Origin of the sequence: Pseudomonas sp. 39004, from assembly GCF_028682155.1 — a bacterium.
Taxonomy (GTDB): domain Bacteria; phylum Pseudomonadota; class Gammaproteobacteria; order Pseudomonadales; family Pseudomonadaceae; genus Aquipseudomonas; species Aquipseudomonas capeferrum.
In genome coordinates, this window is the sequence record NZ_JANIAG010000022.1 from 1 (window position 1) to 47,395 (window position 47,395).

Here is a 47,395-nt window from a genome sequence, read left to right on the forward strand (position 1 = left end):
ACGGTTGGTGAGCGCAGGGTGCCGGTGTCGCCTGATGCCAGTGCACAGACCGCCTGGCAGCGCGGCAAGCTGATTTTCAACGGCAAGCCGCTGGGGCAGGTACTGGCGGAGCTTGAGCGTTACCAGCAGGGGCGCATTTTGCTGTCCGATACCACGCTGGCCGCCCTGGAAGTGAGCGGGGTGTTCGACCTCGATGAGCCCCAGGCACTGCTGCGTACCCTGGAGCAACGTTATGGCCTGAAGGTCACCTACCTGCCCTGGTTGGCCGTGGTGCACTGACCCTGCAAAAAATAATCGAAATATTTTTCATCTGCCGCTGCAAGTTCATGCAGGCCAGATCGTCGTAGTGGGACTGATCAGCAACTCATTCTCATTTACGACTTGTCTGGAAGCTCATTCGTGGCCCTTACGCTCAAGCCCTTGCACCGCCCCAGCGGCTCTCTCCATCACGCCTTGCTGTCTTGCAGTGCCCTGGCCATGTTGGCCGGCCCACTGCAGGCGTTGGCCTCGACCGCTGCGCAAGCGGCCCAGGTCGAAGCCCGCCAGGTGCAGCTGGACGTGCCGGCCCAGCCGCTGGACCAGGCCCTGACGGCGTTCGCCGACCAGGCCGGTTTGCACTTGCTGTACACCACCGGTGATGTGGCGGGCCTGAATAGCCAGGCCTTGCAGGGCAGCTACAGCATCGAGCAGGCGTTGCAGCAGTTGCTTGCCGGCAGCGGCATGGGCTGGCAGTTCAGCGATGCCCGCACCGTCACCCTGCGCAAGGCGGACACTGCGCCGCAAGCGGTCAACTTGAAGCCCATCGAAGTCAGCGTCGCCTCGCGCACCAGCACCGCCATCAGTGAAATCCCCGGCACCGTCTGGGTGGTCGACCAGCAGCAACTGCGCGAGCAGATCGATAGCGGTGTGAGCCTGAAGGAAGCCATCGGCAAGCTGGTGCCGGGCCTGGACCTGGCACCAGAGGGGCGCACCAACTACGGCCAGAACATGCGTGGGCGCAATGTGCTGGTGATGATCGACGGGGTCAGCCAGAACAGCTCGCGCGGCCTGTCGCGCCAGTTTGACAGTATTTCGCCGTTCAACGTCGAGCGTGTCGAAGTGCTGTCGGGTGCCAGTGCGCTCTACGGGGGTGGCGCCACCGGCGGCATCATCAATATCGTGACCAAGAAGGGCGAGCCCGGCCCGGCACGCTTCGAGACCCAATTAGGTGCCAGCAGCGGTTTCAACAACAGTGACGACCTGGCCACCCGCATCGCCCAGTCGATCAGCGGCGGCAACGAGCGGGTCAGCGCCCGTTTGGGCATCTCCGGCGAGCAGAATGAAGCCTTTTACGACGGCGCTGGCGACCAGATCTTCATCGACAATACCCAGACCGACCTGCAGTACAACCGCACAATCGACGTGCTCGGCACCTTGGGCCTGACCCTGACCGACGAGCAGAGCCTGGACCTGCTGGCCCAGTACTACGACTCGGGCAACCACGGCAGCACGGGTATCTACTTCCCCAACCTCAACCACAACGCCCCCTCGGACCTGGAAGACGCCGAACTGCGCAGCGGCTATTCCTCCGACCTCGAGCCACGCACCCGGCGCCTGTTGCTCAACGCCAACTACCATCACACCGATGTGCTGGGCCAGGACTTCTACCTGCAGGCCTCGTACCGCAAGGAAGACGACAACTTCTACCCGTTTCCGTACTACAACCGCGCCACCCCCACCGGGTCGCGCGGGGTGTACTTCGCCGCATCACAGCAGAACTTCGAAGTCACCAGCCTCAAAGGCCTGTTCGCCAAACAATGGGATGCGCTCAAGCTGACCTACGGCGTCGACCTGGACCGCGAGCGCTTCAACGCCGAACAGACCACCTTCGATGCCCTGACGTCATCCGAAAGCGGTGGCCTGGAAATGGACAAGGCCAGCAAGGCCGCGCGCTACCCCAGTTACCGGGTTGACGGTGTGTCGGTGTACGCCCAGCTCGACTGGCATGCCACCGACAACCTGACCTTGTCCGGTGGCGCGCGGCGCCAGCAGATGGACGTGGATGTCAGCGATTTCAAAGGCGTACCCGGCGGCAGCAACGATTATCAGGTCAGCCTGTACAACGTAGGCGCCATCTACGACTTCAAGAATGGCCATCAGCTGTGGACCAACTACGGTGAAGGTTTCGACCTGCCAGACCCGGCCAAGTACTACGGCAAGCCAGGCCTGAGCGTCGCCGACAACCCGCTGGCCGGTATCAAGAGCCGACAGGTCGAACTCGGCTGGCGCTTTGCCGACCTGGACTGGGACGCCCAGGCGGCGCTGTATTACATCTGGTCTGACAAGATCATCAACGTCGACTCGCAAACGCTGACCATCAACGTCGAAGAGCAGAAGAGCCGCGACTTTGGTTTCGAAGGTGCGTTGACCCGTCACTTCCAGAGCGGTTGGGAGGCCGGTGGTACCTTGCACCTGACCCGTTCCGAAGAAGAGGCCGCCAACGGTGGCTGGAACAAGCGTGATGCCCGCTATGCGTCGCTGTCCAAGTCCACCGCGTTCGTCGGCTGGAAGGGCGATGGCCGCAGTGCGCGGCTGCAGACCAACCACGCGTTCAGCCTCAAGGACGATGCCGATCATGAAATCGACGGCTACACCACCTTCGACCTGCTGGGCAGCCAGGACACCGGCTTCGGCACCTTCAGTGCAGGCATCCAGAACTTGCTGGACAAGCAGTACAGCACGGTTTGGGGGCAGCGTGCGACGTTGTTCTATGCACCGACCTATGGGCCAGCGTACCTGTACGACTATCAGGGGCGTGGGCGCACCTACACCCTGACCTGGAGCATGGCGTACTGATTGGCGCAGCCTGAAAACCCTTGGGCTACAGTGACGGGCAGCCCCCCTTCGAGGTGTCCGTCATGCGTCGATCGCTGTGCCTGTTGTCCGTGTGCCTGGCCCTGCCGCTGCAGGCCCAGGAAAAGGTCGTCAACCTCTACAGCTGGGCCGACTACGTCGCCCCGCAAACCCTTCAGCGCTTCGAGCGCGAAACCGGCTACAAGGTGCGCTACGACACCTTCGACACCACCGAGGTGCTGGAGACCAAGCTGCTGACCGGGGGTAGCGGCTACGATGTGGTGGTGCCGTCATCCACCGTGCTGGCCCGTGCCCTCAAGGCCAATGCCCTGCAGCCGCTCGAAGCCCAGGCCATGCCGGGTTATGCCAACCTCGACCAGGACCTGCTGGCCAAGCTGGCCGAGGCCGACCCCGGCAACCGCTATGCGGTGCCTTATACCTGGGGCACGCTGGGCCTGGGGGTGAACGTCGAGGCCGTACGCCAGCGCCTGGGCGATGTGCCGCTGGACAGCCTCGACCTGTTGTTCAAGCCCGAATACGCCAGCCGCCTGAAGGACTGCGGCATCGCCATGCCCGACTCGCCGCAGGAAGTGATCGGCCTGACCTTGAACTACCTGGGCAAGGACCCCTACAGCCAGGACAAAACCGACCTTGCAGCGGCGCAGAAACTGCTGAACCAGCTGCAGCCTTCGATCCGCTATGTCGCCAACGGCCGGCAGATCAGCGACCTGGCCAACGGCAGTGTGTGCCTGGCACTGACCTACAACGGCGATGCGGCGATGGCCGCCGACCAGGCCCGCCGTGCGGGCAAGCCGTTCGAGCTGATCTACCGCATCCCCCAGGAAGGCACCTTGGTCTGGCAAGACAACCTGGTCATCCCCAAGGATGCGCCTCACCCTGAAGCGGCCCGGGCGTTCATCGCCTTTATGCTCAAGCCGGAGTCGGTTGCGGCACTGACCAACACGCTGTTCTTCGCCAATGCCAACCGCGCAGCCACGCCCTTGGTGGACGAAGCCGTGCGCAACGACCCGGACATCTACCCGCCTACCCAGGTACGTAAGCGGCTGTATGCCGACCGCAGCATGGCGCTTTCCGACCTGCGCCAACGCAACCGCCTGTGGATGGCCTTTCGCAGCGGCCAGTAAACCCGCACGGGCGGGTCCATACTGAAACATCAGGAATTATCTCCAGCTGCATTCATACTTTTGCCGCGAACCCCTCGCGCCTTAGGCTATCAAACGCACAAGGCGCGGCATTTTCGTACAGGAGGTGAAGCATGAACCTGACCCTGCCAATCCTGGCCATCGGCCTGGCGTTGTGTATGCCCGCGCGCGCCGAGCCGGTTGCGCCCTTGCAGCTCGCTGCCAGCAACAACAACCCGTACAACAGCCCGATCCAGCGTGCCAACCCTAACAGTCGGCAAGGCAGCATGCCTGCCACACCGCCGGTGCGCGGCCCTTCGACCGACCCCTACCAGCGCACGCCGTCACTGGACAACCGCGGCATTGGCAACGGCGACAACCTGCGTCGCCAACAGCAGACCCCCAATCTGGAACCCACCCGGCCACCGCGCGATAACCCACGCGCGCCGTGAGCCCCGTTGCAAGGAACCCTGCATGACCAGAGCTACCTGGCTGACCACCATGACCGCTGCCGCGCTGCTGCCTTTGCTGGCGCAAGCAGCCTCCGAACAGCAGTTCCCCAGCGAGCAAGGGCAGTTGACCGTCAATACCGTGGCCGACGGCCTGCGCAACCCTTGGGCACTGGCCTTCCTGCCCGGTGGCAAAGACATGCTGGTCACCGAACGCCCCGGCAACCTGCGGCTGGTGAACGCCGAAGGCAAGGTCGGCCCGCCCATCAGCGGTGTGCCCAAGGTTTGGGCCGAGGGCCAGGGCGGCTTGCTGGATGTGGTGTTGTCGCCGGCATTCGACAAGGACCGTACCGTTTACCTGTCCTATGCCGAAGCGGGCGATGACGGCAAGGCCGGTACGGCGGTTGGCCGGGGCCAGTTGTCAGAAGACCGCGCGCGGTTGGAGAACTTCACCGTGATCTTCCGCCAGCAGCCCAAACTGTCGGTGGGCAACCACTTCGGCTCGCGACTGGTGTTCGACCGTGAGGGTTATCTGTTCATCGCCTTGGGCGAGAACAACCAACGGCCAACCGCCCAGGACCTCGACAAGCTGCAAGGCAAGATCGTGCGCATTCTGCCCGACGGCGAAGTGCCCAAGGACAACCCCTTCGTCGGCCAGGACAACGTGCGGCCCGAGATCTGGTCGTTCGGCCACCGTAACCAGCAGGGGGCGGCGCTCAACCCTTGGACTGACACGCTCTGGACCCACGAACACGGCCCGCGTGGCGGTGACGAAATCAATATTCCGCAGCCGGGCAAAAACTACGGCTGGCCGATTGCTACCCACGGCATCAACTACTCGCTGCTGCCGATTCCGGAGGCCAAGGGCAAGCATGTGCAGGGCATGGTCGACCCGCACCATGTCTGGGAGAAGTCCCCGGGCATCAGCGGCATGGCGTTCTACGATAGCCCGACATTCAAGGGCTGGGACCATAATCTGTTCATTGGCGCCCTGGCCAGCCAGGAGCTGATTCGTCTTCAGCTCAAGGGCGACAAGGTCGTGCACGAGGAGCGCTTGCTGGGGGACCTCAAGGCACGTATCCGTGATGTGCGAGTAGGGCCGGATGGCTACTTGTATGTACTGACCGACGACAAGGACGGCCAGTTGTTGAAAGTGGGCCTCAACGAAGGCTGAGGGGCCGGGCCGGCTTGCCGGCGAGGGGGCCGGTACTGATAATGCCGCATGACCCCAGACCCGCAGACCCTCTACCAACAAGCCCTGGCCGACCACGGCTATGTCCACGACCCTGCACAGGCCGATGCGATCAACGCGCTGCAGGCCTGTTTCGAGGCAGTGGCACACGGCCGCCCGACCCAGGGCATCTACCTCTGGGGCCCGGTCGGCCGTGGCAAGACCTGGCTGATGGACCAGTTCCACTGCTGCCTGCAACTGCCCAGCCGACGCCAGCACTTTCACCATTTCATGGCCTGGGTGCACCAGCGCCTGTTCCAGCTCAACGGCACCGCTGACCCGCTGCTGGCCCTGGCCCGTGAGCTGGCCAGGCAGATTCATGTGCTGTGTTTCGACGAGTTGTTCGTCAACGACATCGGCGACGCGATCATCCTCGGGCGGCTGTTCCAGGTACTGTTCGATCAGGGCGTGGTGATTGTCGCCACCTCCAACCAGCCGCCAGACCATCTCTACCGTGACGGCTTCAACCGTGACCGCTTCGTGCCGGCGATTGCTGCCATCGAGCGGCACATGCGGGTGCTGTCGGTGGCCGGTGAGCAGGACCATCGCCTGCACCCGGGCGCGCAGCGCCAGCGCTATTGGGTAGTTGAACCCGGAGCGCGTGGGGTGCTCGCCGAGGTGTTTCGCCAGCTTAGTCCGGCAGACCCGGGTAATGACCAGCCGTTGGCCATTGGCTCAAGGCAGATCACGGTCATCCGGCGCAGCGAGCAGGCCATCTGGTGCCGCTTTAGCGACCTCTGCGAGCAACCCTTGGCGGCCACCGAGTTCATGGCGTTGTGTGACCGCTTCCCCTCGATTCTGCTGGAAGGGGTACCGGCGTTGGGCGGCGAACAACGGGCCGGCCGCATCGCCCGGGGTACAGAAGATGGCGCGGCGCGGGTCGCGGCAGGGGACCGTGAACTGCCGGCGCTGTCGCCCAAGGACGATGCGGTGCGCCGGTTCATTGCGCTGGTCGACGAATGCTACGACCGTCGGGTGGCGTTGTATGTGGAGGCGCAGGTACCGCTCGATGCGCTGTACACGCAAGGGTACCTGGCGTTCCCGTACCAACGCACCCTGAGCCGCTTGCGCGAGATGCAACTGCAGCGCTTCGGCTCGTAGGCTTAGCGTTCCAGCCACTCGATCAGGGTCCGGTTGAACCGCACCGGCTCTTCGATCTGCGGCGCGTGGCCCATGCCTTCGAATGTCACCAGTTCACCCTGGGGGATCAGCTTGGCAACCTGCGGCCCCAGCACCTGGTACTTGCCCAACTGTGCCTTGACCTCTGGCGGTGCGATATCGCTGCCAATGGCCGTGGTGTCCTGATCGCCGATCAACAGCAGGGTCGGCATTTTCAGGTCCTTGAACTCGTGGTACACCGGCTGGGTGAAGATCATGTCGTAGATCAGCGCCGAGTTCCACGCCACCGCTTCGTGGCCCGGGCCTTGGTTCAGGCCCACCAGCATCTGCACCCAGCGCTCGTACTCCGGCTTCCAGCGACCGGCGTAATACGTCTTGCGCTCATACTCACGTACCCCAGCGGCATCGAGCTTGAGCTCCCGTGCATACCACTGGTCCACCGTGCGATACGGCACGCCCAGGGCTTTCCAGTCCTCAAGGCCGATCGGGTTGACCATCGCCAGGCGCTCGACCTGCTGCGGGTACATCAGTGCATAGCGGGTGGCGAGCATGCCGCCTGTGGAGTGGCCCAGCACAATGGCCTGCTTCACGCCCAACTGTTCGAGCAGGGTATGGGTGTTGTCTGCCAGTTGCTGGAAGCTGTACTGGTAATACGCAGGTTTGCTGGAGGTGCAGAAGCCGACCTGGTCCGGGGCGATGACCCGGTAGCCGGCCTTGCTCAGGGCATTGATGGTGGTTTCCCAGGTGGCGGCGCAGAAGTTCTTGCCATGCATCAGCAGCACGCTGTGGCCATTGGCCTGGCCTTGGGCGGGCACGTCCATGTAGCCCATCTGCAGGGGTTGGCCCTGGGATTTGAAATCGAAATGCTTGAGCGGGTGAGGGTAGCTGAACCCTTCGAGCTGTTTACCGTAGGTGGGCGACTCGGCGGCGATGGCCGGGCCGCCGACAAGGCAGGCAAGGGCCAGGGCGGTTGCGCGCAGCATGGGGGCACTCCGTGTAGGGCCATGTAGGAATTGGCGACTGTAACAGTGAGTTGACCCCCGCAAGCGGCAAAGGTGTTACCAAGCGTGAAACCAGCCCAGGGTAATCATTGCCACAACCGCATACCGGCCGGCCTTGGCCAGGGTTACCAGCAGCATGAAGCGCCAGAACGGCTCGCGCATGATCCCGGCGATCAGGGTGAGCGGGTCGCCGATCACTGGCATCCAGCTCAGCAGCAGCGACCACTGCCCCCAGCGCTGGTAGCGCTGCTGGGCCCGTTCCAGCTGGCTGGCACTGAACGGGAACCAACGCTTGTCACGCCAGTGTTCGATGGCCCGACCCAGTAGCCAGTTGACCACCGAGCCGAGCACATTGCCCAGGGTAGCCACCAGCAGCAAGGTTACCCAGGCATCGGGCTGGCGCAGCAGCAAGCCGACCAGCACGGCCTCCGATTGCAGTGGCAGCAGGGTGGCGGCGCCGAAAGCGCTGAAAAACAGCGCCCATAGGCTGAGCATCAGTAGTTGGCGACCACGGTGTCCTTGCCATCCTGGGTCACGCCGATGACCTGGTAGGCGTCTTTGTGGTCACCCATTTCCATGCCCGGCGAGCCCATGGGCATGCCCGGCACGGCCAGGCCCTTGAGGTCGTCGCGCTTGGTCAGCAGGCGAACCTGTTCGGCCGGTACATGGCCTTCGACGAACTTGCCGTCGATCACCCCGGTATGGCACGAGGCCAGGCGCGGCGCCACGCCCAGGCGTTGCTTGACCGCGCTCATGTTGGGTTCGACGTGGTCGTTGACGGTGAAGCCGTTGTCGCGCAGGTGGCTGATCCAGGCCTTGCAGCAGCCGCAGTTGGGGTCGCGGTACACATCGATGGTTTCGGCGGCCTGGGCCAGGCCGGTGATGGCCAGCAGGCCGACGGTGAGCAGGTGTTTGCGCAGCATGGTGAAGCACTCCTTTAGAAACGCAGGCGGATACCGGCCACCAGGCGGGTCTGGCCTGTGTCTTCGCCGTCTTCGCGGGCCTGATCGGCGCGGTTGCCGTGCAGGCGATTGAAACTGACCCCGAGGTAGGGCGCAAAGCCACGGCTGATTTCGTAGCGCAGGCGCAGGCCGACCTCGCTGTCAGCCAGCCCTGTGCCTTGCTCACGGCCGCCATCGTTGCGGCCGAAGAAGTTGGCTTCCAGGGTGGGTTCGAGTATCCAGCGGTTGGTCAGCAGCATAGCGTAAGCGGCTTCCAGGCGCAGCGCGGTCTGTTGCCGCTCGCCGGCGTAGGCGGTGGCCTCCAGCTCTACGCCATACAGCGGTGTGCCCTGGATGCCGAAGGCTGCCCAGGCCTGGCCGCTGGCGGGCTTGAAGTCTTGGCGCAGGCCGCCGACCAGTTCCCACCAGGGGCTGATGGCGTGGCCCCACAGCGCCTGCAGTTCGGCCTTGTGGGTCTGGCCTTGCTCGTGCTCGCCTTCGCTGCGCAGCCACAGCCGGTCGATATCGCCGCCGACCCAGGCGCTGGCGTTCCAGTTCAAGGCACTGCCGTTGTCCACATGCTGGTATTCGAGCTGGTCGACGATCACTGCCCAGTTGAGCGCGCGGTCATGCACCTGGTGCCCTGGCAGCGGCGCGAAGGCGGCGTGGCGGTCGGCGTCGCTGAGCATCGGTAATGGCGTGCGCGGTTGCTGCGCAGGCGGCGTGGCGTGGTTCATCTGGCGGTGGCTCATGGGCATGGCGCCGTGGTCCATGTGCTGCATGCCGGCGGCCAGGGCGCGCTCACTGGCGAACAATGCCAGCAGGGCCACGCCGGTGATGATGCGGCGGTTGTTGGGCTCATTCATCGACCCGTACCTCGCGGAACATGCCGGTCTCCATGTGGTAGAGCAGGTGGCAGTGGTAGGCCCAGCGGCCCAGGGCGTCGGCAGTGACCCGGTATGAGCGGCGGCTGCCGGGCGGGATGTCGACGGTATGCTTGCGCACCTGAAAGCGCCCGTGCTCGTCCTCCAGGTCGCTCCACATGCCGTGCAGGTGGATGGGGTGGGTCATCATGGTGTCGTTGACCAGGGTGATGCGCACGCGCTGGCCGTAGGTCAGGCGCAACGGTGCGGCATCACTGAACTTGACCCCGTCGAACGACCAGGCGAAGCGCTCCATGTGGCCGGTCAGGTGCAGCTCGATGTCGCGTGACGGTTCGCGGCCGTCGGGGTCGGGGTAGGGGCTGCGCAGGTCGGCATAGGTCAGCACCCGCCTGCCATTGCCGCGCAGGCCGATGCCTGGGTCGGCGAGGTTGGGCTGTGGGGCCATGGTCTGCATGTCCACCAGTGGGTTGTCGGTTTCGCTGGCCGGGTGCTGCTGCATGGCGGGCATGGCCGAATGGTCCATGCCGGCCATGTTGCTGTGGTCCATGCCGGCCATGGCGCCGTGGCCCATGTCGGCCATGCTCAGCACCGGCCGAGGGTCGGGCTGCGGCACCGGTGCCTGCAAGCCGCTGGCGCGGGCCAGGGTGCCGCGGGCGTAGCCGCTGCGGTCCATGCTCTGGGCGTACAGGGTGTAGGCGGGCAGGTTGCCCACGGTTACCAACACGTCGTAGGTTTCGGCCACGGCGATGCGCAGTTCGTCCACGCTGACGGGCGTCACCGGCAGGCCGTCGGCGGCGATCACCGTCAGCTTCAGGCCGGGGATGCGAAAGTCGAAATAGGTCATGGCCGAGGCATTGATCAGTCGCAGGCGCACGGTTTCACCCGGTTGGAACAGGCAGGTGAAGTTGCCGTCCGGCGCCTGGCCATTGAGCAGGTAGGTGTAGGTGGCTGCGCTGATATCGGCAAGGTCGGTGGGGCTCATGCGCATGCTTGCCCAGCCCATGCGTTCGGCGACCGTAGCGCCCCAGCCGTTGTCGGCCACGTCATCGATGAAGTCACCGAGCGTGCGCTTGTGGTAGTTGAAGGCGTCGGACTGCTTCTTCAGGGTCGCCAGCAGTTGCTCGGGAGGCTGGTCCGACCAGTCGCTGAACAGCAGCACATGGTCACGCTGGTAGCGGTGCGCCTCGGCTTCGCGGGGTTCGATGACGATCGCCCCATACACCCCCGCCTGCTCCTGCAGCCCGGAATGGCTGTGGTACCAGTAGGTGCCGCTTTGGCGCAGGGTGAACTGGTAGAGGTAGCTGCCCCCGGGCTCGATACCGGCAAAGCTCAGGCCAGGGACGCCGTCCATGTTGGCCGGCAGAAGGATGCCATGCCAATGGATCGAGGTGGCCTGATCGAGGTGGTTGCGCACGCGCAGGCTGACCGTATCACCTTCGCGCCAGCGCAGCACCGGGCCGGGCAGGCTGTTGTTGACGGTGAGGGCTGTGCGCGGGCGGCCGGTGATATTGACGGCGCGCTGGCCGACCGACAGCTCGAAGTGCTGCCCGGCCAGGTCGCGGCCATCGGCTGCCTGGGCCAGCGGCCGCCACAGGCCCAGGCCTGCCAGTGTGGTGGCGGCGCCCAGGCCTTTGACGAAGGTACGACGGGAGGGGGTGCGCAACATGGCGAGGCCTCATGCGAGAGAGCCCCGATGTTCGCCTGTGCCGGCTGTCAGCCAGCTGAGCTGCACATTACAGCGTTGTCAGGCGGCGGCTTCTTCGTGGCGCAGGTCGCGCATCAGCAGGCCGTACTCCAGGGAGACCTGTTCAGGGATCGGCAGGTACACCACATGGCCGTCCCCAGAGGCTACTTCGAGGGCTTGCTGCTGGCGGCCGCACAGGCGGTGCAGGTCGAAATGGTAGTTGCCACGCGGTGTCATCAGCTCCAGGTGGTCGCCCACGGCGAAGCGGTTCTTGACCTTGACCTCGGCCAGGCCGTCCACGCGCGCGCCGGTCAGCTCGCCGACGAACTGCTGGCGTTCGGACAGCGAGTTGCCACGCTGGTAGTTCTGGTACTCGTCGTGCACATGCCGGCGCAGAAAACCTTCGGTGTAACCGCGCTGGGCCAGGGATTCGAGGTTGTCCATCAGGGCGCGATCGAAAGGCCGGCCGGCCACGGCGTCATCGATCGCCTGGCGGTACGACTGCACCGCGCGGGCGCAGTAAAAGTGCGACTTGGTCCGGCCCTCGATCTTCAGCGAGTGCACGCCCATGCCGGCCAGGCGCCCGACGTGCTGGATGGCGCGCAGGTCCTTGGCGTTCATGATGTAGGTGCCGTGCTCGTCCTCGAACGCTGGCATCGCGTCGTCTGGGCGGTTGCTTTCGTGCAGCAGGAAGACGTGCTCGGTGGGCGCACCGAGGCCCAGGGTCGGCTCGACCTGGCGCACGATGTCGCCCGTGGCGTCTTCGCCGGCGGGCGTGGCCTGGTACTTCCAGCGGCAGGCATTGGTGCAGCTGCCCTGGTTGGCGTCGCGCTTGTTGAGGTAGCCCGACAGCAGGCAGCGGCCGGAATAGGCCATGCACAGCGCGCCGTGGACGAAAACCTCCAGCTCCATGCTCGGCACCTGCTGGCGGATTTCTTCGATCTCCTCCAGCGACAGCTCCCGCGACAAAATCACCCGGCTTATCCCCTGCTGTTGCCAGAACTGCACGCTGGCCCAGTTGACCGTGTTGGCCTGCACCGACAGGTGTACCGGCATCCCTGGGTAGTGCTGGCGCACCAGCATGATCAGGCCGGGGTCGGACATGATCAGCGCATCCGGTGCCATCGCGATTACCGGTGCGAGGTCCTTGAGGAAGGTCTTGAGCTTGGCATTGTGCGGGGCGATGTTGACCACCACGTAGAAGTGCTTGCCCAGGGCGTGTGCTTCCTGGATGCCCAGCGCCAGGTTGGCGTGGTCGAATTCGTTGTTGCGCACCCGCAAGCTGTAGCGCGGCTGGCCGGCATAGACCGCGTCGGCGCCATAGGCGAAGGCATAACGCATGCTCTTGAGGGAGCCGGCGGGGGCCAGCAGTTCGGGCTTGGCGGGAGGGTTCATGGACGCACCGGGGCAAAAGGCGCGGATGCTAAGCATCTGCCGGCCACAGCGTATTGACCTGAATCAACGGAGCAGCGGCACTTTTGCGGCAGCGGCGGGCACTAATGTCCAAGAACCCGCGAGGAAGTGCCATGAACCAAACCGCTCTACAGAACAAAGCCCTGGCAGTCCTCCTGACGCTGGTGACCATTGCCTTCATCTGGATCCTGCTGCCGTACTACGGTGCGATCTTCTGGGCGGTGATACTGGGCATCCTGTTTGCCCCCTTGCAGCGAAACCTGCTGATCCGCTTTGGGCGGCGGCGCAACCTGGCAGCGTTCACCACCTTGATGGTGTGCCTGCTGGTGGCGGTGCTGCCGGTCATCATCACCAGTGCCCTACTGGTACAGGAGGGCGCCACGCTGTACCAGCGCATCGAGAGCGGGCAACTGGATATCGCCGGCTACGTCGAGCGCGGCAAAGACATGCTGCCGGCCTTCGCGCAGCACAGCCTGGACAGCATGGGCATGGGTAACCTGGATGGGCTGCGCGACAAGATCACCAAGTGGGCCACGCAGGGCAGCCAGGTGCTGGCCAGCCAGGCATTCAACTTTGGCCAGGGCACGTTCGAGTTCCTGATCAGCTTCGGCATCATGATGTACCTGTTGTTCTTCTTTCTGCGTGAGGGGCCGGAAGTCGCCAGGCGAGTGCGGTTGGCGGTGCCACTGCCCGAGCACCAGAAGCGCCGGTTGCAGCTGAAGTTCAACCGAGTGGTGCGGGCGACGGTCAAGGGCAACGTGCTGGTTGCCATTACTCAGGGCGCGCTGGGTGGTCTGATCTTCTGGGTGCTGGATATTCCGAGCGCGCTGGTGTGGGCGGTGCTGATGGCGTTTCTGTCGCTGTTGCCAGCGGTGGGGGCGGGCATCGTGTGGGCGCCGGTGGCGGCGTACTTCCTGCTGACCGGGGCGATATTGCCGGGGGTGATCCTGAGCGCGTTCGGCGTGCTGGTGATCGGCCTGGTGGACAACGTGCTGCGGCCGATTCTGGTGGGCAAGGATACGCGCATGCCAGACTACCTGATCCTGGTTTCCACCTTGGGCGGGCTGGCGGTGTTCGGGCTCAACGGGTTCGTGATCGGGCCGTTGATCGCGGCGTTGTTCGTGTCGAGCTGGGCGATTTTTGCCGCGACCAAGCCGCAGGTGCAGTTGCCGGAGTAAAGGTTACGCCGCTGATGCTGGACGCTGGGCAGGGGCTTTCGTTTACCCTGTGGCCGTTATCTGCCTACGATGCCTGAGTATGGATACCCGCAACCGCGACAAACCCGGCTTCACCTACCAGGCGGTCTACCGCTACCTGCTCGACTGGATCGAGGCGGCGCCTTGCGACGTGGAGCAGCGCATGCCGTCGCTGCGCGATCTGGCCCAGCGGCTGAGTGTTTCGGTCTCCAGCACCAAGTACGCCTATGCGCTGCTCGAGGACCAGGGGCGGGTGATTGCGCGGCCCAAGCGGGGCTACTTCACCGTCACCCGCAGCGCGCCGTTGCTCAGGGAACCCTCCGCGAGCTTGCTCGACACCGTGTTTGCCAGCGCTCGCCAGCCTGGCATGCTGGCCCTTGGCAGTGATGCGCCGGCCATGCTGCTGTCGCTGGATAAACCGCTGCTGATGATCGAACGGGAGCTGGCGCGCCAATACCCGCGTGCCCAAGCGCCGCTGTATCAACCGTTCGGTGAACCTGAATTGCGCAGCGTGCTGGCGGGCATTTATACCCGCTCGGCGCAGCTTTGCTGGCAAGCCGAGCACGTGTTCATCGGTGCCGACCTGCGCAGCATGCTGGAGCTGGCGGTGCGTGCCCTGAACCTCGAAGGCGAGGTGGCGCTGGTCGAGTCGCCCTGCAGCTGGGCGGTACTGAGGCAGTTGCAGGCCGCGCGCATGACCATCATCGAAGTGCCCTTGGGCGACGACGGTCGGTTCGACCTGCAGCAGTTGCATCAACTGCTGAGCAACGCGCCGGTACGCCTGGCAGTGCTGTCGTCAACCACCAATGCGCCTCAGGGTGGCCTTATGCCGGCCGAGGACAAGCAGCAGATCTGCCGCTGGCTGGCCGAGCGCGAGGTGTGGCTGTTCGAGAACGACGGGTATGGCGAATTGTGTTTCCACGAGGCGGCGCCGCGCTATCGGGATTTCGCCGACCCCGACCGGCTGTTGGTGTTCGCTGCCTTCGACAAGGTGATCGGTGCCGAGGCGCCTTATGGCTATCTGCTTTGCAGGCGCCATGCCGAGCGCTTGCAGCACGTGTTTCTGGAGCGCGGTTTCCGGTTGTCACCGATTCGCCAGAAGGCGATCGCCAGGTTGTTCACCTCGCGTCGGGTAGAGCAGCATCTGCAACGCCTGCGGCCGTTGCTGCGCGCTCGCATGCTGCACATGAAGGCGTTGCTGGAAGCCCACGGCCAAGGCTGCCTGCGTATCGTCGAGCCGCAGGGCGGGGCGAGCCTGTGGCTGGCGGCGACCCGGCCGGTGGACATGCGCCGGGTCTTCGAGCGGCTGTTGGCCCAGCGCATCGTCATCGCGCCGGGGGAAATCTTCAGCCAACGTGGCCTTTGGCAGGGCCACCTGCGGCTGTGCTACACGCTGGACTGGGACAAGGACATTGGCCAGGCGCTGCAACGCCTGGTCAAGGCGATTCAGGACGAGGCTCAGACCCCGTAGCAGTGATGCATTTCGGGGAAGGCGCCGTCGCGCACTTCGTCAGCGTAGCGGGCGCAGGCCTCGCGGATCACCTGGCCGACGTCGGCATACTGCTTGACGAAGCGTGGCACGTGCTCGCCGCCCAGCCCCAGCAGGTCTTCGGTGACCAGCACCTGGCCATCGCAAGCGGGTGAGGCACCAATGCCGATGGTCGGTTTGTCGGTGGCCTCGGTGATGGCGCGGGCAATGGGTTCGGCCACGCCTTCGAGCACCAGGCTGAAGGCACCGGCCTCAAGGTTGGCCCGCGCATCGGCACGCAGTGCAGCGCCACTGTCGGGGCTCATGCCTTGGGCCTTGTAGCCGCCCATCACATTGATGAACTGCGGCATCAGGCCGATGTGCGCCATGACCGGTATGCCGCGCGCGACCAGAAACGCCACGGTGCTTGCCAAGGCCTGGTTGGCCTCCAGCTTTACCGCGTCGCAACCGGTGCTGGCGAGTACCTGGGCGCAGTTGCGAAACGCCTGCTCATGGGATTCCTGGTAACTGCCGAATGGCATGTCGGCGATCACGCAGGCCAGGCGCGTGCTGTCTACGACCGCCCGGGTATGGCCAATGATCTCGTCCAGGCGCATGCCCAGGGTGGACGGGCGGCCGTAGCCGACCATCGCGGTGGAGTCACCCACCAGAATGAAATCGACCAGCGGGTCGATGACCTTGGCAATAGCGCTGGAGTAGGCCGTCAGCGAAACGATTTTCTGCCGGCCTTTCATGGCCACCAGCTGCGGTACCGTCAGCCGTCTGTTGCGGGTATGCGTGCTCATCGGTGTTCCCTTTGCGGTGTAATCGTCAGGAAAGAGGTGGCCCGATTATTGAGTTTCGCAGTCACGGCGCAATGTACAGAATGGCCCTGGAAAACAACCCAGATGCGCGCTTGGGGCTGCAAGGCAACCCCAGGCGCCAAGCGCGACGGTCAGCAGGCCTGCGGCATCTCGCCCTTGGCCAGGCGCTGGTTGATATCGGCAATCACCTCGGGCAGCTCGTTGATGGTGTCGATCAGGTAGTGCGGGCGGGAACTGGCGAACAGCGCATGAATGCGCTTGCGCTCGCTCTCCAGCGCCTCGGCACTCAGCGCCTGGTAGCCTTCCCAGGTCAGCCCCAAGGCATTGCCGGAGCACACCAGGGCCACGGTCCACATGCCCGCACGACGGCCTTCGAGGATGCCCGGTACGGTGTCATCGACCTTCACACAGGCCGCCACGTCATCGATGCCCAGGGCAATCACGTTGGCCAGGGCCTGGGCCGGCCATGGGCGGCCATTCGGGGTTTCGTCGGTGGCCACCACATGGTCGGCCACGTAGCCGTTCTGCGCGGCCAGCTCCACCACCTTGTCCATGACCACCTTCGGGTAACCCGAGCACGAGCCGATCTTCAGGCCGCCCTGGCGCAGGCCGGTGAGGGTGTCCAGCGCGCCGGGGATCAGCGCCGAGTGCACGGCGATCTTTTCGATCTGCAGCGGCATGAAGCGGTTGTAGAGCGCCGTGACGTCATCGTCGGTCGGGGTGCGGCCGAACACCTTGCGGTAGCGCTCGGCGATGTCTGGCACGTTGCACAGGGTGCGGATGTGGTCCCACTTGCCCATGCCCATCGGGCCACGGGCTTCTTCGATGGAGACCTGGACATCGAACTCGGCGAAGGCTTCGACGAAGATCTGCGTCGGGGCGAACGAGCCGAAATCGACCACGGTGCCGGCCCAGTCGAGGATGGCGGCTTGCAGCTGTGTTGGGTTGCTGTAGTTCATGTGCGCTATTTCCTGAAGTCGGGTGGGCAAAGGGTCAGATGGTCAGTACTTCCATTTCCCGCAGTACGTCGGCCACGGCATTCACGGCGGCCTGCATGCCGTCTGGCCCGACCACGCCGATGCAGCCGACGCGGAAGGTTTCGACCTGGGTCAGCTTGCCGGGGTAGAGGATGAAGCCCTTGGCCTTGACCCGCTCGTAGAAGTCCTTGAACTGGTAGCGGGCGTCGTTCGGGGCATGGAAGGTGACGATGATCGGCGCCTGGATGTCGGCGGGCAGGAAACTGCGCAGGCCGATGGTGGCCATGCCGTCCAGCAGCGTCTTGCAGTTGTCGGCGTAGCGCTGGTGGCGGGCGGGCAGGCCGCCTTCCTCGTTGTACTGTTGCAGTGCTTCGTGCAGCGCCGCGACCACGTGGGTGGGTGGGGTGAAGCGCCACTGGCCGGTCTTGGCCATGTAGGTGTGCTGGTCGTACAGGTCCATGGCCAGGGAGTGGGCGTTGCCTTCGGCTGCGGCCAGTGCGGTTTTTTCGGCGAAGACGAAGCCCATGCCAGGTACGCCTTCCAGGCATTTGCCGGAGGCGGCGATCAATGCCTCGAAGGGGACTGCGCGGGCATCGATCGGCAGGGCGCCGAACGAGCTCATGGCATCGATGATCAGGCGCTTGCCGTGGCGTTTGATCACCTGGGCGATCTCTGGCAGCGGGTTGAGGATGCCGGTGCTGGTTTCGCAGTGGATCAGCGCCACGTGGGTGACACCCGGGTCGGCAGCCAGCAGGCGGTCGACGTCGGCGGCAGTGGTCGGCTGGTCTTCGGCGGTTTCGAAGGTGCTGTAGGTGCGCCCCAGCACCTTGCAGATCTTCGCCAGGCGTTGGCCGTAGGCCCCGTTGATCAACACCAGCACCTTGCCGTCACGCGGTACCAGGGTGCCGATGGCGGCTTCCACGGCGAAGGTGCCGCTGCCTTGCAGGGGCACGCAGTGGTGGCTGGCGCTGCCGTCGATGATCGCCAGCAATTGCTCGCAGACACTGGCCGTGAGTTGGTTGAAGTCGCGGTCCCAGGAGCCCCAGTCCACCAGCATGGCTTGGCGGGTACGGGCTGAAGTGGTCAGGGGGCCGGGGGTCAGCAGTATCGGGGCGTTGCTCATTCCGTGGTTCCTCACAAGCGGCGGGTGGTGAGCCGAAAAATCTGGCGCTGAAACTACGGAGCCAAGGTTGCAATTCACTGTGCTATCAATCAAATTGTTTGTTGTTATGCCAGCCATAAGTCGGGCCGATAGATATGAACCTGTTCCAGCTGCGTGCCTTCGATGCGGTGGCGCGTGAAGGTAGCTTCACCCGCGCTGCGGCGCGGTTGTTCATCAGCCAGCCGGCCGTCACCGGCCACGTCAAGGCGCTGGAAGAGCACTACCAGATCACCTTGTTGCGGCGTACCGCCCGGCGCGTGGAGCTGACCGAGGAGGGCACGCGGTTGGCAGCCATCACCCGCGCCATGTTCGGCTTGGCGGAAGAGGCCCAGGCCATGCTCGAGGCCAACCGGCAATTGCTGACCGGGCGCCTGGAAGTGGCCGCCGACGGCCCGCACCGGGTCATGCCGATGCTTGCCCTGCTGCGCGAGCGCTACCCGGGCATTACTGTCAACCTGCGCCTGGGCAATGCCCAGGAAACCCTGGCTGCGTTGCTCAGCGAGCATGCCGACGTGGCCGTGCTGACCGAGATCGAACCGCGCAAGGGCCTGCATTTGCAGAGCCTGTGTGAATCGCGCCTGTGCGCCTTGCTGCCGGCGGGGCATGCCTGGGCCAGTGGCGAAGGGGACTTGCCGCTGGCCGAACTGCACCAGCAGATCATGGTGCTGCGTGAGCCGAGCTCCACCACCCGGCGCACCTTTGACAAGGCCTGCGCCAAGGCGGGCGTGCAGCCGCGGGTACTGTTGGAGCTGGACAGCCGCGAGGCAGTGACCGAAGCGGTGGCCTCGGAGCTGGGCATTGGCGTTGTGTCGTCCACTGAAGTGGCCCATGACCCCAGGGTGGTGGCTCGGCCGCTGGCCGGCGACGGCCTGCTCAACCAGCACATGATTGGCTGCCTGGAGCGCCGCCGCGAACTGCGCCTGATCCAGGCCTTCTTGAGCCTGGCGGCGGGGCTGTGATGGCTGTTTTCAACTGGGCGCCCTAACATGGCCGGCACAGAACCGACAGGACTGTCGATGAGCGATAAAGACACTATATCCATGCAACTGGTACGCGAAGCGCTGTTGCAGACCTGCCCGAAGGGTGAACCCGACAGCGGCTTGCTGGCGCGGGCTGGCATTGCCGTCGAGCACTTGCACCTGCCCGCTGCCCGGGTCAGTGCCGACGCCTATGCCCGCCTCTGGCGTTTGCTGGCGCGGCGATGCAATGACGAGTTCTTCGCCATGGACCCGCGTGGCCTGCGCAGCGGCAGCCTGGCGTTCATGTGCCGGGCGAGCATGGGCCAGCCGAGCTTGGGCACGGCGCTGGAAACCGCGTTGGCGTTCCTGTCGCTGATGCTCGAAGACCTGCAGCCAAGTTTGGTTCGCCAGGAAGGCCTGGCCGAGATCGTCATCAACGAGCCGCGTGACGAACCACGTCGCGCCTTCACGTATTTCACCTTCTGGATGATCGTGCATGGCGTGGCCTGCTGGCTGGCCGGGCGGCGCATCCCGATTTTGGCCATCGACCTGCGCTGTGCCGAACCCCCTTTCTGTGACGACTATCGGGTGATGTTTTCGGAGAACCTGCAGTTCGAGCGCCCGCGCACGCGCATGATCATCGCCGCCGAATGCCTCGAGCTGCCACTGCGGCGCAGCGAGGAGGAACTGCAGCGCTTTCTTGCCGAAGCGCCGGGCAACATCCTGGTCAAATACCGTGACCCTGCAAGCCTTGGGCGGCGTATCCGCACCGACCTGCTGCGCCTGGCCCCGGAGCATTGGCCCGACGGTGACAGCCTGGCGCGCCAGTTGTGCCTGTCGCCCTCGACCTTGCGCCGGCGCCTGGCCGAGGAGGGCCAGAACTACCAGGGCTTGAAAGACAGCGTGCGCCGTGAGCTGGCCATCGCCTGGTTAAGCCAGGAAGAGGCGGCCATGGGCGAGATCGCCGAGCGCCTTGGGTTTGCCGACAGCAGTTCGTTCTACAAGGCGTTTCGCAAGTGGTTTGGCTGTAACCCGGGGCACTACCGGGCATTGATTCAGGCACGCGATTCGGGGCACTGAGGGCGCTGCAGTGGCAAGGCCTCGCGGGCCGCTTCCCTCTGCGTCTTGATCTGACGCTTATGCAGCATGGTTGACTCCGCCCACTACCCAGGGAGCCCACCATGCCCAACCCCACCACTGGCCACGACACGTTCATTGGCGCCACGTTACCCGAGTGGCTCAAGCGAGCTTCAAAAGGCCAGATCAACACCCTGCGTACCAGCCTGAACGCGCACCATGCGAGCCAGGCCCGCTTGCGTGAGCTCACGGTTGAGCTACTGCCACTCCAGCAGTTTGCCGAGCAGCACCTGGCGGCACTGCTGGATGCACCGTTGCCAGACGGGCAGGCATTTGCCCAGCTCGAATGGCTGCGGATTGCGCCGCGCTTCGGCACTCTGCCCGGCACCTTGCAGCCCACCTACGAGTACAGCCAGACGCGTGAAAACGGGCTGCTGCGGCTGATGCGCAATTTTGCTGCTGGCACGGGTTACTACAAGGGTACGGGGTTAGTATTGCCTGGCCGCGAGCAACCTTTGAATGCGTCACTGGAGGCGTTGATCGAGGCCTGCCGCACACTGAACGTTGGCCAGCGCTATCAAGATGAGCTGGAAAGGATCTTTCACCCGGCCACCTTGGCGACGCTGGCCGAGGACAAGCGCTCAGGCCTCAAGCTTGCGACCGAAGTGGCCGCTTTGCAGGGCGCCATCAGTACCGATGTACAGATTGCCTTGCGTGAAGTGGCGGACCACGGCCAAGCGCATCGGCAGCAAGGGCTAAAAGGCACGCCCATGCTGCTGACGGCCCTTGAGCAACCGGTGGCTGATGGCTTGCTGATCCCGTTGCGTGACACTGCCGGGGATGACCGGGGTGTCGTGCTGTACCTCCCCAGTGACCCCCATCAGGCGCTGCGTTTCTTCGCCACTGCGCAGGCCATGAACAGCGCCCTGGCGCGGCTGCTGCAGAGCGCTGACTACTGGCAGTACTTCACTCAACTGATCAGCCTTGAGCACCGTGCAGATTTCGTCACTACTCTCGCCAAGCGCCTGAAGGACGACCAACCAGGCCTGCAGCTCGAAGGTGCAACACAGGGGGCGGGTATTTTCGCGCAACTGGCTACCCAGCAAGTGCAACGGGTCAAAGGGGATGCCCGGTTGTTGCTGGTACCGACGACCGATGCGGATAGCCTGGCGGTGCGCGCCAGGCACGCGGAGTGGAAGGCCGTGGGACTGGACCTGGTGAACCTGGCGGTGTTTTTCATTCCGGTCGTGGGGGCCTTGTTGTTGGGGCAGCTAGTAGTCCAGACCTGCTCGGAAGTGTTCGAAGGTGTAAGGGACTGGTCCAGGGGCCATCAGCACGAAGCACTGGAGCATCTGCTGGGCGTCGCCGAAACCCTGGCTGCCACCGCTGCCACCGTGGCGGGGGTCAGTTACCTGCGCAGCGCGTTTGTCGCAAGTCTTGAGCCTGTAACGCTGGGCAATGGGCGTGCTCGCCTGTGGCACTTCGACGCCGCGAACTATCGATCCATGCCAGGCACCATCGACTTGCTCGAAGAAGGGCGCTACGGCGAGGGAGGGCGTCGCTGGGTCCGTCTCGACGGACGCTACCACGAGGTGCATCAGCCAATACCCGATGGCCCATATCGGCTGCGCCACGCCGCGGGTGAGGGGGGTTATGGGCCGATTGTGCTGCACAACGGTGAGCGAGGCTGGCGACTGATGCGCGCGCAACCGCTGACATGGCAGGAGCCTGCACGCATGCTCGATGTGCTGTGGCCGCAACATCCGCCTATCGAACCTCGACAGGCCGAGCGGATATTGCAGGTGGCGGGTGTCAATGAGGACGAGTTGCGCGGTGTGCTGGTGGAGAACCGGCCTGCGCCGGTGAACCTTGGGCAAACCCTGCGTGCTTTCCAGGCGCATGCACGCATTGACACGTTCTTCGCACGTGTTCGCCTGCAGACCTTGATGCCATCGGACAGTGAGTTGCTGGCCTGGAGCGAGGGCCAGCCAGGGGTTGGCAAGGGGCTGGAGCAGACGCTGGCGCATGAGGCGCAATTGCGCCCGCAGTTGTTTAGCCACCTGACAGCGCAGCCGTTTGCCGAAGACCCTTTGAGCCTGTTGGTCAAACGGGACTTCCCTGGCTTGCCTGCGGCCTACGTCAACGAAGTGGCTGGCCAGGCGGGCGGAGTTGAGCGCGCAATGGCGCGGGCTGAGCAACGCCTGCCGTTGTCGTGCGCGAGTAACGCGAACGCACTGCTGCGTCTGGCACGCTTGAACCAGGGGCTGGCTGGGCTTTACCTGAGCACGGCTTACAACGATGTGACAGGCGAGTTGGTGCTCACGTTGCTGGACAGCTTTGAACCCGAAAATCTCGACATCGACTTGCGCGATGGCGCGGTGGATGGGCGCTCGGTCAAACACCTGGGTAGCGGCGGGCACAGTGAGGCGGAACGCATACTGGTCCACCATGAAGGCACGTTTGAGGTCTACAACGGCCTGGGTGAGCAGCAGGTGGTTACGCTTGAAGAGCCTGGCTGCATTTTCGAGGCAATCGTTGCTGCGCTTACCCCAGCGCAGCGGGCAGCTATGCAGCTGACAGCCAAGGGTTCGGCAAACCAGCTGCGCGAGCAACTGCTGAGCCGGTTACCCGCTTCGCATTCGGGGGTTGTACGTATGCTCCGTTGGCCAGAGCAAGGCGCCTGGTTCAATCCAGGTCGTCGTCTGGACGATGGGCGCGTCGGGTACCCACTCAGCGGCCGCCCTTCGGCTGGCCCCAGGGATGAACAGGCGATCATCCGCGACCACTTGCGCTCACTCTATCCTGGCCTGGATGAGCAAGCGCTGGATGCCGAGCAGGCGCGTTTGCAGCAAGGCCCGCGTCCAGCGTTCGAGGCCCTGGTGGCGTTGCAGGACGATCATGATCAACTGGTGCAGCACCTCAACCACTGGGTCGGTGCCGAGTTGCAGGCCGGTCGGCAAGCCGCGCGCAGGTTGACGGCAGACAGCATTCTGCGCGCATGGCGGCTGCAAGGCGAAAGCGTGCCGGCAGGCGATGGGCAAGCGCATGGGCAGCGTTTGTCGCTGAGCGGCGGGCACCTGAACACGCTGCCGCCGTTACCGGCACAAATTGATTTTCATCGCATCACGGTGCTGAGCCTGAACGATTCGCAGGTCACTGATATCCCGGTTGATTTCCTTCGCCCGTTCACTGCCCTGACGCACCTGAACCTCAGTCAGAACCAGTTGTTGCGCCTGCCAAGGGGTATTGCATATCTACCGGACATTCGCGTGCTGCGCCTGGCGCATAACCAGATTCGGCTCGATGCGCAGGCAATCGAGATTTTGCACGACCTGCCCAATCTTGCTCACCTTGACCTCAGCTATAACCGGCTGGAGGTGCTTGACTTGAGGCTCCATCAATTTTCCTGGTTGAGCAGCCTGAACCTTCGTCATTGCCGCTTGGGCGTCTGGCCGCAACGCCTGGAGCTGTGCGGTTTGCTCGAGCATGCTGACCTGCGCGACAACCAACTGCGCAGGGTGCCGAACGAGATCCAGGAAATGCCCTATGCATTTCGGCGTGCCCTTTTGGTCGAGCGCAACCCACTGCCGGCCGTGCAGCTACGTAGGCTGTACGCACTCGATGTCATCGATGAGCACGGGCACCTGCCTGAGGCTTCAGCGCTCATTGACCTGCCCAGGGCCCGTACGCTCATGGTCGGACATGCCGACGAGGCGGCCCAGGTGACCAGGGACGCGCTATGGCAGCGGTTACTGGAGCAACCTGGCAGCAGTGGGCTATTCAGGTTGCTGGCGCGCTTGGAGTTCACGGCTGACTACAGTCAGGCAGGCGGAGGGCGTGCTGCGCTGGTGGAAGGCGTGTGGTCATTGCTCGAAGCGCTGGATGGGGACCCGGTGCTTTGTCGGGACGTCTTTGAACGTGCCGATCAGCCACTCTCCTGTTCGGACGCAGTTGCCAACCGTTTCAGTGCACTTCAACTGGTGGTGAGGCAGGCGCAGGCCGAAATCCGCGCGCTGAACCCTGAAAGCAGGGGCGAGTTGCTGGAGCTGGGCCGCCAGTTGTTTCGACTGGACCAGCTGGAATGGGTGGCCTACCGGGACAGCCGACAGCGTCAGGCCACGGGGGAGCATTTCGACCAGTTGGCACTGGGGCTGGCCTACAGGGTGCAGCTTCGCAGCCGCTTGACGCTGCCCAACCAGCCGTCTGCCATGCGCTACCCCGACGCTGCCGAGCTGACCCAGGCCCAGGTAGAGGCTGCATTCCTGCACGTTACCCGCGCACAGACCCTCGAAGCCCTTACCGATAGCCTGAGCCAGCGTGAGTTCTGGCGCCGTTACCTGCGTCAGCAACATGGCAGGATGTTCGATGCCATCAGTGCGGACTACACCCAGCGCATCATTCGGCTACAGGCTCAGCAGCCTGCATTGTCGCCAACAGCGCTCGAGGAGCAGTTAAGCCGCCTGCGGGAACAGCAGAGCGTGGATACCGAGCGCCTGATCAGCGAGCTCACCCAGTCCTACCTGCGTGCAGCCAAGCGCGCAGCGGGGTGAACGAGGGCGGCCAAACCGGTCATCCAGATTGACAGCTTTGGCCATTGCCGCCTCGATTGAGCGGCGCGAACATCGTCGGACTGATGGTTAAACTCCAAAAACAAGAACCAGGAGTCCGACGATGCGTGATTACGCCGAGGCCGTTCGAGCGTTCGACCTTGCCCAGGCCGCCAGCACGGCGCTGCATGGCAACCTCGCTGCCCTCAATGCCTGTGTCGAATGCTGTGATCGGCATGCCGTTGACGGCAAGCTGGCGCTGATCCACGAGGACCGCGAGGGCAACAGCACGCGCTACAGTTTCGATCAGCTGAAGGCGCAAGCTGCCCGTTTTGCCAATGTGCTCAAGGCGCAGGGCGTGGGTGCCGGCGACCGGGTTGCCGGCCTGATGCCGCGTACCCCCGAGCTGCTGGTCACCATTCTCGCCACCTGGCGCCTGGGGGCGGTGTACCAGCCACTGTTCACCGCGTTCGGGCCCAAGGCCATCGAACACCGTCTTGAGCAGTCCCACGCCCGGGTCGTCGTCACCGACAGCCACAATCGCGCCAAGCTGGACGATGTGCAGGCTTGCCCGACGATCATCACGGTCAAGGCCCGCAGTGGCGAGCTGGATTTCCAGCAATGCCTGGCGACGGCCTCAGCCGCTTGTGAGCCAGTCATGCGCTCGGGCGATGACCCGTTTCTGCTGATGTTCACCTCCGGCACCACCGGCCCTGCCAAACCCTTGGAGGTGCCGCTGCGCGCGATCGTGGCCTTCCAGGGCTACATGCGCGATGCCATCGGCCTGCGCCCCGAGGACAACTTCTGGAACCTGGCCGACCCAGGCTGGGCGTATGGCCTGTATTACGCGGTGACCGGCCCGCTGTCGCTGGGCCACGCCACCACCTTCTACGATGGCCCGTTCAGCGTCGAGAACTGCGCGCGGGTCATCGACAAGTTGGGCATCACCAACCTGGCGGGGTCACCCACGGCCTATCGGCTGCTGATTGCCGCGGGTAGCGCGTTTTCCGCGCCGATCAAGGGGCGCCTGCGGGTCGTCAGCAGCGCGGGCGAACCGCTCAACCCGGAGGTGATTCGCTGGTTCGCCGATGAGCTGGGTGTGACCATCCACGATCATTACGGCCAGACCGAACTGGGCATGGTGCTGTGCAACCATCATGACCTCAAACACCCGGTACACCTGGGGTCAGCCGGGTTCGCCATTCCCGGTCACCGCATCGTCGTGCTGGATGAACAGGGCGCAGAGTTGCCAATCGGCCAGCCAGGCATCCTGGCGGTTGACCGCGAGCAATCGCCGCTGTGCTGGTTCGGCGGTTACCACGGTGTGCCTACCCGATCTTTCGTGGGCAAGTACTACCTCAGCGGCGACACCGTCGAGCTCAACGCTGACGGCAGCATCAGTTTTGTCGGCCGCAGCGACGACGTGATCACCACCTCCGGCTACCGGGTTGGCCCGTTCGATGTGGAAAGCGCGCTGATCGAACACCCGGCAGTCATCGAAGCGGCGGTGATCGGCAAGCCCGACCCCGAGCGCACCGAACTGATCAAGGCCTTCGTGGTATTGGCCAACGGTGTGCCAGGAACCGCCGAGCTGGAAGAGACCTTGCGCCAACACGTGCGTCAGCGCCTGTATGCCCACGCTTACCCGCGTGAAATCGAATTCGTCAGCGAGCTGCCCAAGACCCCGAGCGGCAAGCTGCAACGCTTCATCCTGCGCAACCAGGAAATCGCCAAACAACACGCGCTACTGGCCGCCAGCGCCAGCGCCTGAGGGACCCATCATGCAGATCATCAACAAACATTTCATCGTCAGCGGCGCGGCTTCCGGGCTCGGTGCCGCCACCGCACAGATGCTGATCGAGGCGGGAGCCAAGGTCATGCTGGTCGACCTTAATGCCCAGGCCGTCGAAGCCAAGGCACGTGAACTGGGCGACAACGCCCGTTTCGCGGTCGCTGACATCAGCGACGAGCAGGCCGCCAAGGCTGCGGTCGACGCCGCCGTCAGCGCGTTTGGCAGCATTCATGGTCTGGTCAACTGCGCCGGTATCGTCGGTGCCGAAAAGGTCCTGGGCAAGCAAGGGCCGCATGGGCTGGCGAGCTTCGCCAAGGTCATCAACGTCAACCTGATTGGCACCTTCAACCTGCTGCGCCTGACGGCGGCGGCAATGGCCGAGGGCCACGCTGACGAAGGCGCTGAACGGGGCGTGATCATCAACACCGCGTCCATCGCCGCCTATGACGGGCAGATCGGCCAGGCCGCCTACGCCGCGTCCAAGGGCGCCATCGCCAGCCTCACGCTGCCAGCGGCCCGTGAGCTGGCGCGTTTCGGTATCCGCGTAATGACCATCGCCCCGGGCATTTTCGAGACGCCCATGATGGCCGGCATGACCCAGGAAGTGCGCGACTCGCTTGCCGCTGGCGTACCGTTCCCGCCACGCCTGGGCCGCCCGCAGGAATACGCCGCACTGGCCCGCCATATCATCGAGAACAGCATGCTCAACGGCGAGGTGATCCGCCTCGACGGCGCACTGCGCATGGCTGCCAAGTAAGGAGAAATGAACATGACCCTCGCCAACGACCCGATTGTCATCGTCAGCGCCGTGCGCACGCCCATGGGCGGCCTGCAGGGCGACCTCAAGAGCCTGACCGCGCCGCAACTGGGCGCCGCCGCAATCCGCGCCGCCGTCGAGCGCGCCGGCATCCAGGCCACCAGCGTCGAGCAGGTGCTGTTCGGTTGTGTGCTGCCGGCAGGCCTGGGGCAGGCGCCTGCACGTCAGGCGGCGCTGGGCGCCGGCCTGGATAAACACACCACCTGCACCACCCTGAACAAGATGTGTGGTTCGGGCATGCAGGCGGCGATCATGGCCCATGACCTGCTGCTGGCTGGCAGCGCCGATGTGGTGGTGGCCGGTGGCATGGAGAGCATGACCAACGCGCCCTACCTGCTGGACAAGGCCCGCAGTGGGTACCGCATGGGGCATGGCAAGATCATTGACCACATGTTCATGGACGGCCTGGAAGACGCTTACGACAAAGGGCGCCTGATGGGCACCTTCGCCGAGGATTGTGCGCAGGCTGGCGGCTTCAGCCGCGAAGCCCAGGATGCCTTTGCCATCAGCTCGCTGACCCGCGCCCAGGACGCCATCAACAATGGCCGTTTCAGCGCCGAAATCGTCCCGGTAGAGGTCACCGTAGGCAAGGAAAAGCGCGTGATCAAGGATGACGAACAACCACCCAAGGCGCGTCTGGACAAGATCCCGCAGCTCAAGCCGGCCTTCCGTGAAGGCGGTACGGTGACAGCGGCCAACGCCAGCTCGATTTCCGACGGCGCCGCAGCACTGGTGCTGATGCGCCGTAGCGAAGCTGAAAAGCGCGGTTTGAAACCCCTGGCCGTCATTCATGGCCATGCCGCTTTTGCCGATGCCCCGGCGCTGTTCCCTACCGCGCCGATCGGCGCCATCGACAAACTGATGAAACGCACCGGCTGGAACCTGGCCGAGGTGGACCTGTTCGAGATCAACGAAGCCTTTGCCGTCGTCACCCTCGCAGCCATGAAGCACCTCGACCTGCCGCATGACAAGGTCAATATCCATGGCGGTGCCTGCGCGCTGGGCCACCCGATCGGTGCCTCGGGCGCGCGGATTTTGGTGACCTTGCTTTCGGCCTTGCGCCAGAACAACCTGCGCCGGGGCGTAGCCGCCATCTGCATCGGCGGTGGCGAGGCCACGGCCATGGCCGTCGAATGCCTGTATTGAGGTGAACCATGCTGGTAACTGACGAGCAACAACAAATCGCTGATGCTGTCCGTGACTTTGCCCAGGAACGCCTGCGGCCGTTCGCCGAACAGTGGGACAAGGCGCACCGCTTCCCCCGTGAAGCCATCGACGAGATGGCCGCGCTGGGCCTGTTCGGCATGCTGGTGCCGGAGCAGTACGGGGGCAGCGACACTGGCTATGTGGCCTACGCCATGGCCCTTGAAGAAATTGCCGCAGGCGACGGTGCCTGCTCGACCATCATGAGCGTGCACAACTCGGTGGGTTGCGTACCGATCCTGAAGTTTGGCACCGAGCAGCAAAAGCAGCAGTTTCTGACGCCGCTGGCCAGCGGTGCGATGATCGGCGCCTTCGCCCTGACCGAGCCCCAGGCGGGCTCCGATGCCAGCAGCCTGAAGACCCGCGCGCGTCTGGAGGGCGATCACTATGTGCTCAACGGCAGCAAACAGTTCATCACCTCAGGGCAGAACGCCGGTGTGGTCATCGTGTTTGCGGTGACCGACCCGCAAGCGGGCAAGCGCGGGATCACCGCCTTCATCGTGCCCACCGATGCGCCGGGCTACCAGGTGGCGAGGGTCGAGGATAAGCTGGGGCAGCATGCCTCGGACACCTGTCAGATCGTTTTCGACAATGTGCGCGTGCCCGTTGCCAATCGCTTGGGCGAAGAAGGGCAGGGCTACAAGATCGCCCTGGCCAACCTTGAAGGTGGGCGTATCGGCATTGCGTCCCAGTCGGTCGGCATGGCACGTGCCGCGTTCGAGGTGGCGCGCGACTATGCCAAGGAGCGCCAGAGCTTTGGCAAGCCGTTGATCGAGCACCAGGCCGTGGCGTTCCGCCTGGCTGACATGGCCACGCGCATTGCCGTGGCCCGGCAGATGGTGTTGCATGCCGCCGCGCTGCGTGACGCCGGGCGCCCGGCGCTGGTGGAGGCGTCGATGGCCAAACTGTTCGCCTCGGAAATGGCCGAAAAGGTCTGTTCGGATGCCTTGCAGACCCTGGGCGGATATGGCTATCTGAGTGACTTCCCGCTGGAGCGGATCTACCGCGACGTTCGGGTTTGCCAGATCTACGAAGGCACCAGCGACATTCAGCGCATGGTCATTGCGCGCAATCTTTGAAGGAGCAGTCTGCATGGCATTCGAAACCATCCTGTTGGACATCCACGGCAAGGTCGGCCTGATTACCCTCAACCGGCCCCAGGCGCTCAATGCGCTCAACGCGCAGATCGTGGGCGAGATCAACCAGGCCCTGGACCAGCTGGAAAAGGACCCGAACATCGGCTGCGTGGTGCTGACAGGCTCGGCCAAGGCGTTTGCCGCCGGTGCCGACATCAAGGAAATGGCCGACCTCAAGTACCCGCAGATCTACGTCGATGACCTGTTCAGCGATGCTGATCGCGTCGCCAACCGGCGCAAACCGATCATTGCTGCGGTGTCGGGTTTTGCCTTGGGTGGCGGCTGTGAACTGGCGATGATGTGCGACTTCATTCTGGCCGCTGACAATGCCAGATTCGGCCAGCCTGAGGTCAACCTGGGCGTATTGCCAGGCATGGGCGGCACCCAGCGGCTCACCCGCGCAGTCGGCAAGGCCAAGGCCATGGAACTGTGCCTGACCGGCCGCCTGATGGGCGCCGAAGAGGCAGAGCGCGCCGGCCTTGTAGCGCGCATCGTGCCCCAGGCCGAGCTGCTTGAGGAAGCGCTGAAGGTGGCTGCGACCATTGCCAGCAAGTCGATCCCGGTGAGCATGATGGTCAAGGAAAGTGTCAATCGGGCCTTTGAAGTTACCCTCAGTGAGGGCGTGCGGTTCGAGCGTCGAGTGTTCCATGCGGCCTTCGCCACTGAAGACCAGAAGGAAGGCATGAGTGCCTTCATTGGCAAGCGTGAGGCGCAGTTCAAGGATCGCTGAGTGCGTTGTGCTTGCCTTGAGAGGTGGCGCGCTTCTTCTCGAATGCACCCGCCCTCTCAAGGCATGCCCGCCCAGGGCGCCGACCAGCGGATTCTGGTCAATGGGCGTAAATTCCCCCCCAATTGCAGTTGCTCCACGCGACGTGGCGCCTTAGACTGCCGCCCCCTGTAAAAGAGTGCCGGTTGGCGCTTGAAGAATTCCGCTGCCGATGCACTGGCGTCGGCGGCACCCGAATCGCCCAAATGCACATTTTTCATAGAGAAATCGATGACCAAGGAACAGTTGCTGGCCATGTCGGCCGATGACTACATGAACGCTGATCAGCTCGCCTTCTTCTCCGGCCTGCTGCAGTCGATGAAAGTCGAAACCCATGAGCGCATCGAGTTGAGCCGTGCCACCATCGAGGGCCTCGACACTCCGTCGGACCCTGCTGACGTGGCTTCGGTAGAAGAAGAGCGTAGCTGGTTGGTCAATGCCATCGACCGCGACCAGCGTTTGCTGCCGCAGCTGGAAATGGCGCTGGACCGTATCACCGACGAAAGCTTCGGCTGGTGCGATGACAGTGGTGAGCCGATTGGCCTGAAGCGTTTGCTGATCAGCCCGACCACCAAGTACTGCATCGAAGCCCAGGAACGCCACGAGCAGCTCGACCGCCACCAGCGGCAGATCTGACCGAGCGCGGTGCGTGAGCCCCACGGAGTAATCCCTGGGGCTTTTTGCGTTGTTGCGGCAAATGCTGCTGAATTTGTTGCTTGTGGCGTAACACTGCTGTACCGAGATGCGCTGTTTCCAGCCTGCAGGCAGGCGTATCATGGCTTTATCGTTAGGGTGCTAATTAAATTCCGGAGGGGATGATGAATAGCCGAGTCGATGTAGCCGTGATGATTGGCTCTGGGGTGCCTGCCACCTTGCAGGCGCTGGGCAAGCGCATTTGCTGGGTGGTGCTGGTTAATGGCGAGCGCCGCGGTACTGCGTTCGCCACGCGTGACGAGGCGGTGGAGTGCCAGGCGGCCTGGTTGCAGCAACTCAGGAAGGGCCTTGCCGCTTGAAGGCGGTCGCAAGAAATGTTGTTTGCCTCTCGACGGATTTCAGTGTTTTCGTGCATATTCCTTCCCCAGTAATGCGCTGATGGATTTCAGAGCCCGTTTTGTCGGGTGCTCTGCAACTCCCTATAGCATCTTTTCTGGCGGCTTTATTGTCAGGCATTACACTTCCCGCGTTGGGAATTTGCCGAAAGCCTGTACTGAGGCCAGATCTGGCAAGCCAGAGTAAAGAATCCTGCATGCTGCATCGCCAGCAGGCACAGACATCAGCGCATCGCTTTATTACTCTTTTCGCCTATCGCTATGTAATGGCCGTGCCTCACCGAGCGTGTGTGGGGGCGGGATGTAACCGGTTGAGGATCACTTCATTGGCAGTCAGCACTCTTGATACCCACGCCTTGTTCGCCCTGGGCGATTTGCGCGGTAAATTGGCCCAGCTGTTCCAAGGCCGCTTTATCTATGTCACCGAACAAAGTCCTGAAGGCCTGTATATGGCCGAGATCGACACCGAGAGCGCATTGGTGGTCGATGACAAGCAGCGCCTGGAGCTGAAAGTAGGCGATCACTTCCGTGCCGCCGTACTGCCCAGCCGCGAGGGCGGCAAGTTGGAAATGCGCTTTCGTGATATCAAGCTCAACGTCTACGGCGTGGGCGACTATGCCTTTGTTTCGGTGCCTGAAGGCGAGGGCATCGTGCTGCGCGAGGGCCATGGCGTGATGTTGGTCTTTGCTGCGCAACAGCAAGTGCAGGAAGGCCTGGGCAAGCTGCTCAAGGCCGTGACCGGCAAAGTTGCGAAATGGCGCAAGGGTGAGCTGACCACCTTCAAGGCCAGTGAATGACTGACCGCAACGGCTCGCCCGTTTCGCGTGCCGAGTTCCATCAGCAGCACCAGGCGGATGCGCTGGCGCAAGCCGAGCGCCTGTTGGCTCGGCGTGAAGACTTGCAAGGGGCTTGGCTGAACTGGGTAGCCGGTGAGCTGTATCGGCTCGGCCCGCCACCGTATGCCGCCATGGTCCGGCGCGAGCTGCAGCGCCTCAGCCAGGGCTGAGGCTGCACGCTGTCAGTGGCCGCGGTCGCCGCCGCTGCTGACTTCCTCGGGCACCGCTTCTTTCGACATGCGCTTGCGAAACAGCGCAGCCCTGGCCAGCAAGAGCGTGGTGACCGGTACGGTGATCGACAGCAGTATCGGGATCAACCAGGCGTGCAAGATGGGCGCTTCCTTGAGCCACGAGAAGTAGATGATCGAGGCCAGGGCCACGCACCATGCGCCGATAGTCGAGGCCAGCGCGGGCGGGTGCATGCGTTGGAAGTAATCCTTCAGGCGCAGCAGGCCCACGGCGCCGATCAGGGCAAACAGGCTGCCGATCACCAGCAGCGCGGCAGTGACCAACTCCAGCCAGAAGGGCAGTGCTAGCGTTTCGGTCATTCGATCACCTCACCACGAAGCAGGAACTTGGCCAGGGCGAACGAGCCGACAAAGCCGAACAACGCAATCAGCAGCGCACCTTCGAAGTAGGTGTCACTGGCATAGCGAATCCCCAGTACCAGCATCGTCAGCATGGCCAGGATGTACAGGTAGTCCAGCGCCAGGACCCGGTCCTGGGCGGACGGGCCGCGGAACAGCCGGATCAGCGCCAGGGCCATGGCCAGGGCGAAGATGAACAGGCTGGCGAGTACAGCGTTGGCGAGCAGGCCTGTCATTGGAAAATCTCCATCAGCGGGCGTTCATAGGTGGCCTTGAAGTGCTCGATGAAGGCGGCTTCATCCTCCAGGTCGAACACATGCAGCAGCAGGACGCTGCGGTCCAGTGCCAGCTCGGACCAGACCGTACCCGGTACCACCGTGGTGATCATCGAAAGCGCGGCCAGCCCATGGGCATCACGCAGCGCCAGCGGGATGTGCACGAATGCCGAGCGTGGCGGCTGTTTACCGGCGCGCAGCACGCCACGGGCCACCAGCAGGTTGGACACAATCACATCAAGGCCTACCCGGCCAATCAGCTTGGCAATCACCAGTGGGCGCCGCACATGGGCATGCTGGGGGCGTAGGGGTGCCATCAACAGCGGTGCAAGGATGCCGAGCAGGGTAGCGAGCAGCAGGTTGCCGGCGCTGACCGACAGGTTCAGCAGCAACCACAGGCCAAACAGCGACACCGACAGCAGCGGGGCGGGGAACAGACGGTTCATGGCTGCACCTCCACGTCGAGGGAGGTCGGGCCAGGGATCGGTTGGGCAGCCATCACCGCTTTTATGTAGGTGTCCGGCGCCTGCAGGCTGGCAGCCGTGTCCTGGGTGTAGCGCAGCAACGGCTCGGCCTTGAAGCTGAGGATGATGCACAGGCCAAGCAGGATGACGATCGGCAGGCACTCATAGCGACGCAGCACCGGCGAGGGGCGTTCCTCGGGCTTCCAGAAGCGCTGGATACCCACGCGGCCAAAGGCGATCAGCGATGCCATGCCGGACAATACAAGCAATGCCACCAGGCCCCAGCCAGCTGTAGTCAGCGGTTGCTCCGGTGCTATGCCCAGCCCCAGCGGGTTGAACAGCGCACTGATCAGGTTGAGTTTGCCGACGAAGCCCGAAAGCGGCGGCATGCCGATGATCAGCAACGCACAGGCGATGAAGCTCAGGCCGAGGAAGGCCATGGTCCATGGGATGATCTGGCCGATCACGACCTTTTGTTCATCATCGAGGTTGATGCCCTTGGGCGGGTGCAGCGACTCCAGGGGCGAAGGCATAGCGTCTTCTTCTTCATCCAGCGGCACTTCGTTGGCCGAGCGCGAGCGCTCGACCAGCTCGGCGAGCAGGAACAGCGCGCACAGCGCCAGGGTCGAGTTGACCAGGTAGAACAATGCCGCGCCGGTGAGCACCGGTTGGGCAAAACCGACGGCCGCGAGCAGCGTGCCGGCGGAGACCAGGATGCTCAGGGCAGCCATGCGTTCCAGGCGTTGTGCGGCCAATATCGATACGGCGGCCACCGCCAGGGTGACCAGGCCGCCGTAAACCAGCCACTCGCCACCGAAGTGCGCCGAGGCGCCGGCTTGCCCGGAGAACAGCAGCGTCCACAAGCGCAGCACGGCATACAGGCCGACCTTGGTCATGATGGCAAAAAGCGCGGCAACCGGTGCGCTGGCCGAGGCGTAGGCAGGCACCAGCCAGAAGTTGAGCGGCCATATGCCGGCCTTGGCCAGAAACGCCATGGCCAGTATCGCGGCGCCTGCGTGCAGCAAGCCGCGATCGGCCTCCGGCACCAGCGGGATCTTCAGCGCAAGGTCGGCCATGTTCAAGGTGCCTGTCACGCCATAGAGCATCGCCGCGCCCACCAGAAACAACGACGAAGCGAACAGGTTGATGGCGATATAGTGCAGGCCGGCCCTGACCCTTGCGCGGCCCGAACCGTGCAGCAGCAAGCCATAGGAGGCTGCCAGCAGCACCTCGAAGAACACGAACAAGTTGAACAGGTCGGCCGTCAGGAATGCACCGTACAACCCCATCAGCTGGATCTGGAACAGTGCGTGGAAGCTGGCACCGGCGCTGTCCCAGCGGGCGCGGGCAAACAGCAGGGCGCTGAAGCCGATGATGCCGGTCAGGGTCAGCAGCAATGCCGAAAGATGGTCGACTACCAACACGATGCCGAACGGTGCCGGCCAGTTGCCCGGCAGGTACACACCGATCGATTCGGCCTGGCCTTGGGTGCGCACCCACAGCAGCAGGCTGACCGCGATGGCCAGGCCGGCGAAGGTGGACAGCAGGTTCAGTTGCGCCTTGATACGCCGGTGTTTCTCGCCCAGCAACAGCATCACCGCAGCGGTGATGAGGGGCAGCAGGATGGGGGCGACGATCAGTTGACTCATGCCACTCATTCGTCACGCTCCCGGCCATCCACATGGTCGGTGCCGGTCAACCCGCGTGAGGCCAGCAGCACCACCAGGAACAGTGCGGTCATGGCGAAGCTGATGACGATGGCGGTCAGCACCAGGGCCTGGGGCAGGGGGTCGGTGTAGTGCAGCAGGTCCTGGGTCACGCCGTCCTTGATGATGGGCTCCTTGCCGATGAACAGGCTGCCCATGCTGAAGATGAACAGGTTGACGCCGTATGACAGCAGGCACAGGCCCATGATCACCTGGTAGGTCCGTGGGCGCAGGATCAACCAGACCCCCGAGGCGGCCAGTACGCCGATGGCGACTGCAATGACTTCTTCCATCAGGCGGCTCCTGCTTGGCTGGATTTCGACGGGTTGCCCGGGCGGTAGGCGCGCACCGACTGGTGCGCCAGGGCAGTGAGGATCAGCAGGGTCGAGCCGACCACCACGGTGTACACGCCGATATCGAAGAACAGCGCGCTGGCCACGTGCACATCCCCCAGCACGGGCAGGTGCAGGTGTGCCGTGTGCGTGGTCAGGAACGGATAACCCAGCAGCATGGCGCCGACCCCGGTCAGGGTCGCGCACAGCAGGCCGGTGCCCATCCAGCGCAGCGGCCGCAGGCTCATTTGCGCCTCGACCCATTGGGTGCCGGCGACCATGTACTGCAGGATGAACGCCACCGACATCACCAGGCCGGCGACGAACCCGCCGCCAGGCTGGTTGTGGCCGCGCATGAACAGGTACATCGATACCAGCAGGGCGATCGGCAGCAGCAGCCGCACCAGCACCGCAGGCACCATCATGAAGCCCAGCGCGGTGTCTGTGGCGTGACGCGGGTTGATCAGGTCTGTGACCACGTCGGGCGCCAGCTGGCGCTGCTGGGTGGGCAACTGCATGCTCTCCTTGGGCGGGCGGAAGCGTCGCAGCAGGGCGAACACGGTCAGGGCCACGGCGACCAGCACGGTGATTTCACCGAGGGTGTCGAAACCACGGAAGTCGACCAGCATCACATTGACCACATTGGTACCACCCCCTTGCGGCAGGGCGCGGCTCAGGTAGAACGAGGAAATGTCGTTGGGCGTCGGCCGGGTGAGCATGGCGTACGACAGCACCGCCATGCCGCCACCCACCAGCACCGCCAGCAGCAGGTCGCGCAGGCGGCGCATGCGGGCGCGTTCCAGGCTGCCCGGCAGCGGTGATACGCCTTCGATACGGCGCGGCAGCCAGCGCAGGCCGAGCAGGATCAGTACAGTGGTGACCACTTCCACGACCAGCTGGGTCAGGGCCAGGTCGGGCGCTGAGAACCAGACGAAGGTGATGCAGGTCATCAGGCCGCAGACGCTGACCATGATCAAGGCGGCCAGACGGTGGTATTTGGCCTGGTAGGCGGCGCCGATGGCGCAGGCAATGGCGATCAGCCAGAGTGCGACGAACACGCCCGAACCAGGGATTTTCGGGCGCTCACCCCAGGTCAGCCCGCTGTACAGCATGGGCGTGAGGCCGGCCAGGAAGGCCGCCAGTACCAGCATGAACAGCTGCGATTGCAGGCGACGCGTGGTTAGCAAGCCTTCGATTCGGCGGGCCAGCAACATCAAGCGCACCAGGCCGTGCTCGAACAAGCGCTTGCCGTTGAACCGCTCGATCAGTGGTGGGTAGGGGAAGCGGCCCATGCGCAGTTGCTTGCGCAGCAGCAGGTAGAGCACGATGCCGCCGCTCATGGCCACCAGGCTCATGATCAGTGGCGCATTCCAACCGTGCCAGATGGCCAGGCTGTATTCCGGTAGCGTACCGCCCACCACCGGTAGGGCCGCCGCAGCCAGCAACGGGCCGACCGACTGGGCAGGGAAGATGCCGACCACCAGGCAGGTGAGCACCAGCAGTTCGACCGGCGCGCGCATCCAGCGGGGGGGTTCGTGAGGTGTGTGGGGCAGGTCCTGGGCGGTTGGCCCGAAGAAGACATCGACGGTAAAGCGTAGTGCGTAGGCCACGCTGAAGGTACCGGCCAGCGTGGCGATCACCGGGAGGGCGGCTTCGACCCAGGCCGTGGAGCTGATGAACACTGTTTCTGCGAAGAACATCTCCTTGGACAGGAAGCCGTTCATCAGCGGCACGCCGGCCATCGAGGCGCTGGCCACCATGGCCAGGGTGGCAGTGTAGGGCACCAGGCGGATCAGGCCGCTGAGGCGCCGGATATCGCGCGTACCGCTCTCGTGGTCGATGATGCCGGCGGCCATGAACAGCGAGGCCTTGAAGGTGGCATGGTTGAGGATGTGGAAGACGGCGGCGACCGCCGCCAGCGGGCTGTTCAGGCCCAGCAGCAGGGTGATCAGGCCCAGGTGGCTGATGGTGGAGTACGCCAGCAGGCCCTTGAGGTCGTTCTGAAACATCGCGGCAAAGGCGCCGAGCAGCAGCGTGATGGCGCCAGCACCGCCGACGATCCAGAACCACTCCTCGCTGCCTGACAGCACAGGCCAAAGCCGCGCCAGCAGAAACACCCCGGCCTTTACCATGGTTGCCGAGTGCAGGTAGGCAGACACAGGGGTCGGCGCCGCCATCGCGTGGGGCAACCAGAAGTGAAACGGGAACTGCGCACTCTTGCTCAGGGCGCCGATCAGAATCAGTGGCAGCAGCACCGGGTACAGTGCGTGCTGGCGGATAAGGTCACCCGCGGCCAGCACCTTGTCCAGGTCGTAGCTGCCGACCACGTGGCCCAGCAACAAGGCACCGACCAGCAGGCACAGGCCGCCGGCACCGGTCACCATCAGCGCCATATAGGCGCCGCGGCGGGCGTCGGCGCGGTGGTGCCAGTAACCGATCAGCAGGAAGGAGAAAACGCTGGTCAGCTCCCAGAAGAACACCAGCTGGATCAGGTTGCCAGAGATCACCAGGCCCAGCATGGCGCCCATGAACGCGAGGAAGAAGGCGAAGAAACGCGGCACCGGGTCTTGCGGTGACATGTAGTAGCGGGCATACAGCGACACCAGTGTGCCGATGCCCAGTACCAGCAGCGAGAACAGCCAGGCGAAGCCGTCCATGCGCAGCACAAGGTTCAACCCCAGGCTGGGCAGCCAGAGGAATTCCTCGCGAATCACGCCACCGTGGGCGACCTGAGGGTACAGCAGTGCTACCTGGACCGTACCGACCAAGGCGACGAGCCCCGCCAATATGGACTCGGCGTTACGTGCGTTGTGCGGCAGCACGGCTGCCAGGCAACTGCCCACGAACGGCAGAAGCAATAGCACTATCAAGGACATAGCGTTCTATTCTGGAGAGGTTTGCAAGGATCATACGTGCCGATCAGTTGATCACCAACACGCAAGCTGTCGCAGAATCGTACAAATACGCTGTGACAAGGTGTTTTTTTATAACAGTTTTTTACAAAGCATAGCTGGAGTTGGCCGCTTTACAGGCCGGCTTGCTGCTCGCGTTCGGCCTGTGCTTCGCGTGCCTCGGCGTCTTCGCGGGGGCGGCGCACCTTCAGTTCGCTGACCACCACTGCGATCACGATCAGCAGCCCGCCGATCAATGCAACCCCAGGCAGGCGCTCGCCGGCGAGGCGCCCGACGATCCCGGCCCACACCGGCTCGCCAGCATAGATCAGGGTGGCGCGGGTGGGCGAAACCGACTTCTGTGCCCAGTTCATCGCCACCTGGATCACGGCGCTCATGGCGCCAAGCCCCAGGGCACTGGCCAGCAGCAGCCAGGAGAAGTCGGGGATGCGTTCCTGGGTCGGCACGATCATCAGGAACGACAGCAACGAGGCGGTCGCCAGCTGCACCACGGTTACACGGCGCACATCGACCTGGCCGGCATAACGGCTGATCAGGATGATTTCGCCAGCAATGGCGATGGCGCTGACCAGGGTTACCATCTCGCCTTCGCTGAAGTGCAAGGTGCCACCCTCTGGTCCGGCCAGCAGCATCAAGCCGCAGAATGCCAGGCAGATGCCAATGCTTGGCATCAGGCCGGGCCGGCGGCCGAGCACCAGCCATTGCAGCAGCGGCACGAAGGGCACATATAGCGCGGTAATGAAGGCTGACTGGCTGCTGCTGATGGTTTGCAGGCCCATGGTCTGCAAACCGTAGCCCAGCATGATCGACACGCCGATCAGCACGCCGGCCTTGAGCTCGGTAAGCGTCAGCCCCGGCAGTGCACGCGCCGAGACCACCCCCACGAACAACGCCGCCGCAGCGAAACGCAGGCCGACGAAGAACATCGGGCCGCTTACCGTCATCACGTTATGCACCAGCAAGAAGGTGCCGCCCCACAGCATGGTGATGAAGACCAGCACCAGTTCAGCCTTGCTCAGGCGAAAAGAGACGGCAATGTTCGGTTTGCGGGTGGGGTGGGTCATGGTCTTGCACACTCGGAGGGGCCGGCGCACAATCTGCGCAAAGTGGGCAGTATACTGCGCAGCCACGATCAGCGAGCAACAGCGTGCACAAAAATCCCACACACCGCGCCTCGGTGCTGCAGCATGTCAGCCTCAACGTTCGGCGCCTGCGTAACGCAGCCGGTATGAGCCAGTCGGCCTTGGCCGAGCGCTCTGGCGTCAGCCGGCGGATGCTGGTGGCGATCGAGGCGGGAGAGAAGAATGTCAGCCTCACCACCCTCGATCTGATCGGTGAAGCCCTCGGTGTAGCGTTCAGTACCTTGATCCAGGCGCCGGAGCAGCGCGACCCGAGCCGTATCGATGAGCTGGCCTGGGCTGGCGAACATCCGCAAAGCAAGGCAGTGCTGCTCGGTAGCAGCACCGCCCGGCGTGAGGTCGAGCTTTGGGAATGGACGTTGGCGCCGGGCGAGTGCTACCTCAGCGAGGCGGATGCCGATGGCTGGAGCGAGCAGATCTATGTGGCCGAAGGGCAGCTCACACTGGTCATCGAAGACGCCCAGCACCGCTTGCAGGTCGGCCAGTTTCATGTGTTTCCCAGCAACTGCCGTTATGCCTATCGCAACGATGGCGCCGTCGCTGTGCGCTTTGTCCGCAACGTGGTGATCTGACCCTTGTATGAGCGGCCTTGCGTCGCGAAAGGGGCGCAGCTCACAAGCGTCAACCCTTGGGAGGCAACAGGTCGTCGGTCTTCACCACCTTGGCATAGGCAAATGCCAGTGCAGCCATCGCCGAGTCGTGCACATGGGCCGCCGGCACCTGTTTGCCATTGAAATCCAGGGGCAGGGTGGCGCAGGCATCGTGGGCCACGGTCACTTCGTAGCCAAAATCGGCGGCGGCGCGGGTTGCTGCATCGATGCACATATGGCTCATGCTGCCGATGATGGTCAACGCCTGAACCCCATGCTGGTCCAGCGTATCCTTGAGGCCGGTGCCGAGAAACGCATTGACCTTGTGCTTGAGCAGCACGGGTTCACCGGCCACGGGTTCAACCTTGGCATGGATGGCCGCGCCTGGTGACTGCGGCGCGAAGAACGGCGCATCGGCGCTTTCGAATTCATGCCGCACATGCACCACCAGGTCGCCCCGGTCGCGTGCGGCGGACAGCAGCCGGGCGGCGTTGTCGGCTGCCTGCTCGGCGCCGTCAAGGGTCCATTTGCCACCGGGGAAATAGTCGTTCTGGATGTCGATGATGATCAGCGCTTGCTTGCTCATGTTGCCTCCTGCGGCAGTAGTCGTTGAATGAACATAGCGGGTGTACATCGACCTGAGGGTTTGGCGGCAGCGCTTTTGCGTCCAATGACGAAAAAACCACTTGACCTTGACTTAACTTGAGGTTTTACCCTGCTCACCATCACGCTGATAGCGTCCAGAGCAAGGAGACTGTTCATGAGGGCGACGCCTCACTCTCTGTGGTTTACCCAGATGATCGAATATGAAGTGCCGGCCATGCGCCAAGTGGCATTGGCTCAGGCGTTGGTGGCGCGCAGCGAGGAACTGGCAACACGCTGCGAAGGCTTGCAGGGCGTGAGTATCCAGGCCAGTGACGATGGCAGCCGGGTCTTGCAGTACCTGCAATGGCAATCGCGCCAGGCATGGGCGGCGGCTGCGGCTGACTTCGTTGAGGAGCCTTTCCTCGACCTGCTGTGCCAGCATCAGGCGCGCGGCGTCAACTTTGCCGCCTACCAGACATTGCGCAGCCTCGTACGTGGCGCCGATGGTGGCCTGCACTGCCAGGTCGGCGAGCCTCAGGCATACCAGGGCGCGTAGTGCGGGTAGCGGTCCAGGCGCGCGCCTATGACCATTTCGCCGATCCAGGAGGCAAGGATCGAACTGTAGGCTTTCTGGCTCTCTTCGCTGGACAGCGCGTGGTCGGCACCGTCGACGATGCGGTGGGTCAGCGAATGGGCGCTGACGAACGCCGAGCGGTAGCTCATCAGTGTGCTGTGGGGCACATAGTCGTCTTGTTCAGACTCCACGAGTAGTACATCACCACCGAATTCCGCGCACGCGGCCAGGGCACGGTTGTCTGCCGGGCCAAGCTGGCGCTGGCGATAGGCGTTAAGCTGCTGCCGATCAAGGGTTTGCTTGGGGTTATCCCACTCGTCGTCCCAGTACATTGCCGGTACCCGCAGTGCCAGCCATTTCACTGGCCGCAGCCGGGTCAGCAAAGTGGCCAGGTAGCCACCGTAGCTGCTGCCGATGATGGCGATGGCACTGCTGTCCACGGACGGGTGGCTGACCAGGCGGTCGTAGGCGGCCAGCAAGTCGTTGAGGTTCTGTTCGCGGGTGACGGTCAGGCGCTGGCTTTCGGTCTTCTCGTGCCCGCGCAGGTCGAAGGTCATGCACACGCAGCCCAGCCCGGTGATATGCCGGGCGCGGGCCAGGTCGCGTTGCTGGCTGCCGCCCCAGCCATGGACGAAGAGTATGCCTGGCATCTTGCTGCCAGGGCTGACCAGGGTGCCGACGATGGTGTCGTTCTCGACCTGCAGTTCGATGGTCTCACTCTGAATAGTCATGTTCGCGAATCCGTGCATATTTGCTGAGTTGTCCGAGTTCACTGTCGATTCCTTGGTAAAAGAGGGTGGCGTCAGTGGGCAGGTCGGGCGTACCGAACACTTCATGGGTGGAAGCGCGAACCCGTTGCAGGGTGGGGTCATCGGCGAAGGCCTGCAGGGCCAGCAGTTCTGCACTGCTGGCGCCCCCCAGGCGCCAGGACTGCTCAAGCACGCCGCTGCGCACATGGCCTTGGGCGGTGGTGCCGCGCGCGATGTCGTAGTTGCGCCTTGATGCGACGAAGCCCGGGAAGTGCTGCTCGGCCGCCCGTTCGTAGGCCATGGCCTGGTTGATCGCCAGGCGCAGGTGGTCTTCCAATGGCAGTTGCAGCAGTGCCTGATAGTCACCGCGCACCACGATCAGGTCGGAGCCGCCATAAACCTCTGTGCCTTGATGGTCGTGGGTCAGCTGCTGGGTGCCGTGGTAGCTGCAGGTCAGGCCGGCGACCCGCACCTGGCCGACACTGAAGGTCTGTACCTCGCTCAGGTCTTCTTCAAGTACCAGGCCCCACACTGCCAGGGCCTGGTCATCCATGTCGGCCAGCAACGGCTCCAGCGCATCCGCTGTATCGATCACCTGTTGCCCGCGGCCGGCGCAAGCCAACACCGGCTTGATGCGCACTGGGCCGTCGAGCAGCAGCAGGCGTGCCGCAGTGCGGGCATCGGTTTTGCTGAACACGGTGTAGCCCCGCAGCAGCGCATCGCTGGCCTGCAGGGCGAAGGCGTCGGTCCAGCCTGGCGGGAAGCTGGCGTCGGCAGGCAGCGGATGGGAGATCGCCTTGGTCGCCATGTAGGGGTAGGCGACCAGCCCGCCGAACAGGTCCTGCTCGGTACGGATACCCAGCGCGGCATGGCGCTGTGGGTCGATCAGCGTTTCGGTCGGTACATAGTAGTAGCGGTCTGCAGCCGTGGCAGGTGCGGCAGGGTCTACGCGTGGGCAGCCCAGCAGCTGTGCCAGGCCATCGGCGAGCTTGAGGTGGGCGGCATGTTCGTGGTCGGGCGTGTGCTCGCGGGTGTCGAGCAGCACAACGCCGGTTTTCGAGTCGCAGGCAGCGGGCATAGGGGTTGGCCTGTCTGCAATGAATGTACTGTGTGTGAATCCGTCGTTTTGGGGAAGTTCATCGGGATGTGATCGGTGGTCCGCGCGACTCTGTAGGGTCAGCTGTAGGAAACGTCTTGATTGCAGAGGGCGTGCCGGGCATTGCATGCCGTTAGCCGGTCGCCGTGATTGCAGGGCTCGGGTGGCTGTTCCATTATCGACAGCCTGGATTACCCAAGATGTTTCGCAGGAGTGCGCATGAACGTTCAGACCACGATTGAGCAGAGTGTGCCGGAGCGCCTGATGCAGGTGCGTCAGGCAATGGCCGCAGAGGGCATCGATGCGCTGCTGGTGCCATCGGCCGATCCCCATCTTTCCGAATACCTGCCCGGCTTCTGGCAGGGGCGCCAATGGTTGTCCGGTTTCCACGGCTCTGTCGGCACGCTGGTGGTCACGGCGGGCTTTGCCGGGCTCTGGGTCGACAGCCGCTACTGGGAGCAGGCCGAAAACGAGCTGGCCGGCAGCGGCATCGAACTGATGAAGCTGCTGCCAGGCAAGCCGGGCGCGCTGGAGTGGCTGGGTGAGCACATCGCGCCGAAGGGGGCCGTTGCCGTGGACGGTGCCGTCATGGCCCTGGCGTCGGCGCGGCTGTTGGGCGAGCGCCTGAAGGCCCGCGAGGTAAGGTTGGTGACTGACAAGGACCTGCTCGGCAAGGTTTGGCAGGGGCGCCCGGCGTTGCCAAGCAACCCCGTCTATCAGCACTTGCCGCCACATGCGACGCAGAGTCGGGCGGACAAACTCGCCCAATTGCGCGACAGCCTGAAGGCCAAGGGCGCCGACTGGCACTTCATCGCTACCCTGGATGACATTGCCTGGCTGTTCAACTTGCGCGGCAGTGATGTGTCGTACAACCCGGTATTTGTCTCGTTCGCCCTGATCAGCCAGCAGCAGGCGACTGTGTTCGTGGGGCGCGACAAAGTCGATGATCATCTGCGCCATGTGTTGGCGGTAGACGGCATTGAGGTGCGTGACTACGCCGATATAGGTCAGGCCCTGGGTGCGGTGCCCTCGGGGAGCCGGCTGTTGCTCGACCCGGCGCGAGTCACTTGCGGCCTGCTGGAAAGCCTGAGCCCTGGGGTGGAACTGGTCGAGGGGGTCAACCCCACTACCCTGAGCAAGTCGTGCAAGCGTGAGGAGGACCTTGTGCACGTTCGCCGGGTCATGGAGCAGGATGGCGCCGCCTTGTGCGAGTTCTTCGCCTGGCTGGACGCAAACCTGGGCCGGGAGGTCATTACCGAGTTGACGGTCGATGAGCAACTGAGCGCCGCGCGTGCCCGACGCCCCGACTTCGTGTCGTTGAGCTTCTCGACCATCGCGGCCTTCAACGGCAATGGTGCGATGCCTCATTACCGCGCCACCGAGCAGTCCCATGCCACGCTCGAAGGTGACGGCTTGCTGCTGATCGATTCGGGTGGGCAGTACCTGGGCGGTACCACCGACATTACTCGGATGGTGCCGGTGGGCAACCCGACGCTTGAGCAGAAGCAGGATTGCACGCGCGTGCTCAAGGGTATGATTGCATTGTCGCGGGCCACCTTCCCGCGCGGGATCCTCTCGCCACTGCTCGATGCCATTGCCCGGGCACCGATCTGGGCTGATCAAGTGGACTATGGCCACGGCACCGGTCATGGGGTGGGCTACTTCATGAACGTGCACGAGGGGCCACAAGTAATCGCCTATCAGGCGGCAGCCACGCCGCAGACTGCGATGCAGGCGGGCATGATCAGCTCAATCGAGCCAGGCACCTACCGGCCGCGCGAGTGGGGCGTTCGTATCGAGAACCTGGTGGTCAGTCGTGAAGCGGGCAAGAGTGCTTTTGGTGACTTCCTGAATTTCGAGACCTTGACGCTTTGCCCGATCGACACGCGTTGCCTGTTGCCCGAGTTGCTCTCCAGGGAAGAGCTGGCCTGGCTGAACGATTACCACGCAATGGTGCGTGAGCGCCTTGCGCCTTTATTGAAAGGCGAGGCGCTGGCCTGGCTCCAGGCGCGCACCGCGTCGCTGTGATAACCGGCCAATGAAAAGGGCAGCGTTCGCGCTGCCCTTTTCAATTGCGTGTGGTCATCACTTGCAGATGACGATCATGCTGCGGCTGGTATAGCCAGCCGGGTTGATGCCGAACAGGTAGTCGCCTGCTTCTTCGTCGGTATCGCCCGAGCGCGCAATGACCTTGTAGCCACGTGTACTGCAGGATGTCGCGGCCTTGCTGTAGCAGTTGTCCCACGACGAGGAAAGGCCGGAACAATTGATATGCAGGCCTTTCTTACCCCTTTTGACCTCAGTCTTGGCCGTGGCGGCACATCCAGCAATAGCCAAGATGGCCAGGATGAGCAAAATACGTTTCATTCCTGTCCTTAAATGCAGGGCGGAGTAGCCGTCTGGCCCTGTCGTTATCGCTTTGGTTCTTCCTGAAGTTTCCCCAGCGTCCGTGTTCGGTCCAGTAGATAGCGTAAAGATGTTGAAGCTGTGACAGCTTAATCAGCGAGACGGGCCGCTACAATCACTATTCCCGTCACAAATGAAAATATTTCTCATATCAGTCGGCGGCGACGGGTGGGGTGGGCGTCTGTCGCATGGACAGCGTGGTGCCTACCGACGCGACGATGATTGCCAGAATTGCCAGCCATTGGGTGGTACTGAGTACTTCGCCGAGAAACAGCAGGCCAGACAGCGCGCCAAAGGCCGGTTCGATACTCATCAGCGTGCCGAAGGTGCGTGCAGGCATGCGTGTCAGGGCGACCATTTCCAGGCTGTAGGGCAGGGCGGTGGACAGTACCGCGACAGCCAAGGCCATCGGGATTACGGCTGGGGTGAGCAATGCGCTGCCGGCGTGGATTACGCCGATAGGGGCAACGAACAGGGCGGCGACGACTACCCCGAGTGCGGCGCTCTGGATGCCGTGCTCGGCGCCGGCGCGTTGGCCAAACAGGATATACAGCGCCCAGCACACGCCTGCCCCCAATGCGTAGGCGGCGCCCACCGGGTCAAGTGCTTGCCCACCATCGCCTGCCGGCAGCAACAGCAACAAGCCAGCAATCGCGAGGGCGATCCAGAGGAAGTCGATCGGGCGGCGCGAAGAGCAGATCGCCACGGCCAGGGGCCCCGTGAACTCCAGTGCCACGGCAATGCCGATAGGTACCGTCTGCAGAGACATATAGAAGAGGAAGTTCATGCCGCCGAGTGCCATGCCATAGATGATGACATTGCGCAGGGTGTTGGCGGTCATGCGGACACGCCACGGGCGCAGGATCAGCAGCATGATGATGCTGGCGAAGATCAGGCGCAGCGCTGTGGTGCCCTGAGCGCCGATGATAGGGAACATGCTTTTAGCCAGTGACGCACCGGATTGTATCGATGCCATGGCGATGAGCAGCAGGCCAATAGGGAAGAGCGTGGCGGCCAGGCTGCGGGCTTGGGTGTTCATTTATGTGAGGCGATCCTTGAGCAGGCGTGGGTGTGCACTATAGTGCGCACTTGTGGGGCTGCGGGGCAATGGGTTATTGAGTGTAAGGGTGAGGGCCGCGCGCCAATCCCTCAGGAATAACTGGCCCGAAACAAATGTAGGAGCGGCCTTGCGTCGCGATGCGCCGCGCGAGCGGCGCTCGATCTCATAGGCGCCGAAAGGGTAATGGCGGGCACCTGTCAGCCTTGATGCGGTCTTTTTCCCTCTATATGTCACTTTCTTGAAATTAAGGGTTGACGCGGTTTCGAATCCCCTTATAATTCGCCCCACTTCCAGCGTAGTCGGAACGAAAAACTCCTTGAGTTTCAACGAGTTAAATAGTCAAGATGAAGTTTGAAGGGCTTCGATCGAAAGATCGTCAGCGGTTAAGATGGTGGTTGACAGCGCTTCTAAACGA

General features: G+C 63.7%; 44 protein-coding genes. 23 read left to right on the top strand and 21 right to left on the bottom strand.

Translation table 11 applies throughout. From position 1 onward, the window contains the following. The 6 genes from NP534_RS06100 to zapE form a co-directional block, all read left to right on the top strand. The coding region (locus tag NP534_RS06100; RefSeq protein WP_443201073.1) for a FecR domain-containing protein at positions 1-279 on the top strand (279 nt) is incomplete at its 5' end. A gap of 120 nt (positions 280-399) precedes the next feature. Further along, the gene (locus tag NP534_RS06105; protein ID WP_274098135.1) at positions 400-2,835 is read left to right on the top strand and encodes a TonB-dependent receptor; all 2,436 of its coding nucleotides are present in this window, start codon (positions 400-402) and stop codon (positions 2,833-2,835) included. A gap of 62 nt (positions 2,836-2,897) precedes the next feature. After that, on the top strand, positions 2,898-3,977 hold the full coding sequence (locus NP534_RS06110; RefSeq protein ID WP_274098136.1) for a polyamine ABC transporter substrate-binding protein: 1,080 nt from the start codon (positions 2,898-2,900) through the stop codon (positions 3,975-3,977). Positions 3,978-4,108: 131 nt separating this feature from the next. Further along, complete coding sequence (locus NP534_RS06115; RefSeq protein WP_274098137.1) at positions 4,109-4,426, top strand: hypothetical protein; 318 nt, start codon at positions 4,109-4,111, stop codon at positions 4,424-4,426. A gap of 22 nt (positions 4,427-4,448) precedes the next feature. Further along, positions 4,449-5,597, top strand: coding sequence for a PQQ-dependent sugar dehydrogenase (locus NP534_RS06120; protein ID WP_274098138.1), 1,149 nt, complete (start codon positions 4,449-4,451; stop codon positions 5,595-5,597). Positions 5,598-5,645: 48 nt separating this feature from the next. Beyond that, positions 5,646-6,755, top strand: coding sequence for a cell division protein ZapE (gene zapE / locus NP534_RS06125; RefSeq protein ID WP_274098139.1), 1,110 nt, complete (start codon positions 5,646-5,648; stop codon positions 6,753-6,755). 2 nt (positions 6,756-6,757) lie between these two features. Here the strand turns inward: zapE and NP534_RS06130 are convergent, their stop codons facing one another. The 6 genes from NP534_RS06130 to trhP form a co-directional block, all read right to left on the bottom strand. Next, positions 6,758-7,756, bottom strand: a complete 999-nt coding sequence (locus tag NP534_RS06130; protein WP_274098140.1) for an alpha/beta fold hydrolase — start codon at positions 7,754-7,756, stop codon at positions 6,758-6,760. A 75-nt stretch (positions 7,757-7,831) separates the two neighbouring features. After that, a complete protein-coding gene (locus NP534_RS06135) occupies positions 7,832-8,269 on the bottom strand; it encodes a YqaA family protein (protein WP_274098141.1) in 438 nt (145 codons plus the stop codon). Then, positions 8,269-8,697 (bottom strand): DUF411 domain-containing protein, encoded by a 429-nt coding sequence (locus NP534_RS06140; RefSeq protein ID WP_274098142.1) that lies wholly within the window; start codon positions 8,695-8,697, stop codon positions 8,269-8,271. Before NP534_RS06140 ends, NP534_RS06135 begins: the two co-directional genes overlap by 1 nt. Positions 8,698-8,711: 14 nt before the next feature. Further along, the gene (locus NP534_RS06145) at positions 8,712-9,581 is read right to left on the bottom strand and encodes a copper resistance protein B (RefSeq protein WP_274098143.1); all 870 of its coding nucleotides are present in this window, start codon (positions 9,579-9,581) and stop codon (positions 8,712-8,714) included. Then, positions 9,574-11,265, bottom strand: a complete 1,692-nt coding sequence (locus NP534_RS06150; protein WP_274098144.1) for a copper resistance system multicopper oxidase — start codon at positions 11,263-11,265, stop codon at positions 9,574-9,576. Before NP534_RS06150 ends, NP534_RS06145 begins: the two co-directional genes overlap by 8 nt. A 78-nt stretch (positions 11,266-11,343) precedes the next feature. Continuing rightward, on the bottom strand, positions 11,344-12,678 hold the full coding sequence (gene trhP, locus NP534_RS06155) for a prephenate-dependent tRNA uridine(34) hydroxylase TrhP (RefSeq protein WP_274098145.1): 1,335 nt from the start codon (positions 12,676-12,678) through the stop codon (positions 11,344-11,346). 131 nt (positions 12,679-12,809) lie between these two features. On the opposite strand from trhP, the gene NP534_RS06160 reads away from it, so the two are divergent. Continuing rightward, positions 12,810-13,874 (top strand): AI-2E family transporter, encoded by a 1,065-nt coding sequence (locus NP534_RS06160; RefSeq protein WP_274098146.1) that lies wholly within the window; start codon positions 12,810-12,812, stop codon positions 13,872-13,874. Positions 13,875-13,953: 79 nt separating this feature from the next. After that, the gene (locus tag NP534_RS06165) at positions 13,954-15,363 is read left to right on the top strand and encodes an aminotransferase-like domain-containing protein (RefSeq protein ID WP_274098147.1); all 1,410 of its coding nucleotides are present in this window, start codon (positions 13,954-13,956) and stop codon (positions 15,361-15,363) included. Here NP534_RS06165 and panB read toward each other — a convergent pair. The 3 genes from panB to NP534_RS06180 form a co-directional block, all read right to left on the bottom strand. Continuing rightward, positions 15,351-16,166: a 3-methyl-2-oxobutanoate hydroxymethyltransferase gene (gene panB, locus NP534_RS06170; RefSeq protein ID WP_274098148.1), complete on the bottom strand. Its 816-nt coding sequence runs from the start codon at positions 16,164-16,166 to the stop codon at positions 15,351-15,353. The two genes, NP534_RS06165 and panB, sit on opposite strands and share 13 nt — an antisense overlap. Before the next feature lie 149 nt (positions 16,167-16,315). Next, positions 16,316-17,143, bottom strand: a complete 828-nt coding sequence (gene phnX, locus NP534_RS06175) for a phosphonoacetaldehyde hydrolase (protein ID WP_274098149.1) — start codon at positions 17,141-17,143, stop codon at positions 16,316-16,318. A 34-nt stretch (positions 17,144-17,177) separates the two neighbouring features. Then, complete coding sequence (locus tag NP534_RS06180) at positions 17,178-18,284, bottom strand: 2-aminoethylphosphonate--pyruvate transaminase (RefSeq protein WP_274098150.1); 1,107 nt, start codon at positions 18,282-18,284, stop codon at positions 17,178-17,180. Between the two features lie 134 nt (positions 18,285-18,418). Here NP534_RS06180 and NP534_RS06185 point away from each other — a divergent pair, with 134 nt between their 5' ends. From NP534_RS06185 to NP534_RS06240, 12 genes are all read left to right on the top strand, one after another. Beyond that, positions 18,419-19,282 carry a LysR substrate-binding domain-containing protein gene (locus NP534_RS06185; protein WP_033700317.1) on the top strand — a complete coding sequence of 288 codons (864 nt, stop codon included), beginning with the start codon at positions 18,419-18,421 and terminating at the stop codon, positions 19,280-19,282. A 57-nt stretch (positions 19,283-19,339) separates the two neighbouring features. Further along, entirely contained in the window at positions 19,340-20,362 is a 1,023-nt protein-coding gene (locus NP534_RS06190) for an AraC family transcriptional regulator (RefSeq protein WP_156310681.1), read from the top strand. A gap of 101 nt (positions 20,363-20,463) precedes the next feature. After that, a complete protein-coding gene (locus NP534_RS06195) occupies positions 20,464-24,909 on the top strand; it encodes an NEL-type E3 ubiquitin ligase domain-containing protein (RefSeq protein WP_274098151.1) in 4,446 nt (1,481 codons plus the stop codon). Positions 24,910-25,030: 121 nt separating this feature from the next. Next, positions 25,031-26,677: an acyl-CoA synthetase gene (locus tag NP534_RS06200; RefSeq protein WP_274098152.1), complete on the top strand. Its 1,647-nt coding sequence runs from the start codon at positions 25,031-25,033 to the stop codon at positions 26,675-26,677. Positions 26,678-26,687: 10 nt separating this feature from the next. Beyond that, the gene (locus tag NP534_RS06205) at positions 26,688-27,455 is read left to right on the top strand and encodes an SDR family NAD(P)-dependent oxidoreductase (RefSeq protein WP_274098153.1); all 768 of its coding nucleotides are present in this window, start codon (positions 26,688-26,690) and stop codon (positions 27,453-27,455) included. A gap of 12 nt (positions 27,456-27,467) precedes the next feature. Further along, positions 27,468-28,661 (top strand): acetyl-CoA C-acyltransferase, encoded by a 1,194-nt coding sequence (locus NP534_RS06210; RefSeq protein WP_274098154.1) that lies wholly within the window; start codon positions 27,468-27,470, stop codon positions 28,659-28,661. A gap of 8 nt (positions 28,662-28,669) precedes the next feature. Beyond that, on the top strand, positions 28,670-29,797 hold the full coding sequence (locus NP534_RS06215) for an acyl-CoA dehydrogenase (protein ID WP_033700307.1): 1,128 nt from the start codon (positions 28,670-28,672) through the stop codon (positions 29,795-29,797). A 13-nt stretch (positions 29,798-29,810) separates the two neighbouring features. Next, positions 29,811-30,584: an enoyl-CoA hydratase gene (locus NP534_RS06220; RefSeq protein WP_274098155.1), complete on the top strand. Its 774-nt coding sequence runs from the start codon at positions 29,811-29,813 to the stop codon at positions 30,582-30,584. 267 nt (positions 30,585-30,851) lie between these two features. Beyond that, positions 30,852-31,256 (top strand): TraR/DksA family transcriptional regulator, encoded by a 405-nt coding sequence (locus NP534_RS06225; RefSeq protein ID WP_264309455.1) that lies wholly within the window; start codon positions 30,852-30,854, stop codon positions 31,254-31,256. Between the two features lie 182 nt (positions 31,257-31,438). Continuing rightward, complete coding sequence (locus tag NP534_RS06230; RefSeq protein WP_033700301.1) at positions 31,439-31,633, top strand: hypothetical protein; 195 nt, start codon at positions 31,439-31,441, stop codon at positions 31,631-31,633. 362 nt (positions 31,634-31,995) lie between these two features. Then, on the top strand, positions 31,996-32,466 hold the full coding sequence (locus NP534_RS06235; RefSeq protein WP_033700299.1) for a hypothetical protein: 471 nt from the start codon (positions 31,996-31,998) through the stop codon (positions 32,464-32,466). Beyond that, a complete protein-coding gene (locus NP534_RS06240; RefSeq protein ID WP_274098156.1) occupies positions 32,463-32,675 on the top strand; it encodes a hypothetical protein in 213 nt (70 codons plus the stop codon). The genes NP534_RS06235 and NP534_RS06240 overlap by 4 nt, the downstream gene beginning before the upstream one ends. A 12-nt stretch (positions 32,676-32,687) precedes the next feature. On the opposite strand, the gene NP534_RS06245 is transcribed toward NP534_RS06240, so the two are convergent. From NP534_RS06245 to NP534_RS06275, 7 genes are all read right to left on the bottom strand, one after another. Further along, the gene (locus NP534_RS06245; protein ID WP_274098157.1) at positions 32,688-33,053 is read right to left on the bottom strand and encodes a Na+/H+ antiporter subunit G; all 366 of its coding nucleotides are present in this window, start codon (positions 33,051-33,053) and stop codon (positions 32,688-32,690) included. Beyond that, positions 33,050-33,328: a K+/H+ antiporter subunit F gene (locus NP534_RS06250; protein ID WP_003259015.1), complete on the bottom strand. Its 279-nt coding sequence runs from the start codon at positions 33,326-33,328 to the stop codon at positions 33,050-33,052. Before NP534_RS06250 ends, NP534_RS06245 begins: the two co-directional genes overlap by 4 nt. Beyond that, positions 33,325-33,813: a Na+/H+ antiporter subunit E gene (locus NP534_RS06255; protein ID WP_274098158.1), complete on the bottom strand. Its 489-nt coding sequence runs from the start codon at positions 33,811-33,813 to the stop codon at positions 33,325-33,327. The genes NP534_RS06250 and NP534_RS06255 overlap by 4 nt, the downstream gene beginning before the upstream one ends. After that, the gene (locus tag NP534_RS06260) at positions 33,810-35,489 is read right to left on the bottom strand and encodes a monovalent cation/H+ antiporter subunit D (RefSeq protein WP_274098159.1); all 1,680 of its coding nucleotides are present in this window, start codon (positions 35,487-35,489) and stop codon (positions 33,810-33,812) included. Before NP534_RS06260 ends, NP534_RS06255 begins: the two co-directional genes overlap by 4 nt. Beyond that, a complete protein-coding gene (locus NP534_RS06265; protein ID WP_003250128.1) occupies positions 35,486-35,830 on the bottom strand; it encodes a Na+/H+ antiporter subunit C in 345 nt (114 codons plus the stop codon). The genes NP534_RS06260 and NP534_RS06265 overlap by 4 nt, the downstream gene beginning before the upstream one ends. After that, complete coding sequence (locus NP534_RS06270; RefSeq protein ID WP_274098160.1) at positions 35,830-38,745, bottom strand: monovalent cation/H+ antiporter subunit A; 2,916 nt, start codon at positions 38,743-38,745, stop codon at positions 35,830-35,832. Before NP534_RS06270 ends, NP534_RS06265 begins: the two co-directional genes overlap by 1 nt. Positions 38,746-38,894: 149 nt before the next feature. Next, positions 38,895-39,845: a DMT family transporter gene (locus tag NP534_RS06275; RefSeq protein WP_274098161.1), complete on the bottom strand. Its 951-nt coding sequence runs from the start codon at positions 39,843-39,845 to the stop codon at positions 38,895-38,897. Positions 39,846-39,928: 83 nt separating this feature from the next. Between NP534_RS06275 and NP534_RS06280 the strand changes: the two genes are divergently transcribed. Next, entirely contained in the window at positions 39,929-40,492 is a 564-nt protein-coding gene (locus tag NP534_RS06280) for a helix-turn-helix domain-containing protein (protein WP_274098162.1), read from the top strand. 49 nt (positions 40,493-40,541) lie between these two features. On the opposite strand, the gene NP534_RS06285 is transcribed toward NP534_RS06280, so the two are convergent. Continuing rightward, positions 40,542-41,096, bottom strand: a complete 555-nt coding sequence (locus NP534_RS06285; RefSeq protein ID WP_274098163.1) for a cysteine hydrolase family protein — start codon at positions 41,094-41,096, stop codon at positions 40,542-40,544. Positions 41,097-41,270: 174 nt separating this feature from the next. Here NP534_RS06285 and NP534_RS06290 point away from each other — a divergent pair, with 174 nt between their 5' ends. Then, complete coding sequence (locus NP534_RS06290) at positions 41,271-41,651, top strand: antibiotic biosynthesis monooxygenase (RefSeq protein ID WP_274098164.1); 381 nt, start codon at positions 41,271-41,273, stop codon at positions 41,649-41,651. Here NP534_RS06290 and NP534_RS06295 read toward each other — a convergent pair. Both NP534_RS06295 and NP534_RS06300 read right to left on the bottom strand, forming a co-directional pair. After that, positions 41,630-42,400: an alpha/beta hydrolase family protein gene (locus NP534_RS06295; RefSeq protein WP_274098165.1), complete on the bottom strand. Its 771-nt coding sequence runs from the start codon at positions 42,398-42,400 to the stop codon at positions 41,630-41,632. The two genes, NP534_RS06290 and NP534_RS06295, sit on opposite strands and share 22 nt — an antisense overlap. Continuing rightward, positions 42,384-43,496: a DUF3182 family protein gene (locus NP534_RS06300; protein WP_274098166.1), complete on the bottom strand. Its 1,113-nt coding sequence runs from the start codon at positions 43,494-43,496 to the stop codon at positions 42,384-42,386. Before NP534_RS06300 ends, NP534_RS06295 begins: the two co-directional genes overlap by 17 nt. Positions 43,497-43,733: 237 nt before the next feature. Here NP534_RS06300 and NP534_RS06305 point away from each other — a divergent pair, with 237 nt between their 5' ends. Further along, positions 43,734-45,542 carry an aminopeptidase P family protein gene (locus NP534_RS06305; protein WP_274098167.1) on the top strand — a complete coding sequence of 603 codons (1,809 nt, stop codon included), beginning with the start codon at positions 43,734-43,736 and terminating at the stop codon, positions 45,540-45,542. A gap of 57 nt (positions 45,543-45,599) precedes the next feature. Here NP534_RS06305 and NP534_RS06310 read toward each other — a convergent pair whose 3' ends face one another. Together NP534_RS06310 and rhtA are read right to left on the bottom strand one after the other, a co-directional pair. Continuing rightward, complete coding sequence (locus NP534_RS06310; RefSeq protein WP_274098168.1) at positions 45,600-45,881, bottom strand: hypothetical protein; 282 nt, start codon at positions 45,879-45,881, stop codon at positions 45,600-45,602. Positions 45,882-46,071: 190 nt separating this feature from the next. Beyond that, on the bottom strand, positions 46,072-46,959 hold the full coding sequence (gene rhtA / locus NP534_RS06315; protein ID WP_047583911.1) for a threonine/homoserine exporter RhtA: 888 nt from the start codon (positions 46,957-46,959) through the stop codon (positions 46,072-46,074). Positions 46,960-47,395: the final 436 nt, after the last annotated feature.

Coding starts and splice junctions, on each gene's coding strand:
- NP534_RS06185 (WP_033700317.1), top strand. CDS start 18,419: ATGAACCTGTTCCAGCTGCGTGCCTTCGATGCGGTGGCGCGTGAAGGT.
- NP534_RS06215 (WP_033700307.1), top strand. CDS start 28,670: ATGCTGGTAACTGACGAGCAACAACAAATCGCTGATGCTGTCCGTGAC.
- NP534_RS06110 (WP_274098136.1), top strand. CDS start 2,898: ATGCGTCGATCGCTGTGCCTGTTGTCCGTGTGCCTGGCCCTGCCGCTG.
- NP534_RS06210 (WP_274098154.1), top strand. CDS start 27,468: ATGACCCTCGCCAACGACCCGATTGTCATCGTCAGCGCCGTGCGCACG.
- NP534_RS06120 (WP_274098138.1), top strand. CDS start 4,449: ATGACCAGAGCTACCTGGCTGACCACCATGACCGCTGCCGCGCTGCTG.
- NP534_RS06260 (WP_274098159.1), bottom strand. CDS start 35,489: ATGAGTGGCATGAGTCAACTGATCGTCGCCCCCATCCTGCTGCCCCTC.
- panB (WP_274098148.1), bottom strand. CDS start 16,166: ATGAGCACGCATACCCGCAACAGACGGCTGACGGTACCGCAGCTGGTG.
- NP534_RS06130 (WP_274098140.1), bottom strand. CDS start 7,756: ATGCTGCGCGCAACCGCCCTGGCCCTTGCCTGCCTTGTCGGCGGCCCG.
- NP534_RS06150 (WP_274098144.1), bottom strand. CDS start 11,265: ATGTTGCGCACCCCCTCCCGTCGTACCTTCGTCAAAGGCCTGGGCGCC.
- NP534_RS06290 (WP_274098164.1), top strand. CDS start 41,271: ATGAGGGCGACGCCTCACTCTCTGTGGTTTACCCAGATGATCGAATAT.
- NP534_RS06145 (WP_274098143.1), bottom strand. CDS start 9,581: ATGAATGAGCCCAACAACCGCCGCATCATCACCGGCGTGGCCCTGCTG.
- zapE (WP_274098139.1), top strand. CDS start 5,646: ATGACCCCAGACCCGCAGACCCTCTACCAACAAGCCCTGGCCGACCAC.
- NP534_RS06230 (WP_033700301.1), top strand. CDS start 31,439: ATGAATAGCCGAGTCGATGTAGCCGTGATGATTGGCTCTGGGGTGCCT.
- NP534_RS06275 (WP_274098161.1), bottom strand. CDS start 39,845: ATGACCCACCCCACCCGCAAACCGAACATTGCCGTCTCTTTTCGCCTG.
- NP534_RS06250 (WP_003259015.1), bottom strand. CDS start 33,328: ATGACAGGCCTGCTCGCCAACGCTGTACTCGCCAGCCTGTTCATCTTC.
- NP534_RS06295 (WP_274098165.1), bottom strand. CDS start 42,400: ATGACTATTCAGAGTGAGACCATCGAACTGCAGGTCGAGAACGACACC.
- NP534_RS06300 (WP_274098166.1), bottom strand. CDS start 43,496: ATGCCCGCTGCCTGCGACTCGAAAACCGGCGTTGTGCTGCTCGACACC.
- NP534_RS06220 (WP_274098155.1), top strand. CDS start 29,811: ATGGCATTCGAAACCATCCTGTTGGACATCCACGGCAAGGTCGGCCTG.
- NP534_RS06115 (WP_274098137.1), top strand. CDS start 4,109: ATGAACCTGACCCTGCCAATCCTGGCCATCGGCCTGGCGTTGTGTATG.
- NP534_RS06240 (WP_274098156.1), top strand. CDS start 32,463: ATGACTGACCGCAACGGCTCGCCCGTTTCGCGTGCCGAGTTCCATCAG.
- NP534_RS06205 (WP_274098153.1), top strand. CDS start 26,688: ATGCAGATCATCAACAAACATTTCATCGTCAGCGGCGCGGCTTCCGGG.
- NP534_RS06255 (WP_274098158.1), bottom strand. CDS start 33,813: ATGAACCGTCTGTTCCCCGCCCCGCTGCTGTCGGTGTCGCTGTTTGGC.
- NP534_RS06195 (WP_274098151.1), top strand. CDS start 20,464: ATGCCCAACCCCACCACTGGCCACGACACGTTCATTGGCGCCACGTTA.
- phnX (WP_274098149.1), bottom strand. CDS start 17,143: ATGAACTACAGCAACCCAACACAGCTGCAAGCCGCCATCCTCGACTGG.
- NP534_RS06270 (WP_274098160.1), bottom strand. CDS start 38,745: ATGTCCTTGATAGTGCTATTGCTTCTGCCGTTCGTGGGCAGTTGCCTG.
- trhP (WP_274098145.1), bottom strand. CDS start 12,678: ATGAACCCTCCCGCCAAGCCCGAACTGCTGGCCCCCGCCGGCTCCCTC.
- NP534_RS06310 (WP_274098168.1), bottom strand. CDS start 45,881: ATGAAACGTATTTTGCTCATCCTGGCCATCTTGGCTATTGCTGGATGT.
- NP534_RS06135 (WP_274098141.1), bottom strand. CDS start 8,269: ATGCTCAGCCTATGGGCGCTGTTTTTCAGCGCTTTCGGCGCCGCCACC.
- rhtA (WP_047583911.1), bottom strand. CDS start 46,959: ATGAACACCCAAGCCCGCAGCCTGGCCGCCACGCTCTTCCCTATTGGC.
- NP534_RS06245 (WP_274098157.1), bottom strand. CDS start 33,053: ATGACCGAAACGCTAGCACTGCCCTTCTGGCTGGAGTTGGTCACTGCC.
- NP534_RS06200 (WP_274098152.1), top strand. CDS start 25,031: ATGCGTGATTACGCCGAGGCCGTTCGAGCGTTCGACCTTGCCCAGGCC.
- NP534_RS06160 (WP_274098146.1), top strand. CDS start 12,810: ATGAACCAAACCGCTCTACAGAACAAAGCCCTGGCAGTCCTCCTGACG.
- NP534_RS06165 (WP_274098147.1), top strand. CDS start 13,954: ATGGATACCCGCAACCGCGACAAACCCGGCTTCACCTACCAGGCGGTC.
- NP534_RS06225 (WP_264309455.1), top strand. CDS start 30,852: ATGACCAAGGAACAGTTGCTGGCCATGTCGGCCGATGACTACATGAAC.
- NP534_RS06180 (WP_274098150.1), bottom strand. CDS start 18,284: ATGAGCAACGCCCCGATACTGCTGACCCCCGGCCCCCTGACCACTTCA.
- NP534_RS06190 (WP_156310681.1), top strand. CDS start 19,340: ATGAGCGATAAAGACACTATATCCATGCAACTGGTACGCGAAGCGCTG.
- NP534_RS06140 (WP_274098142.1), bottom strand. CDS start 8,697: ATGCTGCGCAAACACCTGCTCACCGTCGGCCTGCTGGCCATCACCGGC.
- NP534_RS06285 (WP_274098163.1), bottom strand. CDS start 41,096: ATGAGCAAGCAAGCGCTGATCATCATCGACATCCAGAACGACTATTTC.
- NP534_RS06305 (WP_274098167.1), top strand. CDS start 43,734: ATGAACGTTCAGACCACGATTGAGCAGAGTGTGCCGGAGCGCCTGATG.
- NP534_RS06265 (WP_003250128.1), bottom strand. CDS start 35,830: ATGGAAGAAGTCATTGCAGTCGCCATCGGCGTACTGGCCGCCTCGGGG.